51 protein-coding genes are annotated in these 56,630 nt (G+C 70.6%); 15 read left to right on the top strand and 36 right to left on the bottom strand.

Annotation, left to right across the window (positions count from 1 at the left end; genetic code table 11):
* The first annotated feature begins 54 nt into the window (after positions 1-54).
* Complete coding sequence (locus tag AQJ54_RS04755) at positions 55-531, top strand: MarR family winged helix-turn-helix transcriptional regulator (protein ID WP_030320250.1); 477 nt, start codon at positions 55-57, stop codon at positions 529-531.
* A 69-nt stretch (positions 532-600) separates the two neighbouring features.
* On the opposite strand, the gene AQJ54_RS04750 is transcribed toward AQJ54_RS04755, so the two are convergent.
* Together AQJ54_RS04750 and AQJ54_RS04745 are read right to left on the bottom strand one after the other, a co-directional pair.
* Entirely contained in the window at positions 601-1,995 is a 1,395-nt protein-coding gene (locus tag AQJ54_RS04750; protein WP_062234122.1) for a sensor histidine kinase, read from the bottom strand.
* Entirely contained in the window at positions 1,992-2,660 is a 669-nt protein-coding gene (locus tag AQJ54_RS04745; protein ID WP_062027045.1) for a response regulator transcription factor, read from the bottom strand. Before AQJ54_RS04745 ends, AQJ54_RS04750 begins: the two co-directional genes overlap by 4 nt.
* A 126-nt stretch (positions 2,661-2,786) precedes the next feature.
* On the opposite strand from AQJ54_RS04745, the gene AQJ54_RS04740 reads away from it, so the two are divergent.
* On the top strand, positions 2,787-3,413 hold the full coding sequence (locus AQJ54_RS04740) for a PepSY domain-containing protein (RefSeq protein ID WP_062234119.1): 627 nt from the start codon (positions 2,787-2,789) through the stop codon (positions 3,411-3,413).
* A gap of 7 nt (positions 3,414-3,420) precedes the next feature.
* Here AQJ54_RS04740 and AQJ54_RS04735 read toward each other — a convergent pair whose 3' ends face one another.
* From AQJ54_RS04735 to AQJ54_RS04725, 3 genes are all read right to left on the bottom strand, one after another.
* Positions 3,421-4,644, bottom strand: coding sequence for an MFS transporter (locus AQJ54_RS04735; RefSeq protein ID WP_063806394.1), 1,224 nt, complete (start codon positions 4,642-4,644; stop codon positions 3,421-3,423).
* A gap of 124 nt (positions 4,645-4,768) precedes the next feature.
* Positions 4,769-5,725 carry a methylmalonyl Co-A mutase-associated GTPase MeaB gene (gene meaB, locus AQJ54_RS04730; protein WP_062234116.1) on the bottom strand — a complete coding sequence of 319 codons (957 nt, stop codon included), beginning with the start codon at positions 5,723-5,725 and terminating at the stop codon, positions 4,769-4,771.
* A gap of 34 nt (positions 5,726-5,759) precedes the next feature.
* Positions 5,760-6,962, bottom strand: coding sequence for an acetyl-CoA C-acetyltransferase (locus AQJ54_RS04725; protein ID WP_062234113.1), 1,203 nt, complete (start codon positions 6,960-6,962; stop codon positions 5,760-5,762).
* 148 nt (positions 6,963-7,110) lie between these two features.
* Here AQJ54_RS04725 and mce point away from each other — a divergent pair, with 148 nt between their 5' ends.
* The 7 genes from mce (at position 7,111) to AQJ54_RS04690 (ending at position 17,487) form a co-directional block, all read left to right on the top strand.
* Positions 7,111-7,551: a methylmalonyl-CoA epimerase gene (gene mce, locus AQJ54_RS04720; protein ID WP_020136539.1), complete on the top strand. Its 441-nt coding sequence runs from the start codon at positions 7,111-7,113 to the stop codon at positions 7,549-7,551.
* Between the two features lie 381 nt (positions 7,552-7,932).
* Positions 7,933-11,844 carry a polarized growth protein Scy gene (scy, locus tag AQJ54_RS04715; RefSeq protein WP_062027052.1) on the top strand — a complete coding sequence of 1,304 codons (3,912 nt, stop codon included), beginning with the start codon at positions 7,933-7,935 and terminating at the stop codon, positions 11,842-11,844.
* 182 nt (positions 11,845-12,026) lie between these two features.
* Positions 12,027-12,962 carry a coiled-coil domain-containing protein gene (locus tag AQJ54_RS04710; RefSeq protein WP_020136541.1) on the top strand — a complete coding sequence of 312 codons (936 nt, stop codon included), beginning with the start codon at positions 12,027-12,029 and terminating at the stop codon, positions 12,960-12,962.
* Between the two features lie 401 nt (positions 12,963-13,363).
* Positions 13,364-14,320 (top strand): ABC transporter ATP-binding protein, encoded by a 957-nt coding sequence (locus tag AQJ54_RS04705; RefSeq protein ID WP_062027217.1) that lies wholly within the window; start codon positions 13,364-13,366, stop codon positions 14,318-14,320.
* A 2-nt stretch (positions 14,321-14,322) separates the two neighbouring features.
* Positions 14,323-15,093 carry an ABC transporter permease gene (locus AQJ54_RS04700; protein WP_174856898.1) on the top strand — a complete coding sequence of 257 codons (771 nt, stop codon included), beginning with the start codon at positions 14,323-14,325 and terminating at the stop codon, positions 15,091-15,093.
* A gap of 112 nt (positions 15,094-15,205) precedes the next feature.
* On the top strand, positions 15,206-16,612 hold the full coding sequence (locus tag AQJ54_RS04695) for an ABC transporter ATP-binding protein (RefSeq protein ID WP_062234110.1): 1,407 nt from the start codon (positions 15,206-15,208) through the stop codon (positions 16,610-16,612).
* Positions 16,609-17,487, top strand: a complete 879-nt coding sequence (locus AQJ54_RS04690) for an ABC transporter permease (protein WP_062234107.1) — start codon at positions 16,609-16,611, stop codon at positions 17,485-17,487. Before AQJ54_RS04695 ends, AQJ54_RS04690 begins: the two co-directional genes overlap by 4 nt.
* Before the next feature lie 29 nt (positions 17,488-17,516).
* On the opposite strand, the gene AQJ54_RS04685 is transcribed toward AQJ54_RS04690, so the two are convergent.
* Entirely contained in the window at positions 17,517-17,858 is a 342-nt protein-coding gene (locus tag AQJ54_RS04685; RefSeq protein ID WP_062027059.1) for a hypothetical protein, read from the bottom strand.
* A 224-nt stretch (positions 17,859-18,082) separates the two neighbouring features.
* Between AQJ54_RS04685 and AQJ54_RS04680 the strand changes: the two genes are divergently transcribed.
* Positions 18,083-19,111, top strand: coding sequence for an LLM class flavin-dependent oxidoreductase (locus tag AQJ54_RS04680; protein ID WP_062027061.1), 1,029 nt, complete (start codon positions 18,083-18,085; stop codon positions 19,109-19,111).
* Between the two features lie 134 nt (positions 19,112-19,245).
* Here the strand turns inward: AQJ54_RS04680 and AQJ54_RS04675 are convergent, their stop codons facing one another.
* A complete protein-coding gene (locus tag AQJ54_RS04675; RefSeq protein WP_030320280.1) occupies positions 19,246-19,638 on the bottom strand; it encodes an SCO5389 family protein in 393 nt (130 codons plus the stop codon).
* A gap of 256 nt (positions 19,639-19,894) precedes the next feature.
* Here AQJ54_RS04675 and nucS point away from each other — a divergent pair, with 256 nt between their 5' ends.
* Positions 19,895-20,566 carry an endonuclease NucS gene (gene nucS, locus AQJ54_RS04670; protein WP_020136549.1) on the top strand — a complete coding sequence of 224 codons (672 nt, stop codon included), beginning with the start codon at positions 19,895-19,897 and terminating at the stop codon, positions 20,564-20,566.
* 73 nt (positions 20,567-20,639) lie between these two features.
* Here nucS and AQJ54_RS04665 read toward each other — a convergent pair whose 3' ends face one another.
* The 3 genes from AQJ54_RS04665 to AQJ54_RS04655 all read right to left on the bottom strand — a co-directional run bounded on the left by AQJ54_RS04665 (position 20,640) and on the right by AQJ54_RS04655 (position 24,737).
* On the bottom strand, positions 20,640-23,174 hold the full coding sequence (locus tag AQJ54_RS04665) for an ATP-binding protein (protein WP_062027063.1): 2,535 nt from the start codon (positions 23,172-23,174) through the stop codon (positions 20,640-20,642).
* A gap of 229 nt (positions 23,175-23,403) precedes the next feature.
* The gene (locus AQJ54_RS04660) at positions 23,404-23,727 is read right to left on the bottom strand and encodes an STAS domain-containing protein (protein WP_020136551.1); all 324 of its coding nucleotides are present in this window, start codon (positions 23,725-23,727) and stop codon (positions 23,404-23,406) included.
* A 161-nt stretch (positions 23,728-23,888) separates the two neighbouring features.
* On the bottom strand, positions 23,889-24,737 hold the full coding sequence (locus AQJ54_RS04655) for a 3-hydroxyacyl-CoA dehydrogenase family protein (protein WP_020136552.1): 849 nt from the start codon (positions 24,735-24,737) through the stop codon (positions 23,889-23,891).
* Between the two features lie 329 nt (positions 24,738-25,066).
* Between AQJ54_RS04655 and AQJ54_RS04650 the strand changes: the two genes are divergently transcribed.
* Positions 25,067-25,639 carry a cob(I)yrinic acid a,c-diamide adenosyltransferase gene (locus AQJ54_RS04650; RefSeq protein ID WP_030320289.1) on the top strand — a complete coding sequence of 191 codons (573 nt, stop codon included), beginning with the start codon at positions 25,067-25,069 and terminating at the stop codon, positions 25,637-25,639.
* Here AQJ54_RS04650 and AQJ54_RS04645 read toward each other — a convergent pair whose 3' ends face one another.
* Positions 25,640-26,170, bottom strand: coding sequence for a hypothetical protein (locus AQJ54_RS04645; protein ID WP_062234104.1), 531 nt, complete (start codon positions 26,168-26,170; stop codon positions 25,640-25,642).
* A 152-nt stretch (positions 26,171-26,322) separates the two neighbouring features.
* Here AQJ54_RS04645 and AQJ54_RS04640 point away from each other — a divergent pair, with 152 nt between their 5' ends.
* The 3 genes from AQJ54_RS04640 to AQJ54_RS04630 all read left to right on the top strand — a co-directional run bounded on the left by AQJ54_RS04640 (position 26,323) and on the right by AQJ54_RS04630 (position 30,085).
* A complete protein-coding gene (locus AQJ54_RS04640; protein WP_062234101.1) occupies positions 26,323-27,486 on the top strand; it encodes a sensor histidine kinase in 1,164 nt (387 codons plus the stop codon).
* Complete coding sequence (locus AQJ54_RS04635) at positions 27,483-28,124, top strand: response regulator (RefSeq protein WP_062234098.1); 642 nt, start codon at positions 27,483-27,485, stop codon at positions 28,122-28,124. Before AQJ54_RS04640 ends, AQJ54_RS04635 begins: the two co-directional genes overlap by 4 nt.
* Before the next feature lie 134 nt (positions 28,125-28,258).
* Positions 28,259-30,085 (top strand): glycoside hydrolase family 18 chitinase, encoded by a 1,827-nt coding sequence (locus AQJ54_RS04630; RefSeq protein ID WP_062234096.1) that lies wholly within the window; start codon positions 28,259-28,261, stop codon positions 30,083-30,085.
* 18 nt (positions 30,086-30,103) lie between these two features.
* Here AQJ54_RS04630 and AQJ54_RS04625 read toward each other — a convergent pair whose 3' ends face one another.
* The 25 genes from AQJ54_RS04625 to AQJ54_RS46590 all read right to left on the bottom strand — a co-directional run.
* Complete coding sequence (locus AQJ54_RS04625) at positions 30,104-30,550, bottom strand: DUF2550 domain-containing protein (RefSeq protein WP_028809448.1); 447 nt, start codon at positions 30,548-30,550, stop codon at positions 30,104-30,106.
* 144 nt (positions 30,551-30,694) lie between these two features.
* Positions 30,695-31,069: a F0F1 ATP synthase subunit epsilon gene (locus tag AQJ54_RS04620; RefSeq protein ID WP_007384727.1), complete on the bottom strand. Its 375-nt coding sequence runs from the start codon at positions 31,067-31,069 to the stop codon at positions 30,695-30,697.
* A gap of 133 nt (positions 31,070-31,202) precedes the next feature.
* Complete coding sequence (gene atpD, locus AQJ54_RS04615; protein WP_062027073.1) at positions 31,203-32,639, bottom strand: F0F1 ATP synthase subunit beta; 1,437 nt, start codon at positions 32,637-32,639, stop codon at positions 31,203-31,205.
* Entirely contained in the window at positions 32,639-33,556 is a 918-nt protein-coding gene (locus AQJ54_RS04610) for a F0F1 ATP synthase subunit gamma (RefSeq protein WP_062234093.1), read from the bottom strand. The genes atpD and AQJ54_RS04610 overlap by 1 nt, the downstream gene beginning before the upstream one ends.
* A 21-nt stretch (positions 33,557-33,577) precedes the next feature.
* Entirely contained in the window at positions 33,578-35,167 is a 1,590-nt protein-coding gene (atpA, locus tag AQJ54_RS04605; protein ID WP_062027078.1) for a F0F1 ATP synthase subunit alpha, read from the bottom strand.
* A gap of 125 nt (positions 35,168-35,292) precedes the next feature.
* Complete coding sequence (locus AQJ54_RS04600) at positions 35,293-36,108, bottom strand: F0F1 ATP synthase subunit delta (protein WP_062027080.1); 816 nt, start codon at positions 36,106-36,108, stop codon at positions 35,293-35,295.
* Positions 36,105-36,656 (bottom strand): F0F1 ATP synthase subunit B, encoded by a 552-nt coding sequence (locus tag AQJ54_RS04595; RefSeq protein WP_174856899.1) that lies wholly within the window; start codon positions 36,654-36,656, stop codon positions 36,105-36,107. The genes AQJ54_RS04600 and AQJ54_RS04595 overlap by 4 nt, the downstream gene beginning before the upstream one ends.
* A gap of 42 nt (positions 36,657-36,698) precedes the next feature.
* Positions 36,699-36,929 carry an ATP synthase subunit c family protein gene (locus tag AQJ54_RS04590; protein WP_020136565.1) on the bottom strand — a complete coding sequence of 77 codons (231 nt, stop codon included), beginning with the start codon at positions 36,927-36,929 and terminating at the stop codon, positions 36,699-36,701.
* A 77-nt stretch (positions 36,930-37,006) separates the two neighbouring features.
* Positions 37,007-37,846 (bottom strand): F0F1 ATP synthase subunit A, encoded by an 840-nt coding sequence (gene atpB / locus AQJ54_RS04585; protein ID WP_020136566.1) that lies wholly within the window; start codon positions 37,844-37,846, stop codon positions 37,007-37,009.
* Between the two features lie 210 nt (positions 37,847-38,056).
* Positions 38,057-38,488 (bottom strand): Cg1360 family ATP-synthase-associated protein, encoded by a 432-nt coding sequence (locus AQJ54_RS04580; RefSeq protein WP_030320302.1) that lies wholly within the window; start codon positions 38,486-38,488, stop codon positions 38,057-38,059.
* Between the two features lie 308 nt (positions 38,489-38,796).
* The gene (locus tag AQJ54_RS04575; RefSeq protein WP_062027084.1) at positions 38,797-40,104 is read right to left on the bottom strand and encodes an MraY family glycosyltransferase; all 1,308 of its coding nucleotides are present in this window, start codon (positions 40,102-40,104) and stop codon (positions 38,797-38,799) included.
* Positions 40,105-40,233: 129 nt separating this feature from the next.
* The gene (locus AQJ54_RS04570) at positions 40,234-41,475 is read right to left on the bottom strand and encodes a serine hydroxymethyltransferase (protein WP_062234090.1); all 1,242 of its coding nucleotides are present in this window, start codon (positions 41,473-41,475) and stop codon (positions 40,234-40,236) included.
* A 121-nt stretch (positions 41,476-41,596) separates the two neighbouring features.
* Positions 41,597-42,268, bottom strand: coding sequence for an arsenate reductase/protein-tyrosine-phosphatase family protein (locus tag AQJ54_RS04565; protein WP_062234087.1), 672 nt, complete (start codon positions 42,266-42,268; stop codon positions 41,597-41,599).
* Positions 42,265-42,912, bottom strand: a complete 648-nt coding sequence (locus AQJ54_RS04560; RefSeq protein ID WP_062027086.1) for an L-threonylcarbamoyladenylate synthase — start codon at positions 42,910-42,912, stop codon at positions 42,265-42,267. The genes AQJ54_RS04565 and AQJ54_RS04560 overlap by 4 nt, the downstream gene beginning before the upstream one ends.
* A 52-nt stretch (positions 42,913-42,964) precedes the next feature.
* The gene (prmC, locus tag AQJ54_RS04555; protein WP_030320309.1) at positions 42,965-43,810 is read right to left on the bottom strand and encodes a peptide chain release factor N(5)-glutamine methyltransferase; all 846 of its coding nucleotides are present in this window, start codon (positions 43,808-43,810) and stop codon (positions 42,965-42,967) included.
* Between the two features lie 172 nt (positions 43,811-43,982).
* Positions 43,983-45,059 (bottom strand): peptide chain release factor 1, encoded by a 1,077-nt coding sequence (gene prfA / locus AQJ54_RS04550; protein ID WP_062027087.1) that lies wholly within the window; start codon positions 45,057-45,059, stop codon positions 43,983-43,985.
* 102 nt (positions 45,060-45,161) lie between these two features.
* Positions 45,162-45,380 carry a 50S ribosomal protein L31 gene (rpmE, locus tag AQJ54_RS04545; RefSeq protein ID WP_020136574.1) on the bottom strand — a complete coding sequence of 73 codons (219 nt, stop codon included), beginning with the start codon at positions 45,378-45,380 and terminating at the stop codon, positions 45,162-45,164.
* Between the two features lie 150 nt (positions 45,381-45,530).
* Positions 45,531-46,637 carry an LCP family protein gene (locus tag AQJ54_RS04540; RefSeq protein WP_062234084.1) on the bottom strand — a complete coding sequence of 369 codons (1,107 nt, stop codon included), beginning with the start codon at positions 46,635-46,637 and terminating at the stop codon, positions 45,531-45,533.
* A gap of 206 nt (positions 46,638-46,843) precedes the next feature.
* Positions 46,844-48,655, bottom strand: a complete 1,812-nt coding sequence (locus tag AQJ54_RS04535) for a trypsin-like serine protease (RefSeq protein ID WP_062027092.1) — start codon at positions 48,653-48,655, stop codon at positions 46,844-46,846.
* A 142-nt stretch (positions 48,656-48,797) separates the two neighbouring features.
* Positions 48,798-50,831, bottom strand: coding sequence for a transcription termination factor Rho (gene rho, locus AQJ54_RS04530; protein ID WP_062234080.1), 2,034 nt, complete (start codon positions 50,829-50,831; stop codon positions 48,798-48,800).
* Between the two features lie 411 nt (positions 50,832-51,242).
* Positions 51,243-52,172 carry a homoserine kinase gene (gene thrB / locus AQJ54_RS04525; protein ID WP_062027096.1) on the bottom strand — a complete coding sequence of 310 codons (930 nt, stop codon included), beginning with the start codon at positions 52,170-52,172 and terminating at the stop codon, positions 51,243-51,245.
* Positions 52,173-52,419: 247 nt separating this feature from the next.
* Complete coding sequence (gene thrC, locus AQJ54_RS04520) at positions 52,420-53,478, bottom strand: threonine synthase (protein WP_062027098.1); 1,059 nt, start codon at positions 53,476-53,478, stop codon at positions 52,420-52,422.
* 6 nt (positions 53,479-53,484) lie between these two features.
* The gene (locus AQJ54_RS04515; RefSeq protein WP_062027100.1) at positions 53,485-54,777 is read right to left on the bottom strand and encodes a homoserine dehydrogenase; all 1,293 of its coding nucleotides are present in this window, start codon (positions 54,775-54,777) and stop codon (positions 53,485-53,487) included.
* Positions 54,778-54,969: 192 nt separating this feature from the next.
* Positions 54,970-56,361, bottom strand: coding sequence for a diaminopimelate decarboxylase (gene lysA / locus AQJ54_RS04510; protein WP_062027102.1), 1,392 nt, complete (start codon positions 56,359-56,361; stop codon positions 54,970-54,972).
* 12 nt (positions 56,362-56,373) lie between these two features.
* A partial coding sequence (locus AQJ54_RS46590; protein WP_248845299.1) for a DALR anticodon-binding domain-containing protein occupies positions 56,374-56,630 on the bottom strand: 257 nt, incomplete at its 5' end.

The following is a 56,630-nucleotide window of genomic DNA, read 5'->3' as shown; positions in this document are numbered from 1 at the left end:
CCGTCACATGACCCTCATTAGTTCGCCTTTCAACCTTTTAGGTAGACTTCATTCATGGAGACCGAGACGGCCACCCGCTGGCTGACCGATGCGGAGCAGTGCGCCTGGCGCACCCACCTGGAGGTCAACAGGCTGTTGACGTATCAGCTCGAAAGGGACCTCCAGCCGTTCGGCCTGACGATGAACGACTACGAGATCCTGGTCAATCTCTCCGAGTCGGAGGGCGTACGGATGCGGATGAGCGACCTCGCCTCCGCCACCCTCCAGTCCAAGAGCCGGCTCTCGCACCAGATCACCCGCATGGAGAACGCGGACCTGGTCCGGCGCGAGAACTGCGAGTCCGACCGCCGCGGTCTGTACGCGGTCCTGACCGAGCACGGCATGGAGACGATGAAGAAGGTCGCGCCCCATCATGTGGCGTCCGTGCGGCGGCACTTCATCGACCTTCAGACCGACGAGTCACTGGCGGAACTGAGCAAGGCGCTCAAGCCGGTGGCGGAGCACCTGAGGGGTCACCGGGGCCGCCCGTAGGCCCCGAGGACCAGCCCCGCCCGACCGCGAGACAGACGCCGAACGGCACAGCGAGGCACCCCATAGGCGTCACCCGACCGGCAGGCGGAGCTCGAACAGGGCCCCGCCTGCCGGCGCGTCGCGGACCGTCAAGGTCCCCCCGTGCCGCACCGCCACATCCCGCGCGATGGCCAGCCCCAGCCCCGCACCCCCGTCGTCCCGGGCCCGAGCCTCGTCGAGCCGCACGAACCGCTCGAACACCCGCTCCCGGTCCGCCGCGGGCACCCCGCTCCCGTCGTCGGCGACCGATACGACCGCCCACCCCCCGTCCCGCCGCACGGTCACCGCGACGGCCGCCCGCGCATGCCGCTGCGCGTTGTCGAGCAGGTTCCCGAGGACCCGCTCCAACTGCCCCCGGGACCCGGTCACTTCCACGGCCGGGGCCTCGACCGTGACCCCGTCCCGCCCCCGCGCGCACCGGACGGCCAGCTCGCCGAGGTCGACCCGGGCGTCACCGCGCCGCTCCCCCGCGTCCAGCCGGGCCAGCAGCAGCAGATCCGCGGCCAGCCGCTGCAGGCGCACCGTGTCCTCGACCGCCCCGTCCACATCCAGCAGCTCGGGATGGGCGGCGGCGACCTCCAGCTGGGTCCGCAGCGAGGCGATGGGGCTGCGCAGTTCGTGCGAGGCGTCGGCGACGAACCGGCGCTGCCGCTCCACGGAGGTCTCCAGCGCGGCCAGTGTCTCGTTGGTGGTGCGGGCGAGCCGGGCCACCTCGTCGTGGGTGTCCGGCACCGGCACCCGGCGGGCGAGGTCCTCCGAGGCGGTGATCGCTGCCATCTCGGCCCGGATGCCCTCGACCGGTCGCAGCGCCCGCCGGGTGACCAGCCAGGTCACGGCGGCGACGACCCCGAGCAGCAGCGGGAAGCCGATCAGCATCACGGTCTGCGCGGTGTCCACGGCCCCCTGCTCGGCGTCCAGGGAGGCGCCCGCGTACACCGTGAGCCGGCCCTTGTCCTGGACGTCGACCTCCAGGGCGGCGAAGCGGTAGTCGGCGGACTCGCCGTCGATGGTGGCCGAGCCGTCGCTGAAGGCGACCTCGTCGGCGATCTCCCCGGGTTCGAGGGCGGAGTCGTCGTCCTCGTCGCCGGAACCGGTGCCCTGCTGCGGTGCCGGCTTCACCTCGCCGGTACCGGTGCCGCTGATGCGCTCCAGGTTCTCGCTCGCCGCGACCAGCGTGCCGTGGGCGTCGACCACCTGCACGGGCTCTTCCTCGTCGTCCAGCTTCAGATCGTCGTACGCCGTCCCGGCGGCGAGGTGGGCGGCCACGTTCCGGGCGGTCCGCTCGGCCTGGGTGCCCGCCCGGTCGATCAGGTCGGACCGCAGGGACAGCAGGACCGACGCCCCGGCCGCGACCAGCGCCACGGCCACCACCAGGGTCGCCCCGAGGGTCGCGCGCGCCCGGACCGACCCGAACAGCCGCCTCACCGGCCGGCCTCCAGCCGGTACCCGGCGCCCCGGACCGTGCGGATCAGCCCCGCGTCCAGCTTCCGGCGCAGGGTGCTGACGTACACCTCGACGATGTTGGGGTCGCCGTCGTACGCGAAGTCCCAGACGTGCTCCAGGATCTGCGCCTTGGAGACCACCTCGCCGGCCCGCACCGCGAGCTGTTCGAGGACGGAGAACTCCTTGGCGGTGAGGGTCACTTCGGTGCCGTCGAGGAGGACGCGGCGGGCGGCGGTGTCGATGCGCAGACCGCCGAGTTCGAGCACCGGGGACGCCCCGGACCCGTTTCCGCGCCGCCGCAGCAGGGCCTTGATGCGGGCCACGAGGACGACGTAGGAGAAGGGCTTGGTCAGGTAGTCGTCGGCGCCGGTGTCCAGGCCCTCCGCCTCGTCGTACTCGCCGTCCTTGGCGGTGAGCATCAGGATCGGCACCTCGTGGCCGGCCGCGCGCAGGGCGGCACAGACCCGGTAGCCGTTGAGGCCGGGCAGCATGATGTCGAGGATCACCAGGTCGTACGACCCCTCGGTCGCCCGGTGCAGTCCCTCCCGGCCGTCGTGGACGACGTCGACGGCGTAGCCCTCGGCGGTGAGGCCCTTGGCGAGGGACACGGCGAGTCGTTTCTCGTCCTCGACGATCAGCAGGCGCATGCGTACAGGGTGGCAAAGCGAACCTGAAGACGCCTTCAGGAGGCTTCAGGTCTGCTTCAGCGTGGGTCCGGCAGCGTGGTTGTCGTCGAAAAGCGAACGAAGCCGATCCGCTCGGGAGGAACCCTCATGAAGCGCAACATCGTCATCGCCACCCTCACCGCCGCCGCGCTCGCCGCGGGCGGCACCGTCGCGGCCTTCGACGCGGGGGACGACGAGGCGACGGCGACGCAGCGCCAGGCCGACACGAACGCCCGGGCGGCAGCGGACCGTGACGACGAGTCGGCGACCGGCGACTCCGCGGACGACGACCGTACGGCGGCCCCCCGCGGGAGCGTCACCGCGGCCGAGGCGATCGCCGCCGCCCTGAAGCACACCCCGGGCACCGCCCTGGCCGCCGACTTCGAGGACGACGGCGCCGGCGCATGGGAGGTGACCGTCGTCCGGGGCGACGGCTCCGAGCACGACGTGCGGATCGCGCCCGACTCCGGCAAGGTCCTCGGCGCCCAGCGCGACGCGGACGACGACAAGGACAGCGACGACCGCGCCGAACTCGCCGCCGTGAAGGGCGCGTCGACCGACGCCCGCGAGGCCGCGCTGGCCGCCGCCGCGAAGGGCACGGTCACCGAGGTCGGCCTCGACGACGACAACGGCGCCGTCGCCTGGTCCGCGGAGACCGTCAAGGACGGCAAGCACGGCGAGTGGAAGGTCGCCCTCGACGCGGGCCGGGTCACCCAGGACCGCGACGAGGACTGACCCGCCGTCACCGCACAGCCACCTCCTCGCGCAGGGCGCCCCTGACCCGGGCGCCCTGCGCCATGACCAGGCCCGCCGCCACGGCGACCACCCCGCCCGTCACCGCGAAGCACACGGCCACCGGCAGCCGCCCCGCGAGGGCCCCGGCCAGGGCCGTCCCGCCCGTGCTCCCGGCGTTGACCGCCGTGTTGACCCAGGCCCCGGCCCGCGTACGGGCCTCCGGGGCGACGGCCTCGTCGGCGATGAGGTACGCGGTGGTGAGAGCCGGCGACACGAAGAACCCGGCGCCCGAGACGAACAGGGCCAGCGTGCCGAGGCCGGGGGCGCACCCTGCGCCGAGCAGGGCCAGGCCGAGGCACAGGGTCAGTGCGGCCAGCCGGGTGCGTGCGGGGGCCCGCCAGTTCACCGCCCCGTTCAGCATGCCGCCGACCGCGCTGCCGGCGGACAGCGCGGCCAGGACCCAGGCGACGCTCGCCCCGCCGTGCCCGTGCCGTTCGGCGAAGACCACGACGAGCAGGTCCAGCACCCCGATCGCGAGCCCCACGGACGCGGCTGCGGCCACGGGACGGCCGACCCGGCGCAGTACCCGACGGCCGCCCCGGTCCCGCCGTACGGTGACGGGACCGGCCGCCGGCACCGCCCGTACCGCGGGCGACCGCACGAACCCGGCCGTGCCCACCAGCATCAGGGCCGCCCCGAAGAGGATCCCGGCGGTCGGCGGGGCGACTGCGACGAGGACGCCGACCAGCAGCGGACCCGAGACGAAGAGCAGTTCCTCGGCCACCCCGTCGAGGCTGTACGCCCGTTGGAGCAGTGCCTTGTCCTCCTGGGCCAGGCGCGACCACACGGCCCGCATGGTGGGGCCGAGCGGCGGGGCGCAGGCCCCGGCGAGGGCGGCGAGGGCGCCCAGGAGGACGGGTGGCGCGCCGGGACGCCAGAGGGCGACCGTGAGCGTCCCCAGCAGGGCGAGGTGGGCGGCCGGCAGGGGCACGAGCGCCCGGTGCGGCCCGTAGCGGTCGACGAGCGCGGCGCGTGCGGGTGCCAGGAGGACGACGGTGGCGCCGAAGAGCGCCATCACGGCACCGGCGACCGCGTAGGAGCCCGAGGCCCGGAGCACGGAGAGCATCACGGACAGCGGGACGACGCCGTACGACAGCCTGCCGAGCAGGGCGGCGGCGAAGGTGCGGCGGGCATGCGGAAGGCGCAGGACGCGCCCGTAGGAGGCAGACATGGTGGTTCCTCGAAGGAGGCGTGGGCGGGGACACCGAGGAGCCACGGGAACGGTGTGCTCGGACCGTGGCTCGGGGCGGCCGCTACGCCAGGAGGAGGAACATGTCGGTCAACGTATCAGTGCGTCAGCCCTGGGTCAGGCCGTTCACGAGTTCGTCGGCCGCCCGGTAGGGGTCGAGCAGTCCGGCCACGATCCGCTCCGCGAGGGCGTCCAGGCGCCGGTCGCCGCGCAGGTCGCCGATGCGCTCGCGCAGGGCGGTGAGGGCGATCGCCTCGACCTCGTGGGCGGCACGGGCGCGCCGGCGCTCGGCGAGGACACCGTGCTCCTCCATCCACGCGCGGTGCTTCTCCAGGGCCTCCACGACCTCGTCGACGCCCTCACCGCGGGAGGCGACGGTCTTGACGATCGGCGGGCGCCAGTCGCCGGGCCTGCGGGACTCGCCGAGGCCCAGCATGTGGTTGAGCTCGCGGGCGGTGGCGTCGGCGCCGTCGCGGTCGGCCTTGTTGACGACGTAGACGTCGCCGATCTCCAGGATTCCGGCCTTGGCGGCCTGGATGCCGTCGCCCATGCCGGGCGCGAGCAGCACCACGGAGGTGTCGGCCTGCGAGGCGATCTCGACCTCCGACTGGCCCACGCCGACCGTCTCGACCAGGATCACGTCGCAGCCCGCCGCGTCCAGGACCCGGATGGCCTGCGGGGCGGACCAGGCGAGGCCGCCGAGGTGGCCGCGGGTGGCCATGGAGCGGATGTAGACGCCGGGGTCGGAGGCGTGCTCCGACATGCGGACCCGGTCGCCGAGCAGGGCCCCGCCGGAGAAGGGGGACGACGGGTCGACGGCCAGGACGCCGACCCGCCTGTCCTGCTTGCGGTACGCGGTCACCAGGGCCGAGGTGGACGTCGACTTGCCGACGCCGGGCGAGCCGGTGAGGCCGACCACGTACGCGTTGCCGGTGAGCGGGGCCAGGGTCTGCATGACCTCCCTCAGCTGCGGGGACGCCCCCTCCACGAGGGAGATCAGCCGGGCCACGGCCCGCGGCCTGCCTTCCCTGGCCAGGGCGACCAGCGAGGAGACGTCCTGCATCACAGCTCCGTTCACACCGACGACGTACGGGAACTCAGGCCTTGGGTACCCGCACGACCATCGCGTCACCCTGACCGCCGCCGCCGCACAGGGCGGCCGCGCCGACGCCGCCGCCGCGCCGCTTGAGCTCCAGGGCCAGGTGCAGCACGAGACGGGCGCCGGACATCCCGATGGGGTGGCCCAGGGCGATCGCGCCGCCGTTCACGTTCACCTTTTCGGTGGACACGCCGAGGTCCTTCATCGACTGGACGGCGACGGCCGCGAACGCCTCGTTGATCTCGATGAGGTCGAGGTCGGAGACCTCCAGGCCCTCCTTCTTGAGGGCGTGCAGGATCGCGTTGGACGGCTGGGACTGGAGGGAGTTGTCCGGGCCCGCCACATTGCCGTGGGCGCCGATCTCGGCGATCCACTCGAGGCCCAGCTCCTGGGCCTTGGCCTTGCTCATCACGACGACGGCCGCGGCACCGTCGGAGATCTGCGAGGCGGAGCCGGCGGTGATGGTGCCGTCCCTGGTGAAGGCGGGGCGCAGCTTGCCCAGGGACTCGGCGGTGGTGTCGCCGCGGATGCCCTCGTCCTTGCTGAAGACGACCGGCTCGCCCTTGCGCTGCGGGATCTCGACCGGGGTGATCTCGGCCTCGAAGACGCCGTTCTTCTGGGCGGCGGCGGCCCGCTGGTGGGACAGGGCGGAGAACTCGTCCTGCTCGGGGCGCAGGATGCCGAGGCGGGTGTTGTGCTTCTCGGTGGACTCGCCCATGGCGATGTTCTCGAAGGCGTCGGTGAGGCCGTCGTACGCCATGGCGTCGAGCATCTCGATCGCGCCGTACTTGAAGCCCTCGCGGGACTTGGGCAGCAGGTGGGGGGCGTTGGTCATGGACTCCTGGCCGCCGGCGACGATCACGTCGAACTCGCCGGCGCGGATCAGCTGGTCGGCCAGCGCGATGGCGTCGAGGCCGGAGAGACACACCTTGTTGATGGTGAGCGCCGGGACGTTCATCGGGATGCCGGCCTTGACGGCGGCCTGGCGGGCCGGGATCTGGCCCGCGCCGGCCTGGAGGACCTGGCCCATGATGACGTACTGCACCTGGTCGCCGCCGATCCCCGCACGGTCGAGGGCGGCCTTGATCGCGAAGCCGCCGAGGTCGGCTCCCGAGAAGGACTTCAGCGAGCCCAGCAGTCGTCCCATGGGCGTACGGGCGCCCGCGACGATCACCGAGGTCGTGCTGTTCGATCCAGACATGAGCTGCGATCCCCTTACCGGCTGCACTGCCGAGGAGTGAACGAGGGTTTACTTCGAATGTACTGAGTGGCACTCCGTGCCGTCATCGCGCCGTCGGTGTGATCGCGCGCACGTTGCGTAACCGTTTCGCGAGCGCTGCACTGACTACATGCTGACGCGAATCGACCACATCGGGATCGCCTGCTTCGACCTCGACAAGACCGTCGAGTTCTACCGGGCCACGTACGGCTTCGAGGTGTTCCACTCCGAGGTCAACGAGGAGCAGGGCGTGCGCGAGGCCATGCTCAAGATCAACGAGACCTCGGACGGCGGAGCCTCCTACCTGCAACTCCTGGAGCCGACCCGCCCCGACTCCACCGTCGCGAAGTGGCTGGACAAGAACGGCGAGGGTGTCCACCACATCGCTTTCGGTACGGCGGACGTCGACGCCGAGGCCGCCGACATCAAGGACAAGGGCGTACGCGTTCTGTACGAGGAGCCGCGACGCGGCTCCATGGGGTCACGGATCACCTTCCTGCACCCCAAGGATTGCCATGGCGTACTGACAGAACTGGTCACTTCGGCGCCTGTTGAGTCACCTGAGCACTGACCCTCGTACATATGGGCCGGTAGGGTTGGGGGCGGTCACTCCCGGAAGGGGGTGGCCCGGTCTCGGCGTCAGAGGTGGCGCCTGCCGTGCAAGGCCCGGCACACACGCTCGCCGCGTTGCCGAAAGGCCCTGGTGGTTCCGCCACGAGGACCTTCCGGCGCTCTGTGATCGCAGGCACCGGACACCGCACGGCCCGCCCTTCGGGCGGACGACGCCACCTCTGACGCCGGGACCTCCGGGGTCCGGGTTTCGGGGGACGAGCAGCGGGCGGCAGCCCATGCTCCGCCGTTGATCTGACACCATTCCCCGGGGGCCCCGTTCGGCGGATGGACAGGGCTCGTTCGGAAAGACTTGCGACCAGGGGACGGATGGGACCGCGCAGTGCGGGGCTACGAACGCCAGGAGCGAGAGCCGGCGGCTGACGTCGACCACCTCTCTCGGTTCGAGGCCGAGATGGACCGGCTGAAGACCGAGCGGGAAAAGGCGATCCAGCACGCCGAGGACCTCGGCTACCAGGTCGAGGTGCTGCGCGCCAAGTTGCACGAGGCGCGTCGCACCCTCATGTCCCGGCCCGAGTTCGGCGGCGGTGACATCGGCTACCAGGCCGAGCAGCTGCTGCGCAACGCGCAGATCCAGGCCGACCAGCTGCGCCAGGACGCCGAGCGCGAGCTGAGCCAGGTCCGGGCCCAGACCCAGCGCATCCTCCAGGAGCACGCCGAGCAGGCCGCGCGCCTCCAGGCGGAGCTGCACCAGGAGGCGGTCACCCGCCGTCAGCAGCTCGACCAGGAGCTGGCCGAGCGCCGGCAGACCGTCGAGTCGCACGTCAACGAGAACGTGGCGTGGGCCGAGCAGCTGCGCGCCCGCAGCGAGTCCCAGGCCCGCCGGCTCCTGGAGGAGTCCCGCGCGGAGGCCGAGCAGGCCATGGCGGCCGCCCGCGCCGAGGCCGAGCGGGTCACCAGCGAGGCCCGGCAGCGGCTCCAGAGCGAGGCCGAGGCGGCCCGCGCGGAGGCCGAGCAGCTGTTGCGGCGGGCCCGAGCGGACGCCGAGCGGCTCCTGGAGACCGCCTCCACGCAGGCCCAGGAGGCCACCGACCACGCCGAGCAGCTGCGCACCTCCACGGCGACCGAGTCGGACTCCGCCCGCCGTCAGGCCACCGAGCTCAGCCGGGCCGCCGAACAGCGGATGGCGGAGGCCGAGGAGGCGCTGCGCAAGGCGCAGGCCGAGGCCGAGAAGGTGCTGACCGAGGCGAAGTCGGCCGCGGAGAAGACCCTCGCGAGCGCCGAGTCGGCCAACGAGCAGCGCACCCGTACGGCCAAGGAGCAGGTCGCCCGGCTGGTCAGCGAGGCCAGCCAGGAGGCCGAGGCGACCAAGGAGGCCGCCGAGCAGATCGTCGCGGACGCCCGCGCCGAGGCCGAGAAGATCATCGCCGAGGCCTCCGAGAAGGCCCGCACGCTCACCGCCGAGGAGAGCGCCACCCAGCTGTCGAAGGCGGCCAAGACCGCCGAGGACGTCCTCAACAAGGCCCAGGAGGACGCGCAGCGGACCACCAAGGCCGCCGCCGAGGAGGCCGAGCGGATCCGCCGCGAGGCCGAGACCGAGGCGGACCGGCTGCGCGCCGAGGCGCACGACATCGCCGAGCAGCTCAAGGGCTCCGCGAAGGACGACACCAAGGAGTACCGGGCCAAGACGGTCGAGCTCCAGGAGGAGGCCCGCCGGCTGCGCGGCGAGGCCGAGCAGCTGCGCGCCGACGCGGTCGCCGAGGGCGAGAAGATCCGCGCGGAGGCCCGCAAGGAGGCCGTCCAGCAGATCGAGGAGGCCGCCAAGACCGCCGAGGAGCTGCTCTCCAAGGCCAAGGCGGACGCCGACGAGCTGCGCCAGAGCGCGACCACGGACAGCGAGAAGGTCCGCACCGAGGCCATCGAGCGCGCCACCACTCTGCGCCGGCAGGCCGAGGAAACCCTGGAGCGCACCCGCAACGAGGCCGAGCGCCAGCGGGCCGAGGCCGTCGAGCTGTCCGAGGAGATCACGGCCGCCGCCGAGCGGTCCGCGAGTGAGCTGCGCGAGGAGACCGAGCGGGCCATAGAGGCACGCCGTGCCGAGGCCGCCGAGGAACTGACCCGGCTGCACACCGAGGCCGAGGAGCGCCTCGCCGCCGCCGAACAGGCGCTCACGGAGGCCCGTGAGGAGGCCGCGCGGATCCGCCGCGAGGCCGGCGAGGAGGCCGACCGGCTGCGCACCGAGGCCGCCGAGCGGATCCGCACCCTCCAGCAGCAGGCCGAGGCCGAGGCCGACCGGCTGCGCACCGAGGCCGCGTCCGACGCGTCCGCCTCCCGCGCCGAGGGCGAGGCCGTCGCCGTACGGCTGCGCTCCGAGGCCGCCGCGGAGGCGGAGCGGCTGAAGTCCGAGGCGCAGGACACCGCGAACCGGGTCCGGACGGAGGCGCAGGCCGCCGCCGAGCGGCTCGCCACCGAGGCGTCCGAGACGCTGGCCGCCGCCCAGGAGGAGGCCAACCGGCGCCGCCGCGAGGCCGAGGAGTACCTCGGCTCGGCCCGCCAGGAGGCCGACCAGGAGCGTGAGCGGGCCCGCGAGCAGAGCGAGGAGCTGCTCGCCTCCGCCCGCAACCGCGTCGAGGAGGCCCAGGCCGAGGCCGTACGGCTGGTCGAGGAGGCGGACCGGCGGGCCACGGAGATGGTGTCGGCCGCCGAGCAGCACGCCCAGCAGGTCCGCGACTCGGTCGCCGGGCTGCACGAGCAGGCCCAGGAGGAGATCACCGGGCTGCGCTCCGCCGCCGAGCACGCGGCCGACCGCACCCGGCGCGAGGCGCAGGAGGAGGCCGACCGGGTCCGCTCGGACGCCTACTCGGAGCGTGAGCGGGCCAGCGAGGACGCGGCGCGCATCCGGCGCGAGGCCGCCGAGGAGACGGACGCGGCCAAGTCCCTTGCCGAGCGCACCGTCTCGGAGGCGATCGCGGAGGCGGAGCGGCTGCGGTCGGACGCGTCCGAGCACGCCCAGCGGGCGCGCACCGAGGCGTCCGACACCATCGCCCAGGCCGAGCAGGACGCCTCCCGCACCCGGGCCGACGCCCGCGAGGACGCCAACCGCATCCGCTCGGACGCGGCGACCCAGGCGGACACCCTCATCACCGAGGCGCGCAACGAGGCGGAGCGGCTCACCGAGGAGACCATCGCCGACACCGACCGGCTGCGCACCGAGACGGTCGCCGAGGCGGAGCGGCTGCGGTCGGAGACCGTGGCGGAGGCCGAGCGGGTCCGCGCGGAGTCGGTGGCCCAGGCGGAGCAGCTGATCGGGGAGGCGACCGTGGACGCGGAGCGGCTGCGCGCCGAGGCCGCGGACACCGTGGGGCAGGCCCAGCAGCACGCGGAGCGGATCCGCACCGAGGCCGAACGGGTCCGGGCGGAGGCGGCGGCCGCGGCCGAGGAGCTGGTCAACTCCGCGCGCGAGGAGGCCGACCGGACCCTCGACGAGGTCCGCAAGGAGGCCAACAAGCGCCGCCAGGACGTCGCCGAGCAGGTCGACACGCTCATCACGGAGACCACCGCCGAGGCGGACAAGCTGCTCACCGAGGCGCAGCAGCAGGCGCTCAAGACCACCGCGGAGGCGGAGGCGCAGGCCGACACCATGGTCGGCGCGGCCCGCACGGAGGCCGACCGGCTGGTGTCGGAGGCCACGGTCGAGGGCAACGCCCGCGTGGAGAAGGCCCGTACGGACGCGGACGAGCTGCTGGTCGGTGCCCGCCGGGACGCGACCGCCATAAGGGAGCGCGCGGAGGAGCTGCGCGACCGGATCACCGGTGAGATCGAGGCGCTGCACGAGCGGGCCCGCCGCGAGGCCGCCGAGACCATGAAGTCGGCCGGCGACCGCTGCGACGCGCTCATCACGGCCGCCGAGGAGCAGCTCGCGAAGGCGCAGGCGAAGGCCAAGGAGCTGGTCTCGGAGGCCAATTCCGAGGCCGGCAAGGTGCGCATCGCCGCGGTCAAGAAGGCCGAGGGGCTGCTCAAGGAGGCCGAGCAGAAGAAGGCCACGCTGATCCGGGAGGCCGAGGAGCTCAAGGCCGAGGCGATCCGCGAGGCCCGGCGCACGGTCGAGGAGGGCAAGCGCGAGCTGGAGGTCCTCGTCCGTCGCCGTGAGGACATCAATACGGAGATCTCCCGTGTCCAGGACGTCCTGGAGGCGTTGGAATCCTTCGAGGCCCCAGCGGGCGGCAAGGACGGTGGCGTCAAGGCGGGCGCGGCCGTCGGTGCCCCTCGTTCGGGTAAGCCGTCGGACAGCTGACCGGCGGCTGGAATCCGGTGCCTTCTGGGGCCTTTGACCAAGTTTTTGGCAAGCCGTCCCTGGGTTAGCCACTCAAAAGGGGTGTCATTCTCCAGATCAAACACGTATCCGCTCGATGACACACCGCTTCGGCCCCTAGGATTCCCCCTATCACCTCACCGGTCTCATTTGACAGGAACCCCATGAGCGACACTTCCCCCTACGGCTTCGAGCTTGTGCGGCGTGGGTACGACCGCGCTCAGGTGGACGAACGGATCTCCAAGCTCGTCTCCGACCGTGACAGCGCTCTCTCCCGCATCACCGCCCTGGAAAAGCGCATCGAGGAGCTCCACCTCGAGACGCAGAACGCCCAGGCCCAGGTAAGCGACGCCGAGCCGTCGTACGCCGGTCTCGGCGCGCGTGTCGAGAAGATCCTCCGCCTCGCCGAGGAGGAGGCCAAGGACCTGCGCGAGGAGGCCCGTCGCGCGGCCGAGCAGCACCGCGAGCTCGCCGAGTCGGCGGCCCAGCAGGTCCGCAACGACGCAGAATCGTTCGCTGCGGAGCGCAAGGCCAAGGCCGAGGACGAGGGCGTCCGGATCGTCGAGAAGGCCAAGAGCGACGCCTCTCAGCTGCGTTCCGAGGCCCAGAAGGACGCCCAGTCCAAGCGTGAGGAGGCGGACGCCCTCTTCGAGGAGACCCGCGCCAAGGCCGCGCAGGCCGCCGCCGACTTCGAGACGAACCTCGCCAAGCGCCGGGAGCAGTCCGAGCGCGACCTGGCGTCCCGTCAGCAGAAGGCGGAGAAGCGGCTCGCGGAGATCGAGCACCGCGCGGAGCAGCTGCGCCTGGAGGCGGAGAAGCTGCGCACCGACGCCGAGCGCCGCGCCCGCCAGACGGTGGAGACCGCTCAGCGCCAGGCCGAGGACATCGTGGCCGACGCCAACGCCAAGGCCGACCGGATCCGTTCGGAATCCGAGCGTGAGCTCGCGGCCCTGACGAACCGTCGCGACTCGATCAACGCCCAGCTGACGAACGTCCGCGAGATGCTCGCCACGCTGACCGGTGCCGCGGTGGCCGCCGCCGGCTCCCCGGTCGAGGACGAGCCGATCTCCCGTGGGGTTCCGGCCCAGCAGTCCCGGTAACACCGCCTGAAGGCAGCACGAGGGCCCGTACCGTCTCCCCCGGAGGTACGGGCCTTCGGCGTACCTGGGTCGGGGCGGGGCTTGGGAGTACGGGGATCCGTACGGGCCTTGGGCGTAACCGGGTCAGGGCGGGCCTGGGGAGTACAGGGATCCGTACGAGCCTTGGGCGCACCCGGGATCCGCAGGGGCCTTCGGCGCACCCGGGTCATTGCGGGCCTTCGCCGTACCGGGATCCGCACGGGCCTTCGGCGTACCGGGATCCGCACGAGCCCTCGCCGTACCGGGATCCGTACGGGCCCCCGCCGTACCCCGGGGCCGTTGCGGGATTCTTACCGCTTCCGTCGGTCTCCGTTTGCCCATAGGAGTGGCATCCGCAGGGGCGCGCCCCTAGCGTGGTCGGCATGATCGAGCTAGCGGGGCTGACCAAGCGGTACGGCGAGAAAGTGGCGGTGAACAACCTCACCTTCACCGTCAGACCGGGCATCGTCACGGGCTTCCTCGGTCCCAACGGGGCGGGCAAGTCGACCACCATGCGCATGATGTTGGGCCTCGACCGGCCCACCTCCGGAGACGTCCGGATCGACGGCAAGCACTACGACCAGCTCAAGGACCCGCTGTCGTACATCGGCGCCCTGCTGGACGCCAAGGCGATGCACGGCGGGCGCAGCGCGTACAACCACCTGCTGTGTCTCGCGCAGAGCAACGGCATCCCGACGAAGCGGGTGCACGAGGTGCTCGACACGGTCGGTCTGACGGCCGTCGCGAAGAAGAAGGCCAAGGGGTTCTCGCTGGGCATGGGCCAACGGCTCGGCATCGCGGGCGCACTGCTCGGCGACCCGCGGATCCTGATGTTCGACGAGCCGGTCAACGGGCTCGACCCCGAGGGCATCCACTGGATCCGCAACCTGATGAAGTCCCTGGCCGCGCAGGGCCGGACGGTCTTCGTGTCGAGCCACCTCATGAGCGAGATGGCGCTGACCGCCGACCACCTCGTGGTGATCGGCCAGGGCAGGCTGCTCGCCGACACCTCCATGGCCGACTTCATCGCGCAGAACTCGCGGTCCTACGTCCGGATCCGCACCCCGCAGCGCGAGCGGCTGCTCGACGTGCTGCACGCGGCCGGGGTCACCGTCGTGGAGACCGGCAACGGCACGCTGGAGGTGGACGGCGGCAAGTCCGAGCAGATCGGCGAGCTGGCCGCGCAGCACCAGATCGTGCTGCACGAGCTGAGCCCCCAACAGGCCTCCCTGGAGGAGGCGTTCATGCAGCTGACCGCGGAGTCGGTCGAGTACCACGCGCACAGCGACGCGCCGTCCGAGCCGCAACCGGCCTGGGGCGACGCCTGGAAGGGGAAGTGAGCATGGCGGCGACCCAGGTCATCCGCTCCGAATGGACCAAGATCCGGTCGGTGGCGTCCACGGTGTGGACGCTCTCCCTCGCCGTGGTCGTCACCATCGGGCTCGGCATCCTGATCTCGGCCCTGTCGAAGAACGAGTTCGACAACATGAGCCGCAAGGACCAGCTCTCCTTCGACCCGACCTTCATCAGCTTCGCGGGGATGAGCCTCGGCCAGCTGGCGATGATCGTGTTCGGGGTGCTCGTCGTCTCGAACGAGTACAGCACCGGCATGATCCGCACCTCGCTGGCCGCGGTGCCGCAGCGCGGCACCTTCCTGGCGAGCAAGATCGCGGTGGCGACCGGGCTCTGCCTGGTCGTGGGCCTGGTCACCAGCTTCGTCACCTTCTTCCTGGGGCAGGCGATGCTCGGTTCGCACCGGGCGGAGATCGGCGACCCCGGGGTGCTGCGCGCGGTCATCGGCGGCGGTGTCTACATGACCCTGATCGCGATGTTCTCGATGGGTGTCGCGGCGATGCTGCGCTCCCCGATGCTGTCGCTGGGCATCCTGATGCCGTTCTTCTTCCTGATCTCCAACATCCTGGGCAATGTCTCGGCGACGAAGAAGGTCGGCCGGTTCCTGCCCGACCAGGCCGGCAGCAAGATCATGCAGGTGGTCACCCCGATCGACGACGACTCCCCCTACGGCCCCTGGGGCGGTCTCGGGATCATGGCGCTGTGGGTCGCGGCGGCCCTGATCGGGGCGTACGTACTGTTGAAGAAGCGGGACGCGTGACGCGGGAAGCCTTTGCTTCCATTTGAGCGGAACCGTCAGCGCCCCGATAAGCTCCTAACCCTTACGGGGGGCGTGTGCCCCGCTGTCCTGAACCTTGCGATGGGTGCGGAGCATGATCGAGGCAGTCGGCCTGACCAAGCGCTACGGCGACAAGACCGCTGTGTACAACCTTTCCTTCCAGGTGCGTCCCGGTTCCGTGACCGGCTTCCTGGGCCCCAACGGCTCGGGCAAGTCCACGACCATGCGGATGATCCTGGGCCTGGACAATCCCACGTCCGGTCAGGTGACGATCGGCGGCTACCCGTACCGCAGGCTGCCCAACGCGGCCCGGCAGGTCGGCGCCCTGCTCGACGCGAAGGCCGTGCACGGCGGACGGGCGGCCCGCAACCACCTGCTGTGCCTGGCCCAGCTCTCCGGGATCCCGGCCCGCCGGGTGGACGAGGTGCTGGGGGTGGTCGGTCTCCAGGACGTGGCCAGGAAGCGCTCCAAGGGCTTCTCGCTCGGCATGGGGCAGCGGCTCGGGATCGCGGCCGCGCTGCTCGGCGACCCCCAGGTGCTGCTCTTCGACGAGCCGGTCAACGGACTCGACCCCGAGGGCATCCTGTGGGTGCGCAACCTGATGAAGGCACTGGCGGCGGAGGGCCGCACGGTCTTCGTCTCCTCCCACCTGATGAGCGAGATGGCGCTGACCGCGGACCACCTCATCGTCATCGGGCGCGGGCAGCTGCTCGCCGACATGAGCATCCAGGACTTCATCGCCGCGAACTCCGCGGGCTTCGCGCGGGTGCGCACCCCGGACACCGAGCCCCAGCTGCGCGAGAAGCTGTCGGCCGCGATCACCGAGGCGGGTGGACACGTGCTGCCGGAGCAGGACGGGGCGCTGCGGGTGACGGGGCTGGCGCTCCCCCGCATCAGCGACATCGCGCACGAGGCGGACGTACGCCTGTGGGAGCTGTCCCCGCACCAGGCCTCGCTGGAGGAGGCGTACATGCGGATGACGCAGGGCGCGGTGGACTACCGCTCCACGATCGACCAGAAGGAGGGGCTCATGCAGCCCCTCCCGCCGGGCGCCCAGCCCCCGATGCCGGTCCCGGGCCAGGGCCAGCCGGGCTGGTACGCCCCGCCGCCGCCCCAGCAGGGCGGACAGCCGTTCGCACCGCCGCAGGGCCACCCGCCCGCGAACCCGTACGGCGGCCCCGGCGCCGCCACCCCCAACCCGTACGCCCAGCCCGGCCCGACGGCTTCCCAGGGCCCGACGGCTCCGCAGGCCCCCACGGCTTCCCAGGGCCCGGCTCACCCGGCGCCCGGCCAGGCCCCGGGCGCCCCTCAGCCGCCCGCGCACTCTGCGCCCGCCCAGCCCGTGCCCGGCGGAGCCATCGCGCCCGCGCCCGCGCCGCAGCAGGCAGCGCCCGTCGCCGCACCCGCCCAGGCCGCCGCACCCGCCCCGCAGGGATCCGCCCCGCAGGGATCCGCCCCGCAGCAGTCCGCCACCCCGACCGAGCCCAAGGACGCCCGATGAGCACCCCCCAGCCTTCGATGCCGCAGGCCCAGCCCGCCGTGCCGAACTGGCAGGCCGCGGGTGGACCGGCGTACACCGGCTACACCTCACCGATCCCCGTGGTGCGGACCCATCTCGGGCACGCGATCGCCTCGGAGTGGACGAAGATCCGGTCCGTGCGGTCGACGATGTGGACGCTGGGCGTGTTCGTACTGATCATGATCGGGATCGGGCTGGGGGCCGCCGCGCTGATCGCGGCCAACAGCTCGCCGGATGACCTGCGGGACCAGAACCCGCTGTCGTTCGGGTTCTTCGGGCTGCTGCTCGGCAGCATGTGCGTCATCACCCTCGGCGTGCTGACGACGGCCTCGGAGTACGGGACGGGAATGATCAGGACCACCATGGTGGCCTGCCCCTCGCGCGGGCGGGTGCTGGCCGCGAAGTCGATCGTGTTCTTCACCGTCGCCTTCGTCACCACCCTGGTCTCGGTGCTCCTGGTCGCCCTCGCGGACATCGCCCTGCTGGACGGCGCCGACGACCCGACCGGCCAGGAGTGGCTGAAGGGCACCCTCGGCATCTCGCTCTACATCGCCCTGCTCGGCCTGCTGTCGCTGATCATCGGCTCGATCATCCGGCACTCGGCAGGCGCGATCACCATCATGATCGGTGTCGTGCTGGCCCCGCTGGTCATCGCGCTGTTCATGTTCTCGCAGTCCCTGGAGGGCGTGCGCCAGGCGCTGTTCGAGTACTCCATCCCGAACCAGCTCAGCGTCTTCTACGCCAACTCCCTGACCGACAGCGGCCCTTCGGGCTGGGACCCGCTGTGGATCATCCTCGGCGTCACGGCCGTCGCGTTCGCCGGCGCCTATGCCCTGCTGGAGAAGCGGGACGTGTAGAAGGGCCCCTGACAGAGCCCTTCGAGGGCTCAGAACTTCGGCGCGTTACGGGACCGCTGCACCCGCGTGGTGCGGCGGTCCCGCGCGTTCCAGCACGCCTTGTGCCAGTGTCTGCGCTCGTCGACACCGGAGTGGTCGGGCCAGGCCACCACGTGCGGGACGCCGTCCGGGATCATCTGGTCGCAGCCCGGGCAGCGGTACGTCTTGCCCTGCGCGCTCGCGCCCGCCACATGCCGGACGTTCCAGTCCTCGCCCTGCCAGTGCGTCGAGGACTGGAAGCCGCCGTAGCGGCCGGAACGGTCGTCCTCGGCGCTGCGGTCGGCCGGGTCCGACGAACCGGAACCCTTGGGTCGGTTGCGACGCGGGGACACGGGACACCTCACGGGGCTATACAGGAAGCAGGGAACGTATCCAGCCTACGCGGCACGCGGCGGGGTACGCGTAGGGAACCAACCCCCACAAGTCCCCCTCCGGGGCGGCCCATTCTCCAGACAATCGGCAAATCTCTCCGCCAGGCCGTGTCCTCGGCACGTGTCAGACGGTTATGCCGGGTGGGGGAGCTCCCGTGTCGGAGCCAAGGAAGCAGGAAAAGCACATGCACGTTGGAACATTTCTGTTGGCGGCCCAGTTCCCGGGGCAGGGCCAGGGGGAGGCGCTGCACCGCGCGGTCCGCTCGGCCGAGGTCGCGGAGGAGGCCGGACTCGACGCGGTCTGGCTGGCGGAACACCATTTCGTGCCGTACGGCACCTGCCCGTCCGCGATCACCCTGGCAGCGCTGCTGCTGGGCCGCACCCGACGTATCCGCGTCGGCACCGCCGTGAGCGTGCTGCCCACGGTCCACCCGGTGGCGCTCGGCGAGCAGGCCGCGCTGCTGCACATGACGAGCGGCGGGCGGTTCTCGCTGGGCGTGGGGCGCGGCGGGCCGTGGGTCGACCTGGAGGTGTTCGGGGCGGGTCTTGAGGCGTACGAGAAGGGGTTCCCGGAATCACTCGATCTGCTGGTGCGCTGGCTGCGCGAACCCTCCGTGGGGGCCGACGGCGAGCGTTTCCGCTTCCGCGAGGTGCCCGTCGTACCGCGGCCGTCGGAGTCGCTTACGGAAGCGGACGGCCCCGAGGTGATCGTCGCCTGCACCTCCCCGGCGAGTGTCCGGCTGGCCGCCGAGCGCGGGCTGCCCATGCTGCTGGGGATGCACGTCGGGGACGAGGAGAAGGCGGAGATGGTCGCCCTGTGGCGCAGGCAGGCGCGCGCGGCCGGACACGCGCCGCAGAAGGTCCTGGAGGCACCCCACGTCTCGGCCGGTGTCTGCCAGATCGCGGACCGGCGTACGGACGCGGTGGAGGCGTTGGTGAAGGCGATGCCCGGCTGGCTCAGGCAGGGGCTGGGCGCCCATGTCACGGTCGACGGCCGCGTACGGCAGATGCGCGATCCGGTGGCCTACACCGAACTGCTCTGCGGACTGCACCCGGTGGGCACCCCGCGGCTGTGCGCCGACCGTCTCGCGGCGACCAGCGAGCGGACCGGCATCTCCCGCTTCGCCCTGCTCGTCGAGGGCTCGGGAGACCTGGCGGCCACCGAGGAGAACGTACGGCGGCTGGGGGGCGAGGTGCTGCCGCACCTCACCTGAAGAGGTCGCGGCGCATCTGACCTGAAGTCGAGCAGGAACCCTTGCCCACAGGGGCCCCTCGTCCGGCGGGGGCTTGCCGCCCCGGTACTGATGCACCTCCCGCGTACGGCGGAGCGGCAAGCAGGTGCGCCGCGTCAGCAGTCCCGGAACTCCGGAGACTGGTTCAGCAGCTGACTGCGCACCGAGGTGAAACGGGTCAGCGTCTCGTCGACAGAGGAGTCCAACGGGAACACCGCCACCCGGTGGCAGTTCTGGAAGGCCAGCCGCACACCGAAGTGCCGCTGAAGCGCGCCGCGTATCGCGTCACTCGCAAGCGCACGCAGCAGCTGACCGCGTGCCTGCTCGTCCGGCGGGGGCGTCTGGTTGTCGGCGAAGTTGCCACCGTCCACCTTCAGCTGGGCCACCAGGGAGCTGATCATCTCCCATGCGTAGGGCAGGGAGGTCCGGACGCAGTCGACGAATTCGGCTTCGTCGACCTCGCCTCGCTCGGCCTTCTCGAGTAGGGCCGGTGAGACGTCGAGCGACATGGGTTCTCCTCTCGCACCCCTGATTCCGCAGGGGTTGCCGGACAGATAAAGGGAGTTCGCGCTGCCGAACACGCTCAGTACATGCCTCGCGACCTCCCGTTTACTACCGTAGGCAACGGGCCGTGACCGCACCAGGAGAATGCGAACAAAGGGCACTCCCAACAGGCCCACAATCGGCCACAAGTGAACAGGCTTTCTCCACAGCCTTACGGGCCGAATCGCGTGGACATGCGCCCGTCGAGTAGCGTTGCCGACCATGCGTCTCGTCATTGCCCGGTGTTCCGTCGACTACGCGGGCCGGCTCACCGCCCACCTGCCCTCGGCCCCCCGTCTGATCCTGGTGAAGGCCGACGGCAGCGTCTCCATCCACGCAGATGACCGCGCCTACAAGCCGCTGAACTGGATGTCGCCGCCCTGCACGTTGAAGGAGGGAACCGGCGACGAGGAAGGCGTGTGGACCGTCGTCAACAAGGCGGGCGAGAAGCTCATCATCACGATGGAGGAGGTCCTGCACGACTCCTCGCACGAACTGGGCGTGGATCCCGGCCTGATCAAGGACGGCGTGGAAGCACACCTTCAGGAACTGCTCGCCGACCGCATCGAAACGCTCGGCGACGGCTACACCCTGATCCGCCGCGAGTACATGACGGCCATCGGCCCGGTCGACATCCTGTGCCGGGACGCCGACGGGCAGACCGTCGCGGTGGAGATCAAGCGGCGCGGCGAGATCGACGGCGTGGAACAGCTCACCCGCTACCTCGACCTGCTGAATCGCGACCCCCATCTCGCCCCGGTCCGCGGCATCTTCGCCGCGCAGGAGATCAAGCCCCAGGCCCGCGTCCTCGCCACGGACCGCGGCATCGGCTGCGCGGTCCTCGACTACGACGCGCTGCGCGGCATCGAGGACGACAAGCTGCGGCTGTTCTGACAGCGCGTCTTCTTCTACGACGACGAGGGCCGGGTCCGTTGGCTGGACCCGGCCCTCGTCGTGTGCCCGTGCGTCAGATGACCTGGCCGCTCGGCGTCCCACTGACGGCGCTGCTCGCCGGGGCGCTCGCCGAGCTGCTGGTCTCCACCGGGGCGGAGGAGGCCGGGCCGCTGGCCGAGTTGGAGTTGGTCGGGGTGGTGTCGCTCGGAGTGGCGCTGGGCGACGTCGTGGGCGTACCCGTCGAGCCGGTCGGCGTCGACGACGCGGAACCGGAGCCGGTGGGGTTGCCGGTGGGCGACGACGGCGTACCCGACGAGTTCGACGGCCTGGGCGACGTCGGCCTGGACGACGGCGACGAACCGCTGCCCTGCGTCCCGCTCGGCTTGGCCGAAGGGGTGGTCCCACCCGTCGGCGTCGGGTCGTCAGCCGTGCCGTACGTCCCGTCGGGCCCCGGATCGGTCGGCCGGGACGTCGCCGTACCCGTGTCGCCCTTGTCGTCGTTGCTCGGGACGTCCGCGCCGAGGTTGCCGTCGTCGATGCCGACGCTGGCCGACGGGTTGACGCCGACCTCGTTGGACGGGGAGTTCGGGTCGTTGTCGGAGGTGGCGCCCAGGGTCACCACGGTGCCGAGGACGGCGACGAGCAGCGCGCCCGCGCCGGCGGCGACCAGGTTGCGCTTGGCGAGGCCCTTGAGACCGCCCCGCGCCTTGCGGGAGGGGCCGGTGGCGGGGGTGCGGTGGACGACGACCGTCTGGGACTCGCCGGGCGGCTGGAGCCGCGGGAAGGCCGCGGGCACTCCCCCGGGCGGTGAGGCCGACTCGTCGTGGCGGGCGTCGGGCACCTCCTCGCCGGCCGTCGCGCCGAGGGCGACGAGGCCGGTCGCGGGGGTGGTGCCGTCCCGGTCGGAGACCAGGGCGAGGGCCCGTCGGCCCGCCACGGTGCCGCGCTTGTCGGCGAGGGCGCCGCGCAGGCCGATGGAGGCCTCCAGTTCGGCGCGGGCCCGGTCGAGCTCTCCGCCGCACAGCGCGAGGATGCCGAGTTCGTGGTGGAAGTAGGCCCGCTCGGACACCTCGCCGGCCAGCCGGGAGGCCTCGGAACCGGCCCACAACGAACGCTCCCAGGCGCCCCAGTGGCCGCCGGCGGCGAACGCGGGTGCCGCCGTGCGGGCCAGCCGCACGGCGATCGTCTCCTCCTCGCCGTCGAGGGGCGCGACGGTCACCGGGACCAGGACGTCGAGGGCGGCGAGCAGCGCGTCGGCCTCGGAGCAGACCCGCTCGGGGGTGACCGAGGGGTGACCCGCCCACCAGTCGTAGTGCTGGGCGGCGGTGCGCGCGTGGTCCTCGATGTCGTCGGCGTATCCGGCGGCCTCCAGCTGGGCGAGGACTCCGGCGGCGAGCCGGTAGCGGGAGCCCACCGGGGAGACCAGTCCCGCGTCCGCGAGCTCGCCGAGGGCGGCGTCGGCGTGGGTGTCCCCGACCAGGGCGGGCAGGTGCGCCTGGTGGGGCACCTCGCCGCCGAGGGCGACGGCGAACCGCAGGGTGGCGCGCGCGGACTCGCTCAGCCGGGAGGCGAGCAGGGGCGCGGGCGCGGCGGCGTCCCCCAGCGCGGGCAGGGGTATCTCGTCGGCGTCGTCGGTGGGCGGCGGGGCGTCGGCCACGGCCATCTCCGCGAACACGCCGAACTCGTCGACGGCGCCGGCCCCGGCCCGCTGCCGGTCGCGCTGCCGGAGCAGGGCACCGGCCTGGACGAAGCGCAGCGGCAGGCCCTCGGACTCGAACCAGAGGTCGCCGGCCCAGTTGGACTCCTCCTCCGTCAGCACCCGGCCGACGGCACGCTCCAGGAGTTCCACGCCGTCGGCGCGTCCGAGGCCGCTGAGGACGACCTCCTCGACGGCGGAGTCGGCCGAGGGCGCGGGCACGTCGGGGGTGGCGCCGATCACGAAGGCGCACTCGGGTGTGGCGTCGAGGAGTTCGTCGAGGGCGGCCCCGCCGAACTCGATGTCGTCGAGGACGACGACCGCGCCGATCTCGCGGACGCAGGAGAGCAGCTCGTCCCGGTCGGGGCGGTGCAGGGGCGAGTCGAAGACGGCGTAGTAGAGGTCGTACAGCAGCTCGGCAGCCGTGCGGCGGAAGCCGGTGAGGCGGACCACGCCGTCGGGGGCGAGGTCCGAGCAGTCCTCGGCGACGATGTCGAGGAGGCTGGTGCGGCCGGATCCCGCGGGGCCGGTCAGCCGGACCGAGCGGCCGCGGGCGAGCATCCGGACGAGTTGCTCGCGCTCGTCCTGGCGGGCCAGGAGCGACAGGGTGGTGCGGGTGGGTCCCGGGGGGACGGGCGGGCGGGCCGCGCGGTCCACCTCGGCGCGTTCGGCGGCGCCGTACTTGGCGGGGCGGCCGGGGCGCTCGCCGGGCGGGCAGGCCTCTATCTCGCTGCCGTCGACGGGGTTGACGGTGAGCAGGTAGTCACCGGCGACGAGCTGGACGGTGCGGGCGAGCGCGGGTGAGTGCTGGCCGAAGTCGGATGTGAGGGAGTCCCTGGGAGGCCGTTGACGCGGCGAACCGCCGTCACCGTCATGGCCGTACTCCTCGGGTCCCCGGTTGTTCGGGTCCATAGGTTCAAGCCCCCCAAAAGCGTCTCGTGTGCCGTCAGTGGCCCCTCCCGGCCGGCAGCACACAGCGCTGTCGCTTCTGGTCCGGGCCCGCTGGAAGGGTTGCAGGCAGCGGGCGACCGAACCCTAAACCTTCGCACAGTATCTATGACAGCCCGGGGTACCGCGCCGTCCGAGACGTCACAGTCTCGTGAGGATTGGGCAGGAGATGCGTTTCGCCGCGGTGACCGGGTCAGACCCGGGGCAGCGACTCGACGCCGATGCCGCCCTCGATCGCCAGGATCCGGTGCAGCCGGGTGGCGACCAGGAGGCGCTGCATCTGCGGCGGTACGTCGCGCAGCACCAGGCGGCGGCCGCAGCGGCCGGCCCTGCGGTGCGCGCCCATGATCACCCCGAGCCCGGTGGCGTCCCAGGAATCCAGCTCGGACAGGTCGAGCACCAGGTCGCCGGCTCCGTCGTCGACGGCCGAGTGCAGGACCGTACGGGCGTCCGCCGCGCTGCGGACGTCGAGGCGGCCCCCGACGACCAGCTCGGCGTGGTCGCCCCTGATGTACATATGCGCTCCCCGAGAGTGCGTGCAGTACTCCACGAATGTGATGTCCAGTGATGACACCTCTGACTGCGTTGAGCGGCCAGAGGTTGCCGTCCGTAAGCGAACCGATACCGAATTCACCCTGAGGTGTGAAACCAGAGGGGTTTGTGCGGTTTCAGTGGTTGTCAGTAGCTGTAGAAGCCCTGCCCGCTCTTGCGTCCGATGTCACCGGCGTCCACCATCCGGCGCATCAGCTCCGGCGGGGCGAACTTCTCGTCCTGGGACTCGGTGTAGATGTTGCCGGTGGCGTGCAGCAGGATGTCGACGCCGGTGAGGTCCGCCGTGGCGAGCGGTCCCATGGCGTGACCGAAGCCCAGCTTGCAGGCCAGGTCGATGTCCTCGGCGGTCGCGACGCCCGACTCGTAGAGCTTGGTCGCCTCGACGACGAGGGCGGAGATGAGACGGGTGGTCACGAACCCCGCCACGTCCCGGTTGACGACGATGCAGGTCTTGCCGACGGACTCGGCGAACTCCCGCGCGGTGGCGAGGGTTTCGTCGCTCGTCTTGTAGCCGCGGACCAGTTCGACGAGCTGCATCATCGGCACCGGCGAGAAGAAGTGCACGCCGACGACCCGCTCGGGGTGCTCCGTGGCCGCCGCGATCTTGGTGATCGGGATCGCGGAGGTGTTGGAGGCGAGCACGGCGTCCGGGCGCACGATCTTGTCGAGCGCGCGGAAGATCTCGTGCTTGACTTCCAGCTTCTCGAACACGGCCTCGACGACGATGTCGGCGTCGGCGGCCGCGTCCAGGTCGGTGGTCGCGGTGATCCGGGCGAGGGCGGCGTCGGCGTCGTGCGCCTCCAGTTTGCCCTTGCTCACGAACTTGTCGTACGAAGCCTTGATGCCGTCGGTGCCGCGCTTCAGCGCCTCGTCGGTGACGTCCCGCAGGACCACGTCCCAGCCCGCCTGGGCAGAGACCTGGGCGATGCCGGAACCCATCAAGCCGGCGCCGATGACGGCAAGCTTCCGTGCCACTGTTGCGACTCCCCTTTGAAACGCCTTACGCCCTGTTTACGTTGCCTTGCGGCGGACACTAGCGCTCGTGAGGGGCTGTGTGACCGGTTAGTAATGCGCGTCACGTCTCATCTGACGGACATCACACCGGTAGCTGTCACGAGTGGTCTCGTTCGGCGTAGTTGAGCACCTTATCGCTCAACAACTCCTCCCCGTCGCAGAGAAGCACGAGTGTCTCTCGTGACACTTCGTCCGGTTCGCGCCCGGACGCGGTAAGCGGTCGCACACAGCTCCCGTGACGGTCGGCACACGCGGGTTCCGCACGGCCGGGACGAAACTACGCTGAGGTCATGGTCAATCTGACGCGCATCTACACCAGGACCGGCGACCAGGGCACCACCGCCCTCGGCGACATGAGCCGGGTCGCCAAGACCGATCTGCGGATCTCCGCGTACGCCGACGCCAACGAGGCGAACGCGGTGATCGGCACGGCGATCGCCCTGGGCGGCCTGGAGGCGGAGATCGTCGAGGTCCTCACCCGCGTCCAGAACGACCTGTTCGACGTCGGCGCCGACCTGTCCACGCCCGTGGTCGAGAACCCCGAGTTCCCGCCCCTGCGGGTCGAACAGTTCTACGTCGACAAGCTGGAGGCGGACTGCGACCGCTTCAACGAGCGCCTCGACAAGCTCCGCTCCTTCATCCTGCCGGGCGGCACCCCGGGCGCGGCCCTCCTCCACCAGGCCTGCACGGTCGTACGCCGCGCCGAGCGCTCCACGTGGGCAGCCCTGGAGGCCCACGGCGACCACATGAACCCGCTCACGGCGACCTACCTCAACCGCCTCTCCGACCTGCTGTTCATCCTGGCCCGCACGGCCAACAAGGAGGTCGGCGACGTTCTGTGGGTGCCGGGCGGGGAGCGCTAGCTAGCGCTTCTCCTTCGGGAACAGCGTGTAGCTGCCCGCGATGATCACGTTGATGGCGATCACCCACAGCATCCGCTGCTGCCACGCCTGGAGCGACGCGGCCTGTCCGTCGCCCACGTACCAGACCGCAGCCTGGAGCAGGGCCAGGGCGACCACCGCAGCAATAATCCAGCGGCCCGCGACCTTCCACTCGTGGACGGCGCGGGCCCTGCCGTACTTCGGCGGCCGCACCGGCGGCGGACCGCCCGCGAACCGGTGGGCGACCCGCGCGTCCGCCCACCTGATCGTCGAGTGACCGAGGCCCACGGTGAAGCCGATGTAGACGGCGGCCAGACCGTGCCTCCAGTCCGGCTCGGCGCCGTTCCTCAGGTCGATCGCGGTGACCGCGAACAGCACCAGCTCCAGCAGCGGCTCGCACAGCAGCAGGGCCAGCCCGGTACGCGGCATCCGCAGCCCGTACCGGAAGACCAGTCCGGCCGCGAGCAGCACCCAGAACGCCACCTCGCAGGCGATGATCAGTCCGACGACCACGACACGCTCCCTTCGCTCACCCTTCCAGGCTCGCGTCGGCCCCGGCCCCTTTCGTCGTCGGCGGTGACGAGACCGCCGTACATCGAAAGATGCAGTCCAGGACCGTCCCCGGGGATCAGGCGCGGGGCGCGGGCACCGTGTTGGATGGGGTCATGGCCCTCCCCCGCCCGCACCGCTTCGACGTGTACATCGCGGCCGGCGGGCTGCTCGGCGGGCTGCTGCTGGTGGGCATCGGTCTGAGCACCCGGCCGGCGGCGGATCCGATCACCCTCTTCGACGGCCCCTGGCCCGTGCTCGTCCCCCTCGTCGTGCTGGCCGGCTGCGAGCTGCTGCGCCGCGCGGCCCCCCGGACGGCCCTCCTCATCGGCACGGCCGGCATCTGCGCCGACGTGGTGACGCAGGGCAGTCTCGCCACGGTCCTGATGTTCACCGACGTGATCTACGCGGCCGTGCTGTACGGCCCGCTCGCCTCGGCCCGCCGGATCCAGTGGATCACCGGTCTGCTGACGGTGGCCGGGACGCTGGTGCCGTTCGCGGTGTGGCGGGAGCCGGAGGCACTGCTGATCGGGGTGGTCGTCGGGGTCGTGGCGTACGGACCCGCCGCCACCGGCTGGATCGTGCGCAACCACCGGGACGCCGCCGAGGCCGCCCGGCTGCGTGCCGAACAGAGCGTCCTGCTGGCCGAGATGGACCGCACCCAGGCGGTGACCGCGGAACGGGCCCGGATGGCGAGGGAGTTGCACGACATGGTCGCCAACCACCTCTCGGCGATCGCCATCCACTCCACGGCCGCGCTGTCGATCGACGAACCGACCACGTCCCGCGAGGCGTTGGGGGTCATCCGCGAGAACAGCGTGGCTGGCCTCGCCGAGATGCGCCGGCTCATCGGCATCCTGCGCGACGGCGACGGCGAGCCCGCCGCCGTCCCCACCCTCGACGGCCTCACCGCCCTCGTCGAAGGGGCCCGAGCCAACGGCCTTGACGTCACCCTGGACGCCTGCCACGACGGCGCCGTGCCTGCTCCGGTCGAGCTCGCCGCCTACCGGATCGTCCAGGAGTCGCTGACCAACGCCCTCAAGCACGCCTGCCCCGGCCGGGTCACGGTGTCCCTCGCCGAGCGGGACGGCAGTCTGATGGTCGAGGTGAGCAGCCCGTACGGCGACCGGGACGGGCCCCGCGCCCCTGGCTCAGGTGCCGGTCTGGTCGGGATGCGGGAGCGGGCCGCGCTGCTCGGGGGCACGTTCCGGGCCGGACCGCGGGGTGGGCTGTGGACCGTGCATGCCACGCTCCCCGTGTCGGAAGGAGAATCCGAATGATCCGTGTCCTCGTCGCCGAGGACCAGTCCGCCGTCCGCGCCGGGCTCGTCCTCATCCTGCGCAGCGCCCCCGGCATTGAGGTGGTCGGCGAGGCGGCGGACGGTGAGCAGGCGGTGGCGCTGGCCCGGGAGCTGCGGCCCGATCTGGTGCTGATGGATGTTCAGATGCCGCGCCTGGACGGGGTGTCGGCGACCCGGCAGGTCGTCGCGGAGGGGCTCGCGGACGTACTCGTGCTGACCACCTTCGATCTCGACGAGTATGTGTTCGGGGCGTTGCGCGCGGGCGCGTCCGGCTTTCTGCTCAAGAACACCGAGGCCGGGGATCTGCTGGACGCGGTGCGGACCGTGGCGCGCGGGGAGGGCCTGATCGCGCCCGCCGTGACCCGGCGTCTGATCGCCGAGTTCGCCGCCGGGTCCGCGAGGGAGCCGAGCGCCGATCCCGCCGTCCTGGCCACCCTGACCCGCCGGGAGCGCGAGGTGCTCTCCTGTCTCGGCGAGGGCCTGTCCAACGCGGACATCTCGACCCGCCTCGACATGGCGGAAGCGACGGTGAAGACGCACGTCAGTCGTCTGCTCGGGAAGCTGGAGCTGCGCAGTCGGGTGCAAGCGGCGGTACTGGCGCAGGAGTTGGGAGTCTGAAAGCGCTTGAGCGAGCCGTATACAAGAGTGGTCCAGACCTATTGACCCGTGGTCCAGACCTTTCTATTCTCACGGCACCGTGGGCGTGAAGGCTCAGTCACGCCCTCCCGTGAATTCAGACAGGGAGGCGCACGATGCGCTTCAGACACAGAGCCGCGGCCGGGTTCGCGACGCTGTTGCTCCCCTTCGCCGGCCTGGTCGGTCTCGCGAGCCCCGCCCAGGCCGCGACCTCCGCCACCGCGACCTACGCCAAGACCCAGGACTGGGGCAGCGGCTTCGAAGGCAAGTGGACGGTGAAGAACACCGGTACCACCAGCCTCAGTTCCTGGACCGTCGAGTGGGACTTCCCCTCCGGCACCTCCGTCACCTCCGCCTGGGACGCCGACGTCACCTCGTCCGGAACCCACTGGACCGCCAAGAACAAGTCCTGGAACGGCACCCTCGCCCCCGGCGCCTCCGTCTCCTTCGGCTTCAACGGCGCCGGCAGCGGCTCCCCCGCCAACTGCAAGCTCAACGGCGGCAGTTGCGACGGCGGCTCCACCCCGGGGGACGCTGCCCCGTCCGCACCCGGCACCCCCACCGCCTCCGACGTCACCAACACCTCGGTGAAGCTGGCCTGGAGCGCCGCCACCGACGACAAGGGCGTCAAGAACTACGACGTGCTGCGCGACGGCGCCAAGGTCGCGACCGTGACGACGACGTCGTACACGGACACCGGGCTGACCGCCGGCACCTCCTACTCGTACACCGTGCAGGCCCGTGACACCGCCGACCAGACCGGCCCGGCAAGCGGCGCGGTCGCGGTCAAGACCACCGGCGGCACCACCGACCCGCCGCCCACCACCGGTGACAAGGTCAAGCTGGGCTACTTCACCGAGTGGGGCGTCTACGGCCGCAACTACCACGTGAAGAACCTGGTGACCTCGGGCTCCGCATCGAAGATCACCCACATCAACTACGCGTTCGGCAACGTCAAGAACGGTCAGTGCACCGTCGACGACACCTACGCCGCCTACGACAAGGCGTACACCGCCGACCAGTCCGTCTCCGGCACCGCCGACACCTGGGACCAGCCGCTGCGCGGCAACTTCAACCAGCTGCGCGAGCTGAAGGCCAAGTACCCGAACATCAAGGTGCTCTACTCCTTCGGCGGCTGGACCTACTCCGGCGGCTTCGCGCAGGCAGCGGCCAACGCGGCCGCCTTCGCCAAGTCCTGCAAGGCGGTCGTGGAGGACCCGCGGTGGGCGGACGTCTTCGACGGCATCGACATCGACTGGGAGTACCCGAACGCCTGCGGTCTGACCTGTGACACCTCGGGCGCCGCGGCCTTCAAGAACCTGATGTCCGCGCTGCGCACCGAGTTCGGCTCGAACTACCTGATCACCGCGGCGATCACGGCCGACGGCTCCAACGGCGGCAAGATCGACGCGGCCGACTACGGCGGCGCCTCCCAGTACGTCGACTGGTACAACGTGATGACGTACGACTACTTCGGCGCCTTCAACGCGCAGGGCCCGACCGCCCCGCACTCGCCGCTGACCTCGTACGCCGGCATCCCGCAGGCGGGCTTCAACTCCGCCGACGCGATCGCCAAGCTGAAGTCGAAGGGCGTCGCCTCGAAGAAGCTGCTGCTCGGCATCGGCTTCTACGGCCGCGGCTGGACCGGCGTCACCCAGGCCGCCCCCGGCGGCACCGCGACCGGAGCGGCACCCGGCACCTACGAGGCGGGCATCGAGGACTACAAGGTCCTCAAGAACTCCTGCCCCGCCACCGGCACCGTCGCGGGCACGGCATACGCCTACTGCGGCACCAACTGGTGGTCCTACGACACCCCCGCGACGATCGCCGGCAAGATGACCTGGGCCAAGAACCAGGGCCTGGGCGGCGCGTTCTTCTGGGAGTTCAGCGGCGACACGAGCAACGGTGAGCTGGTGACCGCCATCAACAACGGGCTGTCGTAAGGGAATCACCCGAAACAGCTAGGCGACATTGACGCGCTGACCGGGCGGGGCTGCCTCAAGCCACGCGAGGAAACCGGTCAGCGCGTCTTCGCTCATGGCGAGCTCGAGACGCGTGCCCCGGTGCACACAGGTCAGGATGACGGCGTCGGAGAGCAGCGCCAGCTCCTCCTCGCCCTCGGGCAGACGGCGGCCCGCCACCTCGATCGCGGCGCGTTCCAGGACGCGGCGCGGGCGGTAGGCGTAGGAGAAGACGCGGTACCACTCGACGCGGTCGCCGTTGTAGCGGGCCACGCCGTAGCTCCAGCCCTTGCCGCTGGTGTCGGTCTTCTCCGGGACGTCCCAGCGCAGCGAACAGTCGAAGGTGCCGCCGGAGCGCTGGATGAGCCTGCGGCGCAGGCCGAAGACGAACAGCCCCAGCACCACCAGGGCCACGACGATTCCGCACACAGTCAGAGCGAGGACCATCGACACCGACCTCCTCGTCTCCTAGGTACCTTCGAAATAGGTAACGGAACGGAAAAAACATCCAGATCTGCCTCAGCCGCGGCCGGCTCCGGATCGCTCCGGTGCCGGCCGCGGCTGAGTGACGTCATACGGCTCCGCGCTGGTTCAGCGCGCGGTCGCCGCGCGCAGTCGTACGTCCGCGCGACGCTCGGCGGCGGCATCGCCCTCCGCCTTCGCGCGCTCCAGCTCCCGCTCCGCGCGCTGGACGTCGATCTCGTCCGACAGCTCGGCGATCTCGGCCAGCAGCGACAGCTTGTTGTCGGCGAACGAGATGAATCCGCCGTGCACCGCGGCGACGACCGTCCCGCCGTCGCTGGTGCGGATGGTCACCGGGCCCGACTCCAGCACACCGAGCAGCGGCTGGTGACCGGGCATGACGCCGATGTCGCCGGACGTGGTGCGCGCGACGACCAGGGTGGCCTCGCCGGACCAGACCTCTCGGTCGGCCGCGACCAGCGCGACGTGCAGCTCAGCAGCCAAGGTGGCTCCTCGGGTCACCACCCGGCGGTTGTGCCGGGTGTTGGTTACAAGTCTAGTAGGCAGAAAAGAGGGGGCGGGACGTGCCCCGCCCCCTCAGGCGTGAACCACAGGGTTCACATCGAACTCAGTGAGTTCAGGAGACGCCCAGCTCCTTGGCGTTGGCCTTGAGGTCCTCCAGGCCACCGCACATGAAGAACGCCTGCTCCGGGAAGTGGTCGAACTCGCCGTCGCAGATCGCGTTGAACGCGGCGATCGACTCGTCCAGCGGCACGTCCGAACCGTCGACGCCGGTGAACTGCTTGGCGACGTGGGTGTTCTGGGACAGGAAGCGCTCGACGCGGCGGGCACGCTGGACGACCAGCTTGTCCTCCTCGCTGAGCTCGTCGATGCCGAGGATCGCGATGATGTCCTGGAGGTCCTTGTACTTCTGGAGGATCCCCTTGACGCGCATGGCGGCCTCGTAGTGGTCCGCGGCGATGTACCGCGGGTCCAGGATCCGGGACGTGGAGTCCAGCGGGTCCACGGCCGGGTAGATGCCCTTCTCGGAGATCGGACGGGACAGAACCGTCGTCGCGTCGAGGTGGGCGAAGGTGGTGGCCGGGGCCGGGTCGGTCAGGTCGTCCGCGGGGACGTAGATCGCCTGCATCGAGGTGATCGAGTGACCACGGGTCGAGGTGATGCGCTCCTGGAGGAGACCCATCTCGTCGGCCAGGTTCGGCTGGTAGCCCACCGCGGAGGGCATACGGCCGAGCAGGGTCGACACCTCGGAACCGGCCTGGGTGAAGCGGAAGATGTTGTCGATGAAGAACAGCACGTCCTGCTTCTGCACATCGCGGAAGTACTCCGCCATGGTCAGACCGGCCAGGGCCACGCGCAGACGGGTGCCCGGGGGCTCGTCCATCTGGCCGAAGACCAGCGCGGTCTTGTCGATGACGCCGGAGTCCGACATCTCCTCGATGAGGTCGTTGCCCTCACGGGTGCGCTCACCGACACCGGCGAACACGGAGACACCGTCGTGGTTGTTGGCGACGCGGTAGATCATCTCCTGGATGAGCACCGTCTTGCCGACGCCGGCACCACCGAACAGGCCGATCTTTCCACCCTTGACGTACGGGGTGAGAAGGTCGATGACCTTGACGCCGGTCTCGAACATCTCGGTCTTCGACTCGAGCTCGTCGAAGTTCGGGGCCTTGCGGTGGATGCCCCAGCGCTCGCCCGTGTACTGCTCGTCGACGTTCAGCACCTCACCGAGGGTGTTGAACACCTTGCCCTTGGTGAAGTCGCCGACCGGCACCGTGATGGAGGAGCCGGTGTCGGTCACCGGGGCCTGGCGGACCAGACCGTCGGTGGGCTGCATCGAGATGGTGCGGACCAGGCCGTCACCCAGGTGCTGGGCGACCTCCAGGGTCAGCGTCTTCAGCTCGCCCTCGTTCGCCGGGTCGGCGACCTCGACGTGCAGGGCGTTGTAGATCTCCGGCATCGCGTCGACGGGGAACTCCACGTCGACGACCGGGCCGATGACCCGGGCGACGCGGCCCGTGGCCGTCGCGGTCTCAACAGTGGTGGTCATTAGCGGTCACTCCCCGCGGTCGCGTCGGCCAGGGCTGCGGAGCCACCGACGATCTCGCTGATTTCCTGGGTGATTTCGGCCTGGCGGGCCGCGTTGGCAAGTCGGGAGAGCGTGGTGATGAGCTCTCCCGCGTTGTCGGTCGCCGACTTCATCGCGCGCCGCGTGGCGGCGTGCTTGGAAGCGGCCGACTGGAGGAGCGCGTTGTAGATACGGCTCTCCACGTAGCGCGGCAGCAGGGCGTCGAGGACGTCCTCCGCCGAGGGCTCGAAGTCGTACAGCGGGAGGATCTCGCCCTTGGGCGCGGCCTCCTTGGCGACCTCTTCGAGGCTGAGCGGCAGCAGTCGGTCGTCGAGCGCCGTCTGCGTCATCATCGAGACGAACTCGGTGAAGACGATGTGGAGTTCGTCCACGCCGCCCTCGGCCGTGTCCTTCTCGATGGCCTCGATCAGCGGGCCCGCGACCTTCTTGGCGTCCGCGTACGTCGGCTCGTCGGTGAAGCCCGTCCACGACTCCGAGATCTTGCGCTCACGGAAGTTGTAGTGGGCGACACCACGGCGGCCGACGATGTAGACGTCGACTTCCTGGCCCGCGCGCTCGAGACGCGCGGTCAGCTGCTCCGCGGCCTTGATGGCGTTGGAGTTGAAGGCGCCGGCCAGACCACGGTCGCTCGTCAGGAGCAGCACCGCGGACCGCCTGACCGTCTCGGCCTGCGTGGTCAGCGGGTGCTTCGTGTTCGAGCCGGTACCGACCGCGGTCACCGCGCGGGTCAGTTCCTTGGCGTAGGGCGCCGAGGCCGCCACCTTGCGCTGTGCCTTGATGACACGCGAGGCGGCGATCATCTCCATCGCCTTGGTGATCTTCTTGGTCGCGGTGACGGATCGGATGCGACGCTTGTAGACCCGGAGCTGGGCTCCCATGAGTCAGGTCCCTTCCTTACGTCACTTGGCGGCGGCCGGGGCGTCCTCGCCGAGAAGCTTGCCGTCCGAGGTCTCGAACTGCTTCTTGAAGTCGGCGATCGCGTCGGCAACAGCGGTGAGGGTGTCGTCCGAGAGCTTGCCGCCCTCCTTGATGGAGGTCATGAGGCCCTGCTCCTTGCGGTGCAGGTACTCCAGGAGCTCCTTCTCGAAGCGGCGGATGTCGTTGACCGGGACGTCGTCCATCTTGCCGGTGGTGCCGGCCCAGACGGAGACGACCTGGTCCTCGGTCGACATCGGCTGGTACTGAGCCTGCTTGAGCAGCTCGACCATCCGCTGACCGCGCTCCAGCTGCGCCTTCGACGCCGCGTCCAGGTCGGAACCGAAGGCGGCGAACGCCTCCAGCTCACGGAACTGGGCGAGGTCCACGCGCAGACGGCCGGAGACCTGCTTCATCGCCTTGTGCTGCGCGGAACCACCGACTCGGGAGACGGAGATACCGACGTTCAGCGCGGGGCGCTGACCGGCGTTGAAGAGGTCCGACTCCAGGAAGCACTGGCCGTCGGTGATGGAGATGACGTTGGTCGGGATGAACGCCGAGACGTCGTTGGCCTTGGTCTCGACGATCGGCAGACCGGTCATCGAGCCCTTGCCCATGTCGTCGGAGAGCTTCGCGCAGCGCTCCAGCAGACGGGAGTGCAGGTAGAAGACGTCACCCGGGTAGGCCTCACGGCCCGGCGGGCGGCGCAGCAGCAGGGACACGGCGCGGTAGGCGTCGGCCTGCTTCGAGAGGTCGTCGAAGATGATGAGGACGTGCTTGCCCTCGTACATCCACTGCTGGCCGATGGCCGAACCGGTGTACGGCGCCAGGTACTTGAAGCCGGCCGGGTCGGACGCCGGGGCGGCGACGATGGTCGTGTACTCCAGCGCGCCGGCCTCTTCGAGGGCACCGCGCACGGAGGCGATGGTGGAGCCCTTCTGGCCGATGGCGACGTAGATGCAGCGGACCTGCTTGTTCACGTCGCCCGAGCGCCAGTTGTCGCGCTGGTTGATGATCGTGTCGACGGCCAGGGCGGTCTTGCCGGTCTGACGGTCACCGATGATCAGCTGACGCTGGCCACGGCCGATCGGGGTCATCGCGTCGACGGCCTTGTAGCCGGTCTCCATCGGCTCGTGCACCGACTTGCGCTGCATGACCGTGGGGGCCTGAAGTTCCAGCGCGCGGCGGCCGGACGTCTCGATCTCGCCGAGGCCGTCGATCGGGTTGCCGAGCGGGTCGACGACACGGCCGAGGTAGCCCTCGCCGACGGCCACGGAGAGGACCTCACCGGTACGGGAGACCGGCTGACCCTCCTCGATGCCGCTGAACTCACCGAGGACGATGGCGCCGATCTCGCGCTCTTCCAGGTTGAGCGCGAGGCCGAGGGTGCCGTCCTCGAACTTCAGCAGTTCGTTGGCCATGGCCGAGGGAAGGCCCTCGACCTTCGCGATGCCGTCGCCGGCAAGGGTGACCGTACCGACCTCCTCGCGCGAGGCCGCGTCCGGCTTGTACGACTGGACGAAGTTCTCCAGCGCGTCCCGGATCTCCTCCGGCCGGATCGTGAGCTCCGCCATCTGGGTTCCCTGCTCTCCTTGTTGGGCCCGAAGTTTCACTTTGGGGGTCTGGGGGCGACCCCCAGGATTCTTCATGTACGGCCCAACCAGGGCCGTCGTCCGTACGTACTGCTATGAAGTTGCTGCTAGCCCGCCACGCGGCGGCCGGCGTCCTCGATGCGGTCCGCGATGGAGCCGTTGATGACCTCGTCACCGACCTGCACCCGGATCCCGCCGAGGACCTCGGGGTCCACGTCCAGGTTGAGGTGCATCTGGCGGCCGTAGAGCTTGGCCAGGGCACCGCCCAGGCGCTGCTTCTGCCGGTCGCTCAGCGGAACCGCCGAGGTGACGACGGCCACCATGCGGTCCCGGCGCTCGGCGGCGAGCTTGGACAGGGACTCCAGTCCCGACTCCAGGCTACGTCCCCGGGGCGCGGCCACAAGGCGCGTCACCAGACGCTCGGTCGTCGCATCGGCACGGCCGCCGAGCAGGCTGCCGAGCAGCTCGCGCTTGGCCGAGGCCGTCGCCGAGCGGTTGGTCAGCGCGGCGCGCAGCTCGGTGTTCGAGGTGACGATCCGGCCGAACCGGAACAGCTCGTCCTCGACGTTGTCGAGCTTGCCCCGCCGCTGCGCGGCGGTGAGGTCGGCGATGTTCGCCAGCTCCTCCAGCGCGTCCACCAGGTCGCGCGACTGCGACCAGCGGGAGCGCACCATGCCGGCGACGAGGTCCGCGGCGGCGCCGCCGACCTGCGTACCGATCAGACGCTGGGCCAGTTCGGCCTTGGCCTCGCCGGCCTGCGCCGGGTCGGTGAGGACCCGACGCAGCGACACCTCGCGGTCGAGCAGCGCGGTGACGGCGGCCAGCTCGTCGGCGAGCGAGCCGGCGTCCACGGACGTGTTGTCCGTCAGCGCGTCGAGACGCTCGCGTGCGGCTGCCAGGGCCTCGCGGCTCGCTCCGTTCATCGCGCGGCCTCGGCCTTCTCCTCGAGGTCCTCAAGGAAACGGTCGATCACGCGGGACTGGCGGGCGTGGTCCTCGAGGGACTCGCCGACCAGCTTGCCGGCCAGGTCGGTGGCGAGCTTGCCCACGTCCTGGCGCAGCGCGGAGGACGCGGCCTTGCGGTCCGCCTCGATCTGCGCGTGACCGGCGGCGACGATCTCCTCGCGCTGCCGCTGGCCTTCCGCGCGCATCTCGGCGATGAGCGTGGCGCCCTGCTCCTGAGCCTCCTGGCGCAGGCGCGCGGCCTCGTGGCGGGCCTCGGCGAGCTGTGCCTTGTACTGCTCAAGGACGCTCTGGGCCTCGGTCTGCGCGGCCTCGGCCTTCTCGATACCGCCCTCGATGGCCTCGCGACGCTCTTCCAGAACCTTGTTGATGGTCGGGAGGAGCTTCTTGGCGAGGAAGCCGAAGACGATGACGAAGGCGATCAGGCCGATGACGAGCTCCGGCCACGGCGGAATGAGGGGGTTCTCCTTCTCCGCCTCGGCCGCCAGCTGAACCAGTGCGTGGTTCACATCAGTGCCTTTCGTCGAATGGGGCTGTCGTCGTGGTTCGTCTTAGTAGACGAACGGCATGACGAGGCCGATGAGGGCCAGCGCCTCACAGAACGCGAAGCCGAGGATCTGGTTACCGCGGATGAGGCCGGCCGCCTCGGGCTGGCGGGCGAGGGCCTGGGTGCCGTTGCCGAAGATGATGCCGACGCCGACGCCCGGGCCGATCGCGGCGAGGCCGTAACCGATGGAGCCGAGGTTGCCGTCGACCGCAGCGAGGGTCTGGAGAGCGGACATGCCGGTTCTTCCTTCTCTTTCAGTGACCGGTGGGGGTTGGCCACCGGATGTCTCTGGGGGTGTGGCGGGGGCGGTGCTCAGTGGTGCTCGGCGAGCGCGCCCTGGATGTAGGTGCAGGTCAGGAGGACGAAGACGTACGCCTGCACTGCCTGGATGAAGAGCTCGAAGGCCGTCATCACGATGACCATCACGAACGAGACGCCGGAGTAGGCGATGCCGATGCCGTTCAGCATGTACCAGCTGGCGATCGTGAAGAGCAGCAGCAGGGTGTGACCGGCGAACATGTTCGCGAAGAGTCGCACCGCGTGCGTGAACGGGCGGACCAGGAGGTTCGAGAAGAACTCGATGACCATGGCCAGCGGGAGCACCGCGCCGAGCGACTTGTCGTAGCCCGTGACGTTCTTGAAGAACCCGACGAACCCGTGCCGCTTGAAGGTCAGCGAGACCCAGGTGATGTAGACGATCGCGGCGAGGACGGCCGGGTAGGCGATGATCGAGGTCACCGGGAAGGAGGCGACCGGGATGATCGACCACAGGTTCAGCATCCAGATGAAGAAGAACAGCGAGACGGCGAGCGGTACGTACTTCTCGCCCTCCTTCTTGCCGATCGTCTCGTAGACGACACCGCGGCGGACGAAGTCGTAGCCGGCCTCGGCGATCATCTGGAGCTTGCCGGGGACCATCTTCGGGCGGGCGAACGCGGCCCAGAAGAAGCCCACGACGATGACCGAGCCGAGCAGGGCCAGCAGCATCGGCTTGTTGAAGTAGAAGCCGTTGCCGTCGGCGTCGCCCCACAGGGGCTCGAACATGAACGAGTGCAGGCCCGGAGCCGGGAAGCCGCACCCGTCGAACAGGTGACAGCTCGTGTCGAAAGCGAGCGTCTGCGTCGGGTCAGCACTCACCGCGGGCTCCTTCATCGTGGCGCATAGGTACGGCAACCTCGTTGTGTCGGCGCGGCGGTAGGCCGCGGTTCGGCACGGGACTGGTGTAACGGATGTGGGGGCGGCCGGGGGGCATCGAGCCTCGCGTTCGAGCAGGCGTCAGCTCGGATGCCCGCGCCCGCGATGCCGCAGTTGGCACCGGACGATAGCAGGGTCTCTCAGTCGCATTTATCCCGGCCCTACCTCTCACGACGAGTGCCCGGATTTTTCGGGCTTGGTGCCCGAATCGGGTTCGACGTAGAGGATCTTGGACTTCATGTGGGCGCGAGTCTGTGCGGCGATCCAGGTAAGAGTGCCGACGACGAGCGTGAGAGCGAAAGCCTTCGGGTGGAACAGCGTGGTGTTCTTGAACGCGGCCAGGAAGACGAACAGCAGCAGGATCTGAGCCGCGTAGAGCATCAGGCCCATCGCCTGGAAGAGGTGCGGAAGCGATTTGGCAGTGCGCTGCAGGACGTAGAGGCCGATTCCCATGAAGAGGATGACGACCAGCGTCGCCACACCCGCCCCGATCGCACCCTTGCCACCGGCGACCACACCACTGACGACGGCGGCGACAGCGCCGACGGCAGCCGTGGGCACGGCGGCCTGAGCCAGGATCCGGACGTCGTTGGACGGCATGGCGGCAACTCCGCTTTCAAAGGGGGGCAGGTGTCGTCATGGACGAGCGTAGTCCCGGGCTGAGAGTGACCCTCACGCCAAGGGACCGTCGCACTACGGTCCTTCGGCTCTGTCCCGGGTTCTCGTGAACCGTATCACAAACTATTTGATGCGGTCTTTACCTAGAAGGTGTGCCAGCTGTCACACATGAGAGTGAAAGCGCACGTCCGTGCAGGAACGCGGTCGAGTTGTCTGGTATAAGGGCGGTTTGTCACCCCGGAGAACTCCCACGCGTTGGCAATGCTTTAGTCAGATTCTTACCTTGGGCGTCAGCGCGACGACTCGGCCTTACGCCTCTCCGGCACCCGGGAACGGGCCCCCAGAGCGGTCGCGCCATTGACACCCGCCACCCCGACGGCCACCGGGGTGCGCTGCTCCACCTCCACGGGCTCCGCGACCACGGGACGGCTGCGGCGGCGGTAGCGCGGCGGCACGAAGGCCTGGGCCCACATCGGGGCACGCGGCGTGAAGCGCGGCAGCAGGAGCAGCACCAGGCCGATCGCGCTGAGGAACACCACACCGAGCACGATCCACATGGACGCGGAGTTCACGGAGTAGGCGAGCGAGCCGAACGCGATCAGCGCCGACCAGAAGTACATGATCCACACCGCCCGGCTGTGCGAGTGGCCGATCTCCAGGAGCCGGTGGTGCAGATGGCCGCGGTCCGCGGCGAACGGCGACTGACCGCGCCAGGTGCGGCGCACGATCGCCGAGATCAGGTCGGCGGCCGGCACCGCGATGATCGTCAGGGGCAGCAGCAGCGGGATGTAGACGGGGACCGTCTGGTGCACGGCCGCCTTCTCGGACCCCGCGAACAGCTTCAGGGCGTCCGGGTCGATCTGCCCGGTGATGGAGATCGCGCCGGCGGCCAGCACCAGGCCGATCAGCATCGAGCCGGAGTCGCCCATGAAGATCCGCGCCGGGTGCATGTTGTGCGGCAGGAAGCCCAGGCACATGCCCATCAGGATCGCCGAGAACAGCGTGGCCGGGGCGGCCGCCTCGATGCCGTACGAGTACCAGATGCGGTAGGCGTACAGGAAGAACGCGCCGGCGGCGATGCAGACCATGCCGGAGGCGAGGCCGTCGAGGCCGTCGACGAAGTTCACCGCGTTGATGGTGATGACGACCAGCGCGACCGTCAGCAGGGTGCCCTGCCACTGGGTCAGCGCGACCGAGCCGACGCCCGGGACGGGCAGCCACAGGATCGTCAGACCCTGCATGACCATCACGCCGGCGGCGATCATCTGGCCGCCGAGCTTGATGAGGGCGTCGATCTCGAACTTGTCGTCCAGCACACCGATCAGCCAGATCAGCGCGGCCCCGCTGAGCAGCGCCCGGGGCTCGTTCGACTTGGCGAACACCTCGTTGAGGTTGGTGAGGTGGTCCGCGACCAGCAGGCCCGCGCACAGTCCGAAGAACATGGCGATACCGCCGAGTCTCGGAGTCGGTTCCCGGTGCACGTCACGGGCCCTGATCTCCGGCATCGCTCCGGCCACGATCGCGAACTTCCGTACCGGCCCTGTCAGCAGATACGTCACCGCGGCCGTGATGCAGAGCGTCAGCAGGTATTCACGCACGGGCTTCCCCACAGGTCTCGCTGGCCATCTCAGCACCACACCCTAGCGACGGACGCATATGGTTGTGGACTTCCGGGTAGCGACGATGGTTGCACGTGTGGCTGTGCACGCAGGTGCGAATACCCCCGCTCAGCCGGGATACGGCGGAAATCCGTCGACCAGGTCCCGGACTTCTTCACGTGCGCGGGCGCTCTCGGCCGTCCCGCGCACCACCCCCGCGAGCAGGGCGGCGATCCTCGTCATCTCCTTCTCGGCCATGCCCTGGGTGGTGACGGCGGCGGTGCCCAGGCGCAGTCCGCGGCTGTCGGCGTGAGGCAGCGCACAGCAGTCGAGCACCATGCCGGCGGCCGCGAGCCGTCCCCGGGCGGTGCGTCCGTCGACGCCGAGGGGCGCCGGATCGGCCGTCACCAGGTGGGTGTCGGTGCCGCCCGTGGTGACGACGCATCCCTCCTCCGCGAGCGCGGCCGCCAACACCCGTGCGTTGGCGACCACTTGACGGGTGTACGCGGCGAACTCCGGGGTCGCCGCCTCGCCGAACGCGACCGCCTTCGCGGCGATGGTGTGCATCTGCGCGCCGCCCTGCGTGAACGGGAAGACGGCCCGGTCGACCCGCTCGGCCAGCTCGCTCCCGCACAGGATCATCCCGCCGCGGGGGCCGCGCAGCACCTTGTGCGTGGTGGCGCAGACGATGTCGGCGTACGGCACCGGACTGGGCGCCGCTCCCCCGGCGACGAGTCCGATGGGGTGGGCGGCGTCGGCGATGAGATAGGCGCCCACCTCGTCGGCGACCTCGCGGAAGAAGGCGTAGTCGATGTGGCGGGGGTAGGCGATGGAGCCGCACACGATCGCCTTGGGCCGGTGGGTGCGGGCGAGGGTGCGCACCTGGTCGTGGTCGATGACCCCGGTCTCCGCGTCGACGCCGTAGGGGACGAAGTCGAACCAGCGGCCGGAGAAGTTGGCGGGCGAGCCGTGGGTGAGGTGGCCGCCGTAGGGCAGGCCGAGGGCCAGGACGGTGTCTCCGGGGCGCAGCAGGGCCGCGTAGGCGGCGAGGACGGCCGAGGAGCCGGAGTGGGCCTGCACGTTGGCGTGCTCGGCGCCGAACAGGGACGTCGCCCGCTCCACCGCGAGCCGCTCGGCGACATCGACGATCTCGCAGCCGCCGTGGTGACGGGCGCCGGGATAGCCCTCGGCGTACTTGTTGGCGAGCGGCGAGCCGAGTGCGGCCAGCACCGCGGGCGAGCAGAAGTTCTCGGCCGCGATCAGCTGGAGCGTCGAGGCCTGCCGGTCGAGCTCCCCGAGCAGGATCTCGGCCAGCTCGGGGTCCTGCCGCGCGAGGACGTCGGCGGTCTGGGGCGCATGGGTGACCGACATGGTGGACTCCGGGGCGTCGACGATGACGTCTCCCCAATGTAGGCCGGGGTCGTCGGGTACGCCCCGTTGTTGCACCCGTGCGAGCCCCTGGCACCCGCGCGCAGGACCTCCCCACCGGCCCCTACATACGCGCCGGCACCCCCGTCAACGCCGTCACCACCGGGTCCAGCGCCTCGTTTATCTCGTCGCCGATGGAGCGGAAGAAGGTCAGGGGGGCGCCGTACGGGTCGAAGACCTCGTCGGCCTCGGCGGTGGGGGCCAGGAGCCACCCGCGTAGAGCCGCCGCCGCGCGGACCAGGGCGCGTGCGCGGACGACCAGGCCGTCCTCCAGCGGCGGCAGGGTGGCCGGGTCGATCGCCTTCACCAGGCGGGTGAACTCCTTCAGGGTGAAGGTGCGCAGGCCCGCCGAGTGGCCCATGGAGATGACCTGCTGGCGGTGGTCGCGGGTGGCGGTCAGGACCAGGTCGGCCATGATGACGTGCTCGTCGAGGAGTTCACGCCCGGTGAAGCCGGAGGCGTCCGCGCCGAAGTCGGCGAGCACCGCCTCCGCGTTGGCCTCCATGGGCGCGCCCTCGTGCCCCCAGGTCCCCGCGCTCTCCACGACGAGCCCGCCCCACAGCGGGTCCCCGAGCCGGTCCGCCAGGGCATGCCGGGTCAGCCGCTCGGTGATCGGCGAGCGGCACACGTTGCCGGTGCTGACGTGGAGGATGCGGAAGCTGTCCCGCGGGAGCCCCGTGAAGGTCCGCGTCTCTTCCCCGTCCCATATGCCACGCCCCGCGTCAGGGGCCGTCAATTCGCCACCTCGAGGTCGGGTACGACCTTCCTGAGCTCGTCCGCGGAGATCGCGCCCGCGCGCAGCAGCAGCGGCACCTCACGGGTGACGTCGACGATGGAGGAGGGGACGTTGCCGGGGGTGGGGCCGCCGTCGAGGTAGACGGAGACCGAGTCGCCGAGCATGTCCTGCGCGGCGTCACAGGTCTCCGGCGAGGGGTGGCCGGTCAGGTTGGCGGAGGAGACCGCCATGGGGCCGACCTCGGTCAGCAGCTCGATGGCGACCGGGTGCAGCGGCATCCGGACGGCCACCGTGCCCCGCGTGTCGCCCAGGTCCCACTGGAGGGACGGCTGGTGCTTGGCGACGAGGGTGAGCGCGCCCGGCCAGAAGGCGTCCACCAGCTCCCAGGCCAGCTCGGAGAAGTCGGTGACGAGGCCGTGGAGGGTGTTCGGGGAGCCGATCAGCACGGGCGTGGGCATGTTGCGGCCCCGGCCCTTGGCCTCCAGGAGGTCGGAGACGGCCTCGGAGGAGAACGCGTCGGCGCCGATGCCGTACACCGTGTCGGTCGGGAGGACCACGAGCTCGCCACGGCGGACGGCGGACGCGGCTTCGCGCAGACCGGTCGTGCGGTCGGTCGCGTCGTTGGTGTCGTATCGCCGTGCCATGTCTAGCGGGCCTCCTCGTACACGTACTGCTCTGAAGTCTTCGGGAAGTGGCTCACGGCATCGCCTTGCGGGCCGTCGCGAACCGGGGGCGGTTGTTGAGGTCGGGGTGGTCCGCCGCGTCGGCCCAGCCCCGCTCCTCGGTGAAGATCCACGGCACCTGGCCGCCCTGGGTGTCGGCGTGCTCGATCACGACGACACCGCCGGGGCGCAGCAGCCGGTGCGCGGTGCGTTCCAGACCGCGGATGAGGTCGAGGCCGTCCTCGCCGGAGAACAGGGCGAGTTCGGGGTCGTAGTCCCGCGCCTCGGGGGCGACGTACTCCCATTCGGTGAGCGGGATGTAGGGCGGGTTGGAGATGACCAGGTCGACATGGCCGTCGAGGTCGGGGAAGGCGTCCAGGGCGTTCCCCTGGCGCAGGTCGACCCGGGAGCCCTCGACGTTCTTACGGGTCCACCGGAGGGCTTCCTCGGACAGCTCCACGGCGTGCACCCGGGAGCGCGGGACCTCCTGGGCGAGGGCGAGCGCGATGGCGCCGGAGCCGGTGCACAGGTCGACGATGCACGGCTCGACGACGTCCATCGCGCGCACGGCGTCTATGGCCCAGCCGACCACGGACTCGGTCTCGGGCCGGGGCACGAACACGCCGGGGCCCACCTGGAGTTCGAGGTAGCGGAAGTAGGCGAGGCCGGTGATGTGCTGGAGCGGCTCGCGCTGCTCACGGCGCGCGATGGTCTCCCAGTAGCGGGCGTCGAAGTCCGCGTCCTTGACGGAGTGCAGCGCGCCCCGCTTCACGCCGTGCACGAACGCGGCGAGCTCCTCCGCGTCGTTGCGCGGCGAGGGCACGCCGGCGTCGGCGAGCCGCTGGGTGGCCTGGGCCACCTCTGCGAGCAGCAGGTTCACGCAAGTCCTCCGTGTCGTACTAGGTCGTGCGCAGGTGTGTCGCCGTGGGTCGCCACCGCGCTCGGCGTCGGCCACGGCTGATTGTCTCAGCCTCCTCGGCCTCGCGGCCCGGCCGACCGGGGAACGGACGTCCTTCCGGTCGGGCCGTGGGACACGCCCCGTGGAACTCCCCTTACGCGGCCGCCAGCTTCGCCGCCGAGTCCGCGTCGACGCAGGCCTGGATGACCGCGTCGAGGTCGCCGTCCAGGACCTGGTCCAGGTTGTACGACTTGAAGCCGACGCGGTGGTCCGAGATGCGGTTCTCCGGGAAGTTGTACGTGCGGATCTTCTCGGAGCGGTCGACGGTGCGGACCTGGCTGCGGCGGGCGTCGGCGGCATTGCGCTCCGCCTCCTCCTGCGCCGCCGCGAGCAGCCTGGAGCGCAGGATACGCAAGGCCTGCTCCTTGTTCTGCAACTGGCTCTTCTCGTTCTGGCAGGAGGCGACCACTCCGGTGGGGATGTGCGTGATGCGCACGGCGGAGTCGGTGGTGTTGACGGACTGCCCGCCGGGCCCGGAGGAGCGGTAGACGTCGATGCGGAGGTCGTTGGGGTTGATCTCGACGTCGACCTCCTCGGCCTCGGGGGTGACCAGCACACCGGCCGCGGAGGTGTGGATGCGGCCCTGGGACTCGGTCGCCGGGACGCGCTGGACGCGGTGCACGCCGCCCTCGTACTTGAGGCGGGCCCACACGCCCTGGCCGGGCTCGGTGGCGCCCTGGCCGCCCTTGGTCTTCACGGCGACCTGGACGTCCTTGTAGCCGCCCAGCTCGGACTCGGTGGAGTCGATGATCTCGGTCTTCCAGCCGACGCGCTCGGCGTAGCGCAGGTACATGCGCAGCAGGTCGCCCGCGAACAGTGCGGACTCGTCGCCGCCGGCGCCGGCCTTGATCTCCAGGATGACGTCCTTGTCGTCGGACGGGTCCCGGGGCACGAGCAGCAGCCGCAGCTTCTCGGTCAGCTCCTCGCGGGTGCGCTCCAGCTCCTTGACCTCGGCCGCGAAGTCGGGGTCGTCGGCGGCGAGTTCCTTCGCCGTTTCGACGTCGTCGCCGGTCTGCTTCCAGGAGCGGTACGTGGCGACGATCGGGGTGAGCTCGGCGTAGCGCTTGTTCAGCTTGCGCGCGTTGGCCTGGTCGGAGTGGACCGACGGGTCGGCGAGCTTCTTCTCCAGCTCGGCGTGCTCACCGAGGAGTTCCTCGACGGCCTCGAACATCTCTTGCTCCTGTACTGCGGACGAAGGGGGTGGGCGGGCGACCAAAAACGCCGGTCCCGGCGCACTCCGAGGAGTGCGGCGTGGACCGGCGCTGGTGGCTCGCTACTTCTTGGCAGCAGCCTTGCCGAAGCGGGCCTCGAAGCGGGCCACACGGCCACCGGTGTCGAGGATCTTCTGCTTGCCCGTGTAGAACGGGTGGCACTCGGAGCAGACCTCGGCACGGATGGTGCCGCTGGTGATCGTGCTACGGGTGGTGAACGACGCGCCACAGGTGCAGCTGACCTGCGTCTCGACGTACTCGGGGTGGGTGTCGCGCTTCAAGGTGTCTCCTAGTTTCGGGAGGGCGCCGGGTCGCCACCGCGGGATGCGGGAGCGTGAACCGGGGCCGACGTACCAGTCTGCCAGCACTGGCCGCATCCCCCAAAACGAGGGGTCACGGCGATCTATTCCCAGCGCTGTGCGAGCGGTGTCCTACGACGTGACGACACCCTTGGCCTGGCCCGTCGCGTTGCCTTCCGTGGCCGACTTCGGGACTGCCCGGTCGTTCTCCAGGGCCGTCCAGATCTGCTTGGCCTTGGTCTGCTGCACGAGCACGCGGTTCGGGTTGGCCGGGTCGTACTGGACCGGCATCGTGACCATGGTCATGTCCGCCGGGCTGATGCCCTTGAGGCCGCTCGCGAAGGAGACCAGGGAGTTGACCGAGCCGAGGTGGGAGTCGGTGGTGACGGCCTTGGTGGCGGTGTCGGCGAGGTCGTAGAGCTTCTTGGGGTTGCTCAGGACGCCGACGCTCTTGATCTGCTTGACCAGGGCCTTGATGAAGGCCTGCTGGAGCTGGATGCGGCCGAGGTCGGAGCCGTCGCCGACGCCGTGCCGGGTCCGGACCAGGCCGAGGGCCTGGGCGCCGGTGAGCTCGTGCGTGCCGGCCTTGAGGTCGAGGTGGCTGTCGGGGTCCTTGATGGCCTTGGTCGTGGTGACGGTGACCCCGCCGAGCTCGTCGACCAGCTTCTCGAAGCCGCTGAAGTCGACTTCCAGGTAGTGGTCCATGCGGATGCCGGTCATGGACTCGACCGTCTTGACCGCGCAGGCCGCGCCGCCGGTGGTGTAGGCGGAGTTGAACATGACGCCCTTGGCCGCGTCGTGCCGCTCGCCCTGGGTGTCGGTGCACTCGGGGCGGTCGATCAGGGTGTCGCGCGGTATGGAGACCACGGTGGCCTTCTTGTGGCCCTTGTAGACGTGCACGACCATCGCGGTGTCGGAGCGGGCGCTGCCGTCGTCGGTGCCGCCGCCGAGCTTCTTGTTGGAGCCGGAGCGGGTGTCCGAGCCGAGGACGAGGATGTTCTCGGAGCCGTTGTCGACCTTCGTGGGCCGGGCACTGCCGAGGACCTGGTCGATGTCGACGCTCTTGATGTTGCCGTTGAGCTTGAAGTACAGGTAGCCGGCCCCGGTGCCGCCCAGCACCACGATCCCCGCGGCGACCCAGGCCGTCACGAGCAGGCCCTTGCGCCCCTTGCTGCGGGGTTTGCGGCGACGTCCCTTGCCGCCCGGCTTCCCGGGTATCGGCGTGCTCTCGGCTGACATGTGCTCCTCGAATCTCGTCCGGTCGGTTACCCCCTGTTTTCAGGGTCAGACGTGGTCACAAAAGACCCGTACCGCACCATCGTCGCTCCGCCTGGTCAGACGGCGAAACTCGAGAAAGGGTTGCACAACGCCCTGTGACCACCACGTGCAGTGGCGGTCACAGGGCGTCACGGGAACCTCAGAGTGAGCCTTGCTCACCAGCGGTTTCAGCCAAAAATGTCGTACTGCTGGAAACCGGTACCAACGGTGACCCTTGTGGCAAAGATCTCGCTGGTGGCCTTGCCGGTGCCCTTGTACAGGTAGAGCGTGCCGCCGGCGGTGCGGGCGACGAGGTCGGCCCTGCCGTCGCCGGTGATGTCACCGACGGCGTCGAAGGCGTTGTAGCCGCTCCAGTTGCTGCGCACCTTCACGCGGGCGGCGAAGACGCCGGTGCCGGACTTGCCGGTGCCCTTGTACAGGTAGATGTCGCCGGTGCTCTTGTTGCGGGCCAGCACGTCCGCCTTGCCGTCGCCGGTGAAGTCGCCGTGGCCCAGCAGCTGGTTGTACTGGCTCCAGCCGCCGCCGACCCTGACCCGGGCCGCGAAGCTGCCGTCGCCCTTGCCGGGGTAGATCCACAGGACGCCCGCGGAGTCGACGGAGAGCAGGTCGGGCTTGTAGTCGCCGGTGACGTCGCCGGGGGTGACGATCCGGGTGCGGGTCCGCCAGTCGGTGAAGATCTTCTTCGGGGCGGCCCAGGAGCCACCCGTGGACGACGGGACGAACCGCAGCCAGTAGACGTCACCGGTGGCGGAGACGCGGTACAGCAGGTCCTGGAAGCCGTCCCGGTTCAGGTCGGTCTGGCGGACCAGGTTGACGCCGTTCCAGTCGCCCCAGGACTGCGGGGCGGCGAGGGTGGTGCCCTTGGAGTCCAGCTCGTAGCCCACCTTGGTGGAGGACTTGCGCACCCACAGGTCGGCCTTGTGGTCGAAGTTCAGGTTGGTGTCGTCGATCCTCGGGTAGACCGCGCCGACGTACTTGCTGACCTTGGTGAAGACGCTGTAGGCGCCCTTGGCCACGCAGTCGGTCACGTTCCAGGAGACGACGCCGACGATCCGCCCGTTCACGACGAGCGGTCCACCGGAGTCGCCGCTGCAGATGGCGGTCGTACCGGAGTCGCTGCCGCTGGCGGGCGGGCCCGCGCAGGTCATGTGCCCCTTGATGAACCAGGAGCCGTAGGCCGCGGCGCAGGTCGCGTCCGACTTGATGGGCAGCGTGGCGGTCTTCAGCGTCTGGGAGACGTTGTCGTTGGTGGAGCTGGTACGGCCCCAGCCGTAGACCTTGGCGGTCTTGGCGCCGGTCGTGGAGGGGTCGTAGGAGCCGGTGTCGGTGGACGTCGTCAGACGGATCGTGGGCGCCTTGACGGGGGCCGCCAGGGTCAGCACCGCGATGTCGTTGTCGATGGTGTCCTCGTTGTACGACGGGTGGTACCACTGCCGCAGCACGCCCGTGGCCGTACCGCCGTGCAGGTCGCCGTCGTCGGAGAGCAGCTGGGTGGCCCCGGTGACCACGACACCGCCCTTCGCCCAGTTCGCGCCCTTGACGCAGTGCGCGGCGGTGAGGATCTTCGTCGGCGCGACGACGGCGCCGCCGCAGAAGAAGCCGGTGTCGTCGCTGGTGTCCGTGGTGCCGTGGTCGTCGACGTACCAGAGCTGGGCCATCCACGGCGCCGCGGAGATGGTGGTCGTGGTGCCGCCGATGATCATCGGCGAGACGGTGCCGTCGACGGCCGGGCTGCTCGCCGTCGACCTCGACGGGCGGACGACCGCGCCGGAGCCGTCGTCGGCGGCCACGGCGGCGACGAGCCGCTTCTTCAGCTCGGCCTGCGAGGGCGCGGCGGAGACGGCCTTGACCGGCGGCTTCGGGGCGGGCGTCGGCACGGTGGCGGCGTTCGCCGAGCCGGCCAGCAGCGTGGCGGCCACGGCGGCGGGCAGCGCGATCCACAGCCGCCGTCTGTGCCGGCGACCGGCACCTCCGGACATGGATATGCCCATGCAAGTCCCCCCTAGGGATCAGAAGTTCGGACATCGCGAATGCGGCCGAAGAGCGTGATCGTATCCCGCCAGGAGAGACCAAAAAGGGCCGCCCCCCCGAAACGGGGGGCGGCCCTTTCACGGACTTTGCTCAGTCACCGTTGCCGGGAGTGGGCGTCGTCTTCTGGATCTGCATCAGGAACTCGACGTTCGACTTGGTCTGCTTCATCTTGTCGAGGAGCAGCTCGATCGCCTGCTGCTGGTCGAGCGCGTGCAGCACCCGGCGCAGCTTCCACACGACCGCCAGCTCCTCGTTGCCGAGCAGGATCTCCTCCTTGCGGGTACCGGACGCGTCGACGTCCACCGCGGGGAAGATGCGCTTGTCGGCGAGCTTGCGGTCGAGCTTGAGCTCCATGTTGCCGGTGCCCTTGAACTCCTCGAAGATCACCTCGTCCATGCGGGACCCGGTGTCCACCAGCGCGGTGGCGAGGATGGTCAGCGAGCCGCCGTCCTCGATGTTGCGGGCCGCACCGAAGAAGCGCTTCGGCGGGTAGAGGGCGGTCGAGTCGACACCACCGGAGAGGATGCGGCCGGAGGCGGGCGCCGCGAGGTTGTACGCACGGCCCAGACGCGTGATCGAGTCGAGCAGCACGACCACGTCGTGGCCCAGCTCCACCAGGCGCTTGGCGCGCTCGATGGCGAGCTCGGCGACCGTGGTGTGGTCCTCGGCCGGACGGTCGAAGGTCGAGGAGATGACCTCGCCCTTGACCGACCGCTGCATGTCGGTGACCTCTTCCGGACGCTCGTCGACCAGGACGACCATCAGGTGGCACTCGGGGTTGTTGTGGGTGATCGCGTTGGCGATCGCCTGCATGATCATGGTCTTGCCGGTCTTCGGCGGGGCCACGATCAGACCGCGCTGGCCCTTGCCGATCGGCGACACGAGGTCGATGATCCGCGTGGTCAGCACGCCCGGGTCGGTCTCCAGGCGCAGGCGGTCCTGCGGGTACAGCGGGGTGAGCTTGTTGAACTCCGGGCGGCCGCGGCCGTGTTCGGGCGCCATGCCGTTGACGGAGTCCAGTCGCACCAGCGCGTTGAACTTCTCGCGCCGCTCGCCTTCCTTGGGCTGGCGGACCGCGCCAGTGATGTGGTCGCCCTTGCGCAGGCCGTTCTTGCGGACCTGGGCGAGGGAGACGTACACGTCGTTCGGCCCGGGCAGGTAGCCCGAGGTCCGGATGAAGGCGTAGTTGTCGAGGATGTCCAGGATGCCCGCGACCGGGATCAGGACGTCGTCCTCGTTGATCTGCGGCTCGCCCGCGCCACCGATCTCGTCGCGGCCACGACGGCCACGGCGGTCCCGGTAACGGCCTCGACGGCCGCGGCGGCCGCCCTCGAAGTCGTCGTCGTCCTGCGGGCCGTTGTCGCGCTGCTGCCGGTCCTGGCGGTCCTGACGGCCGCCGCCCTGCTGTTGGTTCTGCTGCTGGCGCTGACCGCCGCCCTGGCCCTGCTGCTGGTCGTCGCCCTTGCGACGGTCACCGCGGTCCTGGCGGTCGCCCCGCTCGCCGCGGTCCCGGCCGCGGTCACGGCGGTCGCGGCGGCCACGGCCCTCGCCGTCGGCGTCGGCCTGCGGCTGCTGCTGGGCCTGGGCGGGCGTCTCGGCCTTGGGCTCGGTCTTCGCCTCGGCCACGATCGTCTCGGTGCCGCCCGCGGGGGCACCGGCCTCGGCGGTGGCGCGGCGGCGACGGCGCTCGGCGGGAGCGTCGTCGCTTCCGCGCTCGGCGGCCGGCTGGCCGGGGATCTCGATCTGCTGCTGGGCCACGGCCTTCTCGGCGGGGGCCTCGGCCTTCGCCTCCGCCTTCTTCTCGGCGGTCTCGCCGGTACGGGCCTTGGAGGTGGCGCGGCGCTTCGGCTTGGCGTCGGCGGCGGTGTCGGCCTTGGCCGGGGCACCACCTCCCGCCTGCGCCTCCTTGATGACCTCGATCAGCTGGCTCTTGCGCATACGCGCGGTGCCCCTGATGCCGAGGCCGGATGCGACCTGCTGCAGCTCGGCCAGCACCATGCCGTCGAGGCCGGTACCGCGGCGCCGCCGGGAGCCGGCACCGCTGGCAGGCGCGGAGGCGTCCGTGTCGGGCGCGGCAGCGGTCTCCTCGACACGTGCGCCCATCAGATCGGTGGTGTCGCTCACGAAGGGTCCTTCCCTGGAGCGGACGTCGGCCTGTCTGGCTCGGCGACCGTTTGTGCTGTCCGACGTCGGTCCCATCCTTGTGGACCGAGCCGGGGCGGTGGTCCGCCTCAGCGGCGGAAAAATGTGGTGACGTCGGCGCTTCCGACAGCCGTGGCACTGAGTGTCCGTGTCATGCGGCTTGGTCGCACCGGTTCCGGAGCGTGCCCGGCAAGTCGCTCAGTGCTCGCGTACGAGGTACTGCCCATGTACGTCGTACGAAACACAGTGCGGCTTGGGAGGCTCCCGGAAGAATGTCTGTCCCGGACGGGGACGTGAAGCACCTCGCCATGGTGGGGTCGGGTGCAGACTTGAGGTTAACACTACCGGATCCAACAAACATTCCCCCTCTCGAAATCCGGCACACGCCGGATCTCACATGTCACTGGCGGCCGCGAGCGGAAGGACGCTCGCCCCCTGGTCGTCCAGTTCGAGCCGGTTGGCGGCCCATCCCTCACCGGCCAGGTGGGCCACCTTGTCGGCGCTGTCCGCGTCGACCAGCGCGAGCACGGTCGGGCCCGCTCCCGAGATGACCGCCGGCACTCCGTCGGCCCGCAGCCGCTCCACCAGCGCGGCGCTCTCCGGCATGGCGGGCGCGCGGTACTCCTGGTGGAGACGGTCCTCGGTGGCCGGCAGCAGCAGCTCGGGGCGCCTGGTCAGGGCCTCGACGAGCAGCGCGGCACGGCCCGCGTTGGCGGCGGCGTCGACGTGCGGCACGGTGCGCGGGAGCAGTCCGCGCGCGGTCTCGGTCAGCACGGGCTTCCCGGGCACGAAAACCACCGGAACGATGGAATCGTGGGGCTCCAGCCTGATCGCCCGGGCGGCACCGGACTCCATCCAGGCGAGCGTGAAACCGCCGAGCAGACACGGGGCCACGTTGTCCGGGTGGCCCTCGATCTCGGTGGCGAGTTCCAGCAGCGCGGTGTCGTCGAGGCGGGCCTCGCCGCCTATGGTCACGGCACGCGCGGCGACGATCCCGGCGCAGATGGCGGCCGACGAGGAGCCGAGGCCCCGGCCGTGCGGGATGCGGTTGGCGCAGACGATCTCCAGGCCGCGCGGCTGGCCGCCCAGCAGGTCGAAGGCGGTGCGCAGGGAGCGTACGAGCAGGTGGCTCTCGTCACGCGGGAGCGTCTCGCTGCCCTCCCCCGCGATGTCGATGTGCAGCCCGGAATCGGCCACCCGGACGACGATGTCGTCATAGAGCCCCAGCGAGAGGCCCAGGGCGTCGAAGCCCGGGCCGAGGTTGGCGCTGGTGGCGGGGACGCGCACCCGGACGGCGGCGGCGCGGAAGGCGGGACCGGCCATCTCTCGATGACACTCCTTGAGCTGCGTGATGGTCGAAAACGTTCGATAGGTATCCGGAGACCCTCAGGCCGCGCAGATGACGCGGCTGCCTGCCATGCGCGGAGGCATATGCAGCGGGCGGGTTCGGTACAGCCTATCGAAGGAAGGTTCTGTGGCGACATAGGGCGCACAGGAGGCGCACGATGCGTGTCGTAAGCCCCCTGTGCACCCCTTACCGGGATCTCCCGGTGGAGCCGCTGATTCCGGGTCAGACGAGCCCGAGGCGCTCGGCCGCCGTCGCCGCGTCGACCGGCACGGTGACCGGCTGCGGGGCGCCCGCGACCGCCCAGTCGGGGTCCTTGAGGCCGTTGCCGGTGACGGTGCACACGATCTTCTGGCCCGGGTCGACCTTGCCCTGCTCGGCCGCCTTCAGCAGACCAGCCACCGACGCGGCCGAGGCGGGCTCCACGAAGACGCCCTCCTGCGCGGCCAACAGCCGGTAGGCGCGCAGGATCTCGCGGTCCGTCACCTCGTCGATGAAGCCGCCGGACTCCTCCTGCGCGGCCAGCGCGAACTTCCAGGAGGCGGGGTTGCCGATGCGGATCGCGGTGGCGATGGTCGAGGGGTCCTTGACGACCTCGCCGCGCACGATCGGGGCGCTGCCGGAGGCCTGGAAGCCCCACATGCGGGGCGTCTTCGCGGCGACCCCGTCGGCGGCGTACTCCTTGTAGCCCTTCCAGTACGCCGTGATGTTGCCGGCGTTGCCCACGGGCAGGACGTGGACGTCGGGCGCGTCGCCGAGCATGTCGACGATCTCGAAGGCGCCCGTCTTCTGGCCCTCGATGCGGACCGGGTTGACCGAATTGACCAGCGCCACCGGGTAGTTGTCGCTCAGCGAGCGGGCCAGGGTGAGGCAGTCGTCGAAGTTGCCGTCGACCTGGAGGATCTTGGCGCCGTGCACGAGGGCCTGGCCCATCTTGCCGAGCGCGATCTTGCCCCGCGGCACGAGCACGGCACAGACCATGCCCGCGCGGACGGCGTAGGCGGCGGCGGACGCCGAGGTGTTGCCGGTGGAGGCGCAGATGACCGCCTTGGCGCCCTCCTCCTTGGCCCGCGTGATGGCCATGGTCATGCCGCGGTCCTTGAAGGAACCGGTGGGGTTGGCGCCCTCCACCTTGAGGTGGACCTCGCACCCGGTGCGCTCGGAGAGCACCTGCGCGGGCACGAGGGGCGTGCCGCCCTCGCGGAGCGTCACGACCGGGGTGCTGTCGGAGACGGGCAGCCGGTCCCGGTACTCCTCGATGATTCCGCGCCACTGGTGGGTCATTGCTGGTTACTCTCCTTCAACCCGCATGATGCTGGCGACACCCCGCACGGTGTCGAGCTTGCGCAGCGCCTCGACGGTGCCGCCGAGGGCGGCGTCCGACGCGCGGTGCGTGACGACGACGAGGGACGCCTCGCCGTCCTTCCCCTGCTGCCGAACGGTATCGATGGACACCCCGTGCTCGGCGAACACGGTGGCCACCTGGGCGAGAACACCCGGTTTGTCCGCCACGTCCAGGCTGATGTGGTAGCGCGTGACGACCTCGCCCATGCCCTCGACGGGCAGGGCGGCGTACGCGGACTCGCCCGGACCCGTCGTACCGCTGAGGCGGTTGCGGCAGACGGCGACGAGGTCGCCGAGGACGGCGGAGGCGGTGGGGGCGCCGCCCGCTCCGGGGCCGTAGAACATCAGCTGGCCGGAGGCGTCGGACTCGACGAACACGGCGTTGTAGGCGCCGCGGACGGAGGCGAGCGGGTGGGTGAGGGGGATCATCGCGGGGTGCACGCGCGCGGTGACGGACCGGCCGTCCTCGGCGCGCTCGCAGATGGCGAGCAGCTTGATGGTGCAGCCCATCTCCTTCGCGGAGGCGAAGTCGGCGGCGGTGACCTCGGTCATGCCCTCGCGGTAGACGTCGTCGAGGCGCACGCGCGTGTGGAAGGCGATCCCGGCGAGGATGGCGGCCTTGGCGGCGGCGTCGAAGCCCTCGACGTCGGCGGTCGGGTCGGCCTCCGCGTACCCGAGGGCGGTGGCCTCGTCGAGGGCCTCCTGGTAGCCCGCCCCCGTGGAGTCCATCTTGTCGAGGATGAAGTTGGTCGTGCCGTTGACGATCCCCAGGACCCGGTTGACCTTGTCGCCGGCGAGGGACTCGCGCAGCGGACGGATCAGCGGGATGGCACCGGCGACGGCGGCCTCGTAGTAGAGGTCCTTGCCGTGCTGGTCGGCGGCGGCGTGGAGCGCGGCCCCGTCCTGGGCGAGGAGGGCCTTGTTGGCGGAGACGACCGACGCGCCGTGCTCGAAGGCGGTGGTGATGAGGGACCGGGCGGGCTCGATCCCCCCGATCACCTCCACGACCACGTCGATGTCCCCGCGTTTGACGAGGGCGGTGGCGTCGGTGGTGACGAGGTCCTGCGGGATGCCCTCGCGCACCTTGGAGGGCCGCCGTACGGCGACCCCCGCGAGCTCCACCGGAGCCCCGATCCGCGCGGCGAGGTCGTCAGCGTGCGTCGTCATGATGCGCGCCACCTCTGAGCCGACCACTCCACAGCCCAGCAGCGCCACCTTCAGCGGACGCGTACGCATCATCCGACCTCGTTTCCTCATACCGTCACGGTGGGACCAGTCTCACTCACCGGACGGGAGTTTCTGCCCCTCGTCCGGAATATGAGACATCTATTTCATTTGTACGGGGGTGGAAGACCGTAGATCTTCCTTTGCGCGTTCCCGCGCTCGTACGGGGGTGGGAGACCGTAGACCTTCCTTCGCGCGCTCCTGCGCTCAGCCGACGTCGAGCCGCAGCAGGTCCTCCTCCGTCTCGCGGCGGACGATGACCCGGGACTCCCCGTCGTGGACGGCGACGACCGGCGGACGCAGGACGTGGTTGTAGTTGCTGGCCATGGACCGGCAGTAGGCGCCCGTCGCGGGTACGGCGATCAGGTCACCCGGTGCCAGGTCGGCCGGCAGGAACGCGTCCTTCACCACGATGTCCCCGCTCTCGCAGTGCTTGCCGACGACCCGCGCGAGCATCGGCTCGGCGTCACTGGTCCGGGACACGAGGGCCACGGAGTACTCGGCGTCGTACAGCGCGGTGCGGATGTTGTCCGACATCCCGCCGTCGACGGAGACATAGGTGCGCAGCCCGTCGAGGGGCTTGATGGTGCCGACCTCGTAGAGAGTGAAGGCGGTGGGCCCGACGATGGCGCGGCCGGGCTCGACGGAGATGCGCGGCGTGCGCAGCCGGGCGGCCTCGCACTCCCGGCTGACGATCTCGGTGAGGGCCTTGGCGATCTCGTGCGGTTCGCGCGGGTCGTCGGCGGAGGTGTAGGCGATCCCGAGCCCGCCCCCGAGGTCGATCTCGGGCAGCTCGACGCCGTGCTCGTCACGGATGTCCTTGAGCAGCCCGACCACGCGGTGCGCGGCGACCTCGAAGCCGGACATGTCGAAGATCTGCGACCCGATGTGGGAGTGGATCCCGATGAGTTCGAGCCCGTCGAGCTTCAGCGCCCGCCTCACGGCCTCGGCGGCCTGTCCGCCGGCGAGCGGGATGCCGAACTTCTGGTCCTCGTGAGCGGTGGCGATGAACTCGTGGGTGTGCGCCTCGACGCCGACGGTGATCCGGATCTGGACGCGCTGCCGCTTGCCCAGGCTCTGGGCGATGTGCGCGACCCGGACGATCTCCTGGAAGGAGTCGAGGACGATCCGCCCGACACCGCTCTCGACGGCCCGGGTGATCTCCTGCTCGGACTTGTTGTTGCCGTGGAAGGCGATGCGGTCGGCGGGCATGCCGGCGGAGAGCGCGGTGGCGAGTTCGCCGCCGGAGCAGACGTCGAGGTTCAGCCCCTCGTCGTGCAGCCAGCGCACGACGGCACGGGAGAGGAACGCCTTGCCGGCGTAGAAGACGTCGGCGTCGTGCCCGAAGGCGGTACGCCACGCACGCGCGCGTGCCCGGAAGTCGGCCTCGTCGACGATGTAGGCGGGGGTGCCGTGCTCCTCGGCGAGGGCCTTGACGTCGACACCGCCGACGGTCACGACACCGTCCTCGTTGCGGCCGACGGTCTGGGCCCACACCTTGCGGTCGAGGGTGTTGAGGTCGGCGGGCGGGGCGGAGTAGTGCCCCTCGGGGAGGACGTCGGCGTGGCGGGGCCCGGCGGGGTGTGCGGAACGGCTCATCTTTGTCGTCTTTCAGAGGTGTTCGGGTGCGTCGATGCCGAGCAGGGACAGGCCACCGGCCAGCACCGCCCCGACGGCTTCGGCGAGCGCGAGCCGGGCACGGTGGGCGGCCGAGGGTTTCTCCGCGCCGCGCGGAAGGACGGTGAGAAGGAACGGCAGAGCGGCATCGGCGACGGTGACGAGATGCCGGGCGAGCCGGTCGGGGGCGTGGTGCGCGGCGACGGCTTGGAGGGTGCGGGGGTGGGCGGCGAGGGTGGTGAGGAGGGGGG

This window comes from Streptomyces griseorubiginosus, from assembly GCF_001514195.1.
In the GTDB taxonomy this organism is placed as follows: Bacteria; Actinomycetota; Actinomycetes; order Streptomycetales; family Streptomycetaceae; genus Streptomyces; species Streptomyces griseorubiginosus.
Note: the sequence above shows the minus strand (reverse complement) of the source record. Positions and strands in the feature narration are given on the sequence as shown.

Excerpts from the sequence above, each read along its gene's own strand:
- AQJ54_RS04755 (WP_030320250.1), top strand. The coding sequence starts at position 55 with ATGGAGACCGAGACGGCCACCCGCTGGCTGACCGATGCGGAGCAGTGC.
- AQJ54_RS04745 (WP_062027045.1), bottom strand. The coding sequence starts at position 2,660 with ATGCGCCTGCTGATCGTCGAGGACGAGAAACGACTCGCCGTGTCCCTC.
- AQJ54_RS04740 (WP_062234119.1), top strand. The coding sequence starts at position 2,787 with ATGAAGCGCAACATCGTCATCGCCACCCTCACCGCCGCCGCGCTCGCC.
- AQJ54_RS04735 (WP_063806394.1), bottom strand. The coding sequence starts at position 4,644 with ATGTCTGCCTCCTACGGGCGCGTCCTGCGCCTTCCGCATGCCCGCCGC.
- meaB (WP_062234116.1), bottom strand. The coding sequence starts at position 5,725 with ATGCAGGACGTCTCCTCGCTGGTCGCCCTGGCCAGGGAAGGCAGGCCG.
- AQJ54_RS04725 (WP_062234113.1), bottom strand. The coding sequence starts at position 6,962 with ATGTCTGGATCGAACAGCACGACCTCGGTGATCGTCGCGGGCGCCCGT.
- mce (WP_020136539.1), top strand. The coding sequence starts at position 7,111 with ATGCTGACGCGAATCGACCACATCGGGATCGCCTGCTTCGACCTCGAC.
- AQJ54_RS04710 (WP_020136541.1), top strand. The coding sequence starts at position 12,027 with ATGAGCGACACTTCCCCCTACGGCTTCGAGCTTGTGCGGCGTGGGTAC.
- AQJ54_RS04705 (WP_062027217.1), top strand. The coding sequence starts at position 13,364 with ATGATCGAGCTAGCGGGGCTGACCAAGCGGTACGGCGAGAAAGTGGCG.
- AQJ54_RS04700 (WP_174856898.1), top strand. The coding sequence starts at position 14,323 with ATGGCGGCGACCCAGGTCATCCGCTCCGAATGGACCAAGATCCGGTCG.
- AQJ54_RS04695 (WP_062234110.1), top strand. The coding sequence starts at position 15,206 with ATGATCGAGGCAGTCGGCCTGACCAAGCGCTACGGCGACAAGACCGCT.
- AQJ54_RS04690 (WP_062234107.1), top strand. The coding sequence starts at position 16,609 with ATGAGCACCCCCCAGCCTTCGATGCCGCAGGCCCAGCCCGCCGTGCCG.
- AQJ54_RS04680 (WP_062027061.1), top strand. The coding sequence starts at position 18,083 with ATGCACGTTGGAACATTTCTGTTGGCGGCCCAGTTCCCGGGGCAGGGC.
- AQJ54_RS04675 (WP_030320280.1), bottom strand. The coding sequence starts at position 19,638 with ATGTCGCTCGACGTCTCACCGGCCCTACTCGAGAAGGCCGAGCGAGGC.
- nucS (WP_020136549.1), top strand. The coding sequence starts at position 19,895 with ATGCGTCTCGTCATTGCCCGGTGTTCCGTCGACTACGCGGGCCGGCTC.
- AQJ54_RS04665 (WP_062027063.1), bottom strand. The coding sequence starts at position 23,174 with ATGGACCCGAACAACCGGGGACCCGAGGAGTACGGCCATGACGGTGAC.
- AQJ54_RS04660 (WP_020136551.1), bottom strand. The coding sequence starts at position 23,727 with ATGTACATCAGGGGCGACCACGCCGAGCTGGTCGTCGGGGGCCGCCTC.
- AQJ54_RS04650 (WP_030320289.1), top strand. The coding sequence starts at position 25,067 with ATGGTCAATCTGACGCGCATCTACACCAGGACCGGCGACCAGGGCACC.
- AQJ54_RS04640 (WP_062234101.1), top strand. The coding sequence starts at position 26,323 with ATGGCCCTCCCCCGCCCGCACCGCTTCGACGTGTACATCGCGGCCGGC.
- AQJ54_RS04635 (WP_062234098.1), top strand. The coding sequence starts at position 27,483 with ATGATCCGTGTCCTCGTCGCCGAGGACCAGTCCGCCGTCCGCGCCGGG.
- AQJ54_RS04630 (WP_062234096.1), top strand. The coding sequence starts at position 28,259 with ATGCGCTTCAGACACAGAGCCGCGGCCGGGTTCGCGACGCTGTTGCTC.
- AQJ54_RS04625 (WP_028809448.1), bottom strand. The coding sequence starts at position 30,550 with ATGGTCCTCGCTCTGACTGTGTGCGGAATCGTCGTGGCCCTGGTGGTG.
- atpD (WP_062027073.1), bottom strand. The coding sequence starts at position 32,639 with ATGACCACCACTGTTGAGACCGCGACGGCCACGGGCCGCGTCGCCCGG.
- AQJ54_RS04610 (WP_062234093.1), bottom strand. The coding sequence starts at position 33,556 with ATGGGAGCCCAGCTCCGGGTCTACAAGCGTCGCATCCGATCCGTCACC.
- atpA (WP_062027078.1), bottom strand. The coding sequence starts at position 35,167 with ATGGCGGAGCTCACGATCCGGCCGGAGGAGATCCGGGACGCGCTGGAG.
- AQJ54_RS04600 (WP_062027080.1), bottom strand. The coding sequence starts at position 36,108 with ATGAACGGAGCGAGCCGCGAGGCCCTGGCAGCCGCACGCGAGCGTCTC.
- AQJ54_RS04590 (WP_020136565.1), bottom strand. The coding sequence starts at position 36,929 with ATGTCCGCTCTCCAGACCCTCGCTGCGGTCGACGGCAACCTCGGCTCC.
- atpB (WP_020136566.1), bottom strand. The coding sequence starts at position 37,846 with ATGAAGGAGCCCGCGGTGAGTGCTGACCCGACGCAGACGCTCGCTTTC.
- AQJ54_RS04580 (WP_030320302.1), bottom strand. The coding sequence starts at position 38,488 with ATGCCGTCCAACGACGTCCGGATCCTGGCTCAGGCCGCCGTGCCCACG.
- AQJ54_RS04570 (WP_062234090.1), bottom strand. The coding sequence starts at position 41,475 with ATGTCGGTCACCCATGCGCCCCAGACCGCCGACGTCCTCGCGCGGCAG.
- AQJ54_RS04560 (WP_062027086.1), bottom strand. The coding sequence starts at position 42,912 with ATGGCACGGCGATACGACACCAACGACGCGACCGACCGCACGACCGGT.
- prfA (WP_062027087.1), bottom strand. The coding sequence starts at position 45,059 with ATGTTCGAGGCCGTCGAGGAACTCCTCGGTGAGCACGCCGAGCTGGAG.
- AQJ54_RS04540 (WP_062234084.1), bottom strand. The coding sequence starts at position 46,637 with ATGTCAGCCGAGAGCACGCCGATACCCGGGAAGCCGGGCGGCAAGGGA.
- AQJ54_RS04535 (WP_062027092.1), bottom strand. The coding sequence starts at position 48,655 with ATGTCCGGAGGTGCCGGTCGCCGGCACAGACGGCGGCTGTGGATCGCG.
- thrB (WP_062027096.1), bottom strand. The coding sequence starts at position 52,172 with ATGGCCGGTCCCGCCTTCCGCGCCGCCGCCGTCCGGGTGCGCGTCCCC.
- thrC (WP_062027098.1), bottom strand. The coding sequence starts at position 53,478 with ATGACCCACCAGTGGCGCGGAATCATCGAGGAGTACCGGGACCGGCTG.
- AQJ54_RS04515 (WP_062027100.1), bottom strand. The coding sequence starts at position 54,777 with ATGATGCGTACGCGTCCGCTGAAGGTGGCGCTGCTGGGCTGTGGAGTG.
- lysA (WP_062027102.1), bottom strand. The coding sequence starts at position 56,361 with ATGAGCCGTTCCGCACACCCCGCCGGGCCCCGCCACGCCGACGTCCTC.